Source organism: Acetatifactor aquisgranensis (genome assembly GCF_943193215.1).
Classification (GTDB): domain Bacteria; phylum Bacillota; class Clostridia; order Lachnospirales; family Lachnospiraceae; genus Acetatifactor; species Acetatifactor aquisgranensis.
Window position 1 is genome coordinate 1 of sequence record NZ_CALPDH010000013.1, and the last position, 56,793, is coordinate 56,793.

The following is a 56,793-nucleotide window of genomic DNA, read 5'->3' on the forward strand; positions in this document are numbered from 1 at the left end:
CAGCACTGCGCAGTCAATTGGATAAAGGTTGGAAAAATAATTCGTCATTTGCGTCTCCCTCAATTCGCCGTCCGACACTTAGTGAGCGGGAACGGTACATATTTCTTGCGAGAGTGCTGGACGGAAAGAGTTTTGAAACATTGGCAGAAGAAACCGAGCTGGGATACAAAGGCGTGACGGCAGTGTATTATCGGACAGCACAGAAGATCAGAAGAAAGATGGAGGTGACAAAATGAATTTTAAGGAATTACTGTTACAGGCAAAAGAAGGAAAAGAGGCAGCAGTCATAGATTTATTGGAAATGTATAAGCCGCTTCTGGTAAAGAATGCCATTGTGAACAACAGATTTGACGAAGACCTTTATCAGGAGCTTTGTATCATACTGTTGAAATGCATTGGCCAGTTCAGGATGTAAAGGAGCAGGCAGGAACAAGGTGGTTTGTGCCATATAAAAAGGAAAAGCGCCAGGCGGTATATGCCGGGCGCTTTTCTGAAATACAATCAATGAACCTGCACTGTTGGAAAACAGTTATTTCTTATAATAATGAATATATAAATTATAATTTCGGGGCTGTGTGAGCATCCGAATCCAGATATAGAGGTGCAATGTTTCTGAATACAGATTAAACTCAGAATCGCCTACAGGCTCTGCAAATGTGCAAAGATTCTGCATTGTTCCCAGTGTTTTAAATTCCGGCATACAGAAGAGGGCATTTTGGAATCGGTCAATCTCTTTGCTCAGATTCTCAGGTGTTGGTTCCTGTTGGCAGTGAAACCAGGTGGTCCACCACCTGTATCCGTCATAATCAGAGCGGGAATAGGAAATCTCACTGTCAGGCCTTTTCCGTGTATTTTTGTCATCATCCGGATTCTGAAAGATTTCCAGAAAAGCACACCTTGTGGTAAGCATCGGATTTTTGCTTTTCTGCAGTTCCTGAAACCGCTTGTCGGATATTCCATACCAGTTCTCAAAAGGCATAACAGCTTTTCCATAATCACGCATGGCTTCGTCTGATCCGCATTGCTGGCAGATATAGATTTTTGCGTGGCGGCTTAACGAATTAACCATAAGCCGGTCATTCAAAGGATTTCCGCAGCGCAGGCAGACCGGTCTTTGACCATTGCCATCCGAAAACCATTTTTTATCTTTCTTCCAGAGTGCCTCCAGTATGTTTTTGGGGTACAATTCGATTTTCATTCGGCATACCTCTCTTTCCAGTCATGAAGATAGGAAGCATATCCATCCGGGTCAATCTCCTGAAGGATCTCCGGACGGAACCGGTATTCCGGATAACTGCAGAAACCGCTGCGGCCATAAGTGCCGGTAGGGACTGCCAGGCCGTGCCGGATGATCCATGCAAGGATATCTTCACCATTGTTATTGGTATCAATAAATGCACAGTTCTGAGGCCGGATAGAGTTCAGATTAACGGTCAGGACATTCCAGGGTTCCGCCTCTCCGTCTTCCCAGGAAGTCATTGTAATAGCGAGGTTGCCTTCCGTATAGGAAGTAACATTCAGCTGGATCTTATAGGTATTCCCGTATTTCTCCAAATCAAATATTTTCATAGTGTCTCCTTTCTTTGGGGGTGTATTGTTTCTTTGCCATGTGTTTTTGTTATGCTGCTGTTCTGGGCATCTTCTGTGCCGGGAGAAGTATCACTCCTTTTTCCACCTCTGCAGGTATCCATGTATCGTTTTTCCACATACAGCCACTTGCTTCATTATAAAATTTAGGCGCCTTGGGCGGATTCCCAAAACATTCCTCATCCAGATACAGACAGATGTGCTTGTCATAAAAAGGAATAAGGGCCTGGCGGATCTGCTCTTTCAGTGTCAGGGCAAGCTGGTCGATCTCCTCAATATCCTGTCTCTTAAAAGCAGCCGCGGAGATCTGCTTCAGAATGCCGGACTGGTCAATGGTTTCCTGGATCAGCGGCTGTGCCTCGTCCATAAAGTCCGCACGGATGCGGATATTTTCCAGCGTGATCTGCTTTACATAGGCTGTGGCTGTGGACTTGATATTGTGCCGCAGTTCGTCAAAAGGTTTTTTGTATTTGGTTTTTAATACCTCCAGGGATGCCACGGCAAGGTTTCTTTTTAAAAGGTCAAGATGTTCTTCCAGTGTTTTTCGTAATTCGCTGTTATTCATAGGGATACCTCCAATCCTGCAAAATAAGTTTTTTTAAAAATCGTCTTCCCACGCCGGCAGAGTATTTTCCGCCGGATAGGGGGGACTGGTTTCTATTGATGAAACCGGCTCTTCTGTTTTCTGGTCTTCCAGTTGTTTTTCTGCTGCCTTTTGCTGGCTGCGGACAGCGAGCGCCAGTGCATCTTCGCCTACATCGCTGTATGCCTGTTTCCTGGCTTTCTTTTTACGGCACTTTTCCACAGCGGCGGCATAATCATAGCTGATTGCCTTTTGAAATTTATCTGCAATCTCTCTCAGTTTACCTGCGTGGTATTCGTAAGTAGCACGGTGGAAACCAGTCAGCTCCCACTGATCACATACGATATCCAGCATCCGTGTATAGTCCATAAGTGCGTTGATGGTTTTCAGGACATCGCCATAACAGGTTTTCAGCTCATGGGAACCATCCAGATCCACATAGGACAGGGTAAGCTCCTGTTTCTGATATTCGTCTATTTCCGCTGACTGCATCAGTACATGCCCGTAAATTTCCATGGGAAGCTTTGGCATATTGTCAGCCGGATTATTTTCAGGATTCATTCCCGGCACCTCCTGACGGTTTTGTCTGCGGGGCCGCAAGCCCGCTTACGATCATCTGGACAGCGGTGCGGTATCCGCAGATGTAGGATTGCTCTGCTATGGCGCTGTCTCTTTCAGAAACCGCCGCCTGGTACTGCTCAAAGAGCCTTTTGGACTGCCCAAGGGCAGGAAGGAGCGCTTTCTCCGTTTCCTTCACTTTCTGATCCAGCCTGGATGGAGCCGTTACGCAGCCGTAGATATCCGGCTCATAATGACCATAAAAAAGATTATGTAAAAAATCCGGTTCTTCCAGGCCCGTCAGGTTCACGGCTGCAGGCGCCGGCTTTGAAAGTGCTGCGGCGATTTCCTGCAGAGCTTTGATCAGCTCCGGTAACTGGCGGTTAAAAAAAATACTGCCCATTTTGGTTTCATAAAAATTCATTTTTGTCTCCTTTCATGCAATCTGCTGTTCACCCCAGTGGATTTGGAGGACACCGTTTTCATCCTTCTCCTGACGCATCAGGAGGGACAGCAGGTCATAGTTCACATCAAACCGGTCATAGATTTCATCCAGATCCACATCCTGCCCTTTCATAAACAGGTTCAGCTTTTCCTTTGCCAGAACCATCTGCATCAGGTTGGATTCAATACTGCCCGCATAGGTGAGAAAATAGATATCCTTCTGTTCTGTTGAGGTATACCGGATGAACCGGAAGTAGAACTGGCTCATGCCGGAGTTATTGTAATGTAATTCTGGGATAATGATCTTGTTGACATAATCAAAGTTGACACTGGAAGGAAGACTCTGCTGGGTGCAGAGAAGAATCCCATTCCCACTGTCCTGCAGTGTCTGCTTGAGCGCCCGCCTTTTTGCAAAGCTGGTGTTTGAACCAGTGACCACGAACAAAGGACGGTCCGGCAGGTATTCCCGCAGTGCTTTTTCATAGGATTCCAATACGGTAACATGCCGTACTCCGATAGCAATGGTCTCATCCTTCCACTCGGCTGCCATCTCAACGGCTGTCATGACTTTGACAGGGGTATCCCCCGTGTATTCCTGCACGGTATCTGGAGCAGCGCCGATGCGCAGGAGAAGGACAATCTGCTGGACCAGGCGCATCATGGAATCCTTTCTGGAATTGCCGGTAGAAGCAAAATAGTTATCCCGCATCTGATAAAATTCATGGATTGCTTTCTGGTAGACTTCCTTTTCTTCCGGAGGGAACCGGAGCAGCACCTGGTGGATATGCTTGATATCCTTGCAGGAAACCTCTTCAAAGGTTCTTGTAATAACGGTCTTTCCTAAAATATCGCTGAGAATATCTGCATTGTAGATATCCTGTGTGCGCTTCTCCATGCCGAATACTGTGATCTTTTCCGGCAGATGGGAGGATGCAAACAGGGAATAGCCTTTCTTGTAGGCAGGGATTGGCTGCCCGAAATAAGGGTTGGGCTCATAATCCGGTTCGCTATCCGCTTCACTGTCTTTATTATGGTGATAGATATACTGATTCCAGGAGATCATGTTGACGGAATTGTTGTAGAGCAGCTCCAGCTGTGGTGCAAATTCCGAAATATTGTTCCTGGTGCTGGTTCCCGTAGTAAGCAGTTTCATCCGGCACCGGCGGAAACAGGAAAGCACTGCCTGACACCGGGCACTTCCGGGATTGGAGATCTCATCGCTTTCGTCCAGTATGAACTGGATATTCTGGTTCAGCCGTTTCACATGTTTTTTCAAATGTTTCTTATAGGAGCTTACCTTGCTTAGCGTGATAAGGACAAAATATCCGGGCTGGATACGTTCCAGATCAGCAAGCCGGTGGATCAGGATGCAGGGCAGGTCATAGTTTGCCAGCACCACATTCCAGTTATTCCGGATGGAGATCGCTGAAGATACCACCCAGGTGCTGTGTACGTGCTGTTTCTGCATCCGGTACAATCCTGTCGCAATGCCGGCCAGCGTCTTTCCACTCCCCTGCTCCCACTGCAGGAGCGCATACTGTTTCTGGAGGGTAAGGTTGATGTCATGCTTCTGGATCCCATTCAGTTGGATCTGCTCCATAAGAGAAGAATCCCACAGGGAAAAGTCATTCAGCCAGTCTGCAAGCTTTGGATCTTCCTCCATTTCTGCAAAAGCAAGATTCTGCCTTTCGTATTCTGCCCGCTTTCTGGAAAGCAGTTTTTCATAGCCGGGGTAATCCTTCAGGGTATTATCATAAACTGCCCGATAGATTGGCACAGGCAGACGCTGGCTGTCTTTTAGCTGCCGGCGTGCGGCCGTACTGTAGCCTTTATAAATGAAATCGCCTTTTCTCTTGATAAGGCAGATTTTATCTGTTTCCGGCACAGGATTTTGTTTTTTCAGTGCTTTCTGCAGATAAGTGAGTACCTTTTTTTCTGTAAGCTGTGTCTTGCACCACTGTTCATAACTCATGCCTTCAGGCTTGCGCTGGGTGTAAAAGCGGTGCAGATATTCACAGCATCTGGCATAGGATGGCCGGATGGCCGGATGTGCCTTGATATGGTACAGGAGTTTTTGAGCCTGGTATTTAAAATCACCGGATGTACTGCGTGATTTCGCCAGCTCCAGAAGAATCCTTGACTGATTGTTTTCTAATGCCGATTTGGCAAATGCTATCATCTTTTTATGGATGTATGCGGCTTCTTCCTGTACATCAAAGTCCTGTTCCAGAGTATCATCTGGCTCTGTATGGTAAGGCTGAGGTTTCCAGCCTTCTTCGGCAGTCCTTTTCTGCCAGAACTGCAGCTTTGTTGCAAATCTGCTGACACCCAGATGGGAAAATGCATCTTCCGGGAGCGTCACCTGTCCCAGAAAGCTGTATTGCTTTTCCATCTCCCGGATCTGCCCGCTGTCCGTAAAGGTGTCAGACAGATAGGATGCAGGTACGATCAGGGCAAGGATGCCGAGAGGCTTTAATACTTCTGCCGCTTTCAGACAGTAATACATATGGGAAGACAATTCTCTGCCGCTTTTGGTCCACCATTTTAAATGGAAGGGCGGATTTCCTACCACATAGTCAAACCGCGTGTCCGGCTGACAGGTGCGGATATCCCGGCACTCGATGGAGGCGTCCGGATAAAGGAATCTTGCTGCTTTTACCGCATTGACATCCAGCTCACAGCCGTAGATGTTTGCTTCTGTTGGAATAAAGTTAAAAAAACTTCCCATGCCGCAGGTAAGGTCTGCCACCAGATCATGCTCCGATAATCTCAGGCAGGCTGTAATTAGTTCACACAGCCGGGGTGGGGTGAAGAACTGGCCGTTTTCAATCTCTTTCTTTGCCTCGCTGTAGGCATGGTAATTCTCATAGTCCTGCCGTTCCAGGGCATGAAGCCCGCCGTCACCGGTATAGGCGTTGTAGATATCCTCCCGGCTGATGGAACAGGAACCGGCAGTGTTGCTGTCGATCAGGTAAAGGACTTTCTCATTGAGTTCTTTCCGCTTATCATGCGGAATGGGTTCATCCCGATAGACATATTTCATTGGTATCACCTCGCTAACATATGGTTTTTAAGTATTCATCCACGAACTGCAGGACATAAGCTTCACTGGTAAATTTCAGATCCACCCGCCCATTCTTGAACATCCTCAGTGACTGTATTTTTTTGCAATCCGGAAATTCGCACTGGCCGGAATCAGATTCCCGCCCGAGAAGCCTTGAGAGACTTGCCGGAGTGTGATCAAATCCGCCGGTTTCAAAATGGGAAATTCCTCGTATGATATCTTTCATTCTGCCGATCAGCTCCCAGGATTCGCTTCTATAGTAGCTGCGATAGCTGCATGCATAATTTGTAAACTGCAGGACGCATTTTTTCTGTTCAAACTTTGCACGGCCGCTGCCAGAATCCCAGGCGGCGCTGTGACATTTTTCTTTCAGTTCATGAAGCGCCTGCTCGAAAAAAGCCCTGCCGCCAGTCTGTAGGAATATCTGCTCCAGGATGTCTGTATAGTGGAGCGTCAGATTTTCCAGTTCCTGCGTATACTTTAGTGCCTGTTCCTTATAATCATCCACCCAGCGGTCCGTTGGTTCCTGCGGAATCAGATGGTCTTTTACGTCGCCCTTGTCAATAGAAAAATGATAGGTTTTCGAGAAATGTGAAACTAGATGGTCTATAAACAGGGCATGCAGGGATTGAAGCTGCCCCCGGATTTTGTCACTGGAGAGCTGAAACTCACCATACGTAGTAAGGTAGGTATCAGCAGATGCGTCTGCCGGAGCCAGAAGTTCCCGCTGCTGGCTCCGCATATCTTCCCAGAAAAATTCCAGTTCTGCCAGGGAGCTTCGGGCAAGGTCATAAGCCGCCTGATGGGCTTCACAGAAGATTCGGTCTGCTTCTGAGATCCGGGTATCCGCTTTTATTTCAACACTTTCAAATTTTTTAAGTAAATCCATAATCGTTTCCTTTCTATCCTTGTGAAAAATGAGGAATCTGTTTCCAGTCTGCTTTAATACCAAAAGGCAGGGCAGTATCCTTTGGGGAACTTTCCTGCCGGAGTATCAGGCAATCGTAATTTGTTTGTCTTTCCTGCTGAAAAGATATACGTTATCAGACAGGAACTGGGAAGGTTCCAGAATATAACGGTTCGCATCATAAACCGTTTCTTTATGGGACGGGATATCATCATCTTTATGTAACGGTATCAAAAGCATTTCGTGGACAGAACTGGGCAGAAGGATCAGGTCATCCTGTATTTTCTGAGAAAAATCATCCAGAATCTTCTGATAGCAGACAGCCGTGGCTCCATGATCGTTCTGGGTATTGGAAAGAGCAAACATGGGAATCAGCGGCTCCTGCGGCAGTTCAAAAGGAACGCCGAGAAGATTTCCCAGTCCGGCTTCATCCATAAGGCAGGTGATAGATGCCGGGTAAAGACGGGGCGTATTTTCTTCTGCTGCTTTATCCAGTTCATAGATGGATATCCCCCAATCTTTCAGATGTTCGTTCCGTACAAGAATAGTTCCTGTATCTGATTCCCCAAGGGGACACTGCACATAGTATATTTTTGCCAGATCCAGAAATTTTGTGTATGGCACCTTATGGAGAAGTTCTTCATTTGCTTCATAATTTACAAGAATGTAATACAGCCCTGACCGGACCTGCTCAAAATCATAAAGCCATTCCGCATCCAGAGATTCTGGCAGAGCCTGGTTTTTGTAAAAATCGAGAACATAGTCAACGGTTCTCGTCCAGTTGTCTGTATCCAGAAATGTCTCGAAAAAGGGTTCCAGGGAAATGGTGATCCCTGTATGGGAATTTGGCTCTGAAATACGGATTCCATAGGAATAAATGCCGTTTATTTTCAGCTGTTCTATCATAGTGACTTCCTTCGGCAGGACATTGGAAATGGATGATTTCATACGCTCTGCAAATTCTTTTATATTCATAATGCCTCCTGTCTGTATGCCATAAGCATATCCATAAGAAAAGGCCGCAGTCTGGGATTAACTACGGCCGGAACATGAAGGCGGACAGTGAAACACTGCCGCCACAGTTACTTAAAGTCCATTTATGCACATGCGGCCAGTCTCACAGGGAGCGGACTCATGGCCGCCAGCGGAAAAGGGCTCATAGATAAATGGTAATGGGTGTTCATGGTCTCAAAATGAACCTCATCCATGGTGTGCTTATGCAGTGCCACAACACGGGAGGTACGGTAGAGGTTCCCCCCGGCCGCAAAGATGGCAGGTTTTCCGATCGTAACAGGGCAGATCAGCTGGCCACAGAGCATTACTTTCTTTTTTTCTTCTTTTTTCTTTCTCATTCTTTCTGACCTCCATTCTGTTTCTTAGTTGATGTTTTGGGAAAATCCATGTGAGAATCTGTCAGGAACGGACAGTTCGGATGTTGGCACAGACTGGTATGGATACAGGGAATTTCATTTTCTCCATAATACGGATAACAGGTTGAAAAACCGGCCTTTTGAAGTAAAGATTCCGCTGTTTCCAGTAGCGGGCCAATGAAAGCCATATCCCATAGGAATTCGGACAGTGTTTCTGTCTGCTCGATTTCAGGACATGTCAAAAGTCGTAATAGCTGATACGCCTGACCATCCAGAATATCATTCCGTTTCTCTAAAAAAGATTCAAAATTGTTAGTATTATTCATAGCACATCTCCATCAATACAGTTCGTATTTCCTCCAGAAGTTCCTGGACACGTTTCATGGTAGTATTCTGCCTGTGAGCGATATCACGGTCATTGTACCCACAGGATTTCAGATGCACGATGTTCATCTGCTGCCTGGATACCCGTTTTGCCAGGTCGTGCAGGAGAAGCTGTTCCTCCAGTTGGCACATATATGGATTAGGTGCGGCTATAGTTTCTTCTAAAGCCAAACTATCTTCGTTTGGCTTGATATGCAGACTAACTACATCGGCATTGTGCTTGGGGCGTCTTTGTTTTCTTCTATAGTCAGATATACATGCTGACATTCTGCGCCATGCAATAGTAGCAAATGAATACTGCTGTAATTTCAGTTCATTAAAATAGCGGGAAACTGCACGTAGATAACCGAAAATGACTACATCATAAAATTCATCGCGGGGCAGGTGATTTTCTGCTAAGAATTTATAGACAAGATTATGGTTTTCTTCAGCAAACAAACGCTGCTCCGGGGTTAGTGGTATTTCAGATTTCATAGAAATTTCCTCCTTTAAATGCGAAAAGGACTCCCCCGGAAGTAAACCGGGAGAATCCTTTTGATACGTTACATATGGCATCAGGCCATATCTGTTACATCCGATCATGCGGGCAGGGCTTCACGTTCTCCGTCAAGGGGCTGTCCGTAGTTAAACTTTCCGCCTCCGCCTGCCGGCAGGACTTCCACATTGCTGTTACCGTAATCGCAGCCATCGTCATGCTGTGTTTCATTGACGGCTGCACGCTGCTGGAGCATCATGCGGATCTGTGTCTTGAAACCATCTGCAAACTGTCGGATCTGTGCCAGCTCCTCGCCGCTGAAATCGTACAGCCGGCGGAAGGTGGCGACGCTGTAGTCATCTTTTCCGTTGCTCATTTTTTTCAGTGCGATCTGTACCACGCTGCCATAGGTCGCACGGCGGCGGAGCATAAAGGACTGGTTCATGAACTCACGGAAGGGCTTTAAGCTGGTGGGCGGCAGAGTTACCTGTAACGGCATGAACTCACCGCTGCGGAGCAGGTAGAGCACACGCATGTTCTTGCATGCCTTGCCTGCCCCTTCTGCAGCAGAGCCGAACTGGTTTAAAGCGCAGGCCGCACAGGAACCGCCCGGCTCCCCGATCCCCTGCTTTCCATCTACGGAAGAGCACAGGGGATTGGAGTTGTCGTCATACTCGCTGCCCTCCGGCCAGTAAGCGTTGTTGGGATGGTTGAAGAGGATGACCCCTTCCAGGGTTTTGGCATAATCCGGATTTTCCGGATCATCGGAGGGGATCTCGAACATCAGAGCACCGCCGCCCGGGATCTTGATCCGGGGGAAGCTCATCTGCAGGCCGTCCATGTCCTCTGCCAGTTCCTCCTGGGTGAATTCTCCTTCCGGCATGGCTGCCGGGAGCATAAATTTTTCCTGTTCTGCCAAAGCGTTGTTCTGGGTGTTATACATACTGTTTTCCTCCTTGGATTTGAATTGTTTTTTATTGGCTGTATTAAGCGGCTGCCTGGTTGATCCGGTTCCACTGGCGGGCCGGCATGGAAAGAATGTTATAGCCGATACTCTCCAGCTGGGTGGCCCTGTCATAACTCTCCACATCCTGGCTGTGCCTTGTAACAGCGTTGGAAAGCCCGTACAGGGTCAGGTCTTTTCCTTCAATCAGATGCTGGAGGATTCCTTCTCCCTCATCATCCGTGATGTGGAATTCCCGGCTGGCCAGCTTCACAATGCCAGGGACATCTTTGGTGTTCATCTCTGCTTTTGCGGCGTCCTGCATCATGCCGACCACCTGGGAAAAGCGTGCCTCCTCCACGGCGGCCCTGACGGTATCCTGGATCTTCAGGATAAAAGCTTTGTCATCGGCGGCCAGTGTCTTTTCGGAATAGAGCTGGAAGCTTTCCTCCATGTCATTGACCCGGCCCACGTGGTTGCGGCGGGTCTGTGCATCATTGACGATCATGCCGTTGCTGCATACCAGGCGGTAGACAAGGGGCTGGATATTGACAGCACCCATACCGGTTTCGCTGTTGGATATGATAACGCCGGCCTGCACAATGTCTCCCGGCACAACCTCCGCTTCCAGGCGGGTATTGACCACTTTCATATACATCCGGCTGTCCGTGATCTGACAGCTCTCAAAACGTGCGCCTTCCATGCGTCCGATAATAGGCAGGACTGCCTGGGCAATCTCCAGATTATCGATCCGGCGGTAGCGGTTACTTAAAAATGCCCTTGCCGTGCCGCCCATGGTACGCAGCAGCCGTTTAGACGGGGCATGCTGGAACCAGGCATTGACATTGGCAGCAAGAAGCTCCGGTTTTTCCGCAAGCATCCGGTCATAGTAGGATGCGGGAATCTTTAAATGAGTTCCCAGCTGCCGATGGGCGATGGTATTGACCTGCATGGGCTCCACAGGTTCGGTTTTTCCATCAAACATGTGGAGATAGACCTGAGAATCATAGGGCTCCATCTGCAGGCTTCTGGTATCCACCAGATAATCTTCTTTTAACTTACTCTGCCGGGTGATCTCGGCGGCCATTTCTTCCAGGGAAAGACCTTCTTTCATTCTGTTTCGCTCCTTTCTTATTGTGTGCGGGCTTACCAGGAAATCTGGATGCCATTCGCCATGATTTCAGCCGCCAGCCCGTTACGCTCAAAAACCTGCAGAAGCCGGGGCCAGTACGTTTTTTCCGGAAAGCCGGCAAGGTGCTCTTTTGCCACCTCCTCCGTATCTTCCTCGATGCAGATATCACCGTCCTCATGGATGGTCAGACGGCTGTGGCCTCTGGAATTTAAGTCTGCCACAAGAGCTTCCAAAACCTTCCTTCCCTGGACTTCATACCAGATCTGGGGGTCTACCGGCTGCTTATTGGGCGGAATGGTATCTTCCGGTTCACATCCTCCGGCCTCTGAGAGGGGAACGATCTTTAACATGTTACAGTTGATGCTGGCATCCTGATCCACACATACATCTGCATGGTCAAAATCCGGGATGCCGTAAAGGCGGATGCGTCCGGTTCCTCCCGCCAGCACTAATTTTTCCGGTCTCTTTTCGCACCACTCCCACCGTACATCAGGATAAACTGCCCGTAGATAGGCAGAGATCCGGTGGTTGACATGGCGGAGCAGCAGCAGTTCCGTTTCTGAGGCTTCCATGACAGGAAATGCAGGGGGCTGTGAAGAGGCGATCCCTTCCGCCAGGCGTTTCCTTGTAAGCTGTTCACGCATCCTGCGGCGTTTTGCCTGCTGCATGTAAGGCCGTAAGAGTACCGCTGTGACCCACAGCCCCCAAAGGGTGAATACCCCGATCAGGAGCCAGGACTGCCAGGCACCCCTTATCAGTGCCAGTATGGCGATAACCGCCCCCACAAGAATGCTGATGCTGCCCCACAGGGCTTTGCCGCTTTTCATTTTTTACCATCCTTTCTTTGTTATTGTTAAAAGTAACCTGCATGTTCTGCATGCACAAAAAAAGAGGAACCATACTGGCTTTTCAGTATCATTCTGAAAACCGGTACGGTTCCTCTTCTGGAGCCGGAATGGGAATCACTCCGGCAGGGACTCGCGTTCTCCGTCCAGTACCTCCACAGGGGGAGGGGCGGATTCTGCGGTCTCAGGGTCATTTGGAAAATCGGCGGGGCTTTCCTTTGGAAAGCGGCCGGGAAGAAATCCAAAGTTGGACAGATAGATCTTTAAGACCTTCGCCTTTTCCTTCCCATGGCTTGAGGTACAGTCCACCAGCCGCTGTGTGCCGGTGATCCATAACCGGCTTTCCTTCTTTACACCAAGCTGCATCAGGCGGGATACCTCATCATCCCATGCCCAGACCTGGTAATACTGGAACTGCCCCTTGCCGGTCTGCTCGGTAAAACCGAAACAGACATAGGTGGAATCTCTCTGGCTCTTTTGGGGAACCAGGTCATTCTCCACACGTCCAAATGCAAAAATCTGTGCCATAACACTCCTTTCTGCCACTGGCCTTGTTATCTATAAAAAAAGTGCCAGCAGGAATCCGGCCCATATGGGCGCAGCAATGCCACTGACACTTATATACAAACTTAACAGCGTGTGCAATGCGACTGTCTCATCGCTATACAGACAAAACCGTCTGCAATCCTGCAAGGATACGCACAAAAATCAATTACAAGGTAAGTATAACACCATATATTGTGTCTGTCAAGTTTACATATACTATATATAGATATTTAAAGCGGCGAAATACAATATTTTGTAGTTGGAAGCCATGCAAATATGTAAAGGTTCCTATATATAAACAGGAATCAAGACCCTGTTATTCTGCAGAATCTGATTTTTTTGTTTCCAGCCTGTTGTCCGGCAGGCCGGAATCGTAGCCTAAAAACAGATCCGTGGAGAGGGAGGCGTTCAGATATTCACTGCCCAGGGAAGGGCGGGAGGCTTTCCGGAAATAGAAGCAGTAAACTCTGTCCGGTTTTATTTTTATCTGTCTCCCCAAAAGTAAGATAACAGCAGCTCCCCGGCTGTCTGTAAGCTCTATTTTTTGATACCTGCGTAACGGCTGTGAGGAAACGGCTGTGCAGATGCCCGTGATGGTCTCATAGTCCCCACGCAGGATCACGATCAGGAGCCCCATGCTACGTAGCAGGCAGCAGAAGAAGATAATGCCGCTCAAAACCAGCAGGAGCCGGTCGCGGGAAATAAAAAATGCAGCGGCAGCCATCAGGAGGATGGCGGTTCCTGTCAACAGGAAAAGAAAAACTTTCAGCCGGAGGGTAAAAGGAGAGTTCAACCATTGTTCCATAAGTATCATATCCTTTCAAAAATAATCTGCTGGCGCAGGTACAGGTTCGCAACTGCAAGCGTGACCGCCTGGCTTTTAGCGGAAAGCCGCATCAGGCAGCTGATGTTGTCGCTGGTGGTATCCGGATCGTCATAAAGGCCGTCCAGTATGCTCTCTTCCGTGGGGAAAGAACGGATATCCTTTTCCATGCACCGGATCAGTTCTGCTGTGGAGAGCAGTGCCTGTCTGGCAAGGGCCATGACCTGTTTTTCGTTTTCGGTACGCTGGTCCCGGCGGAACAGTCGGCCGGCAGCAGAAAACGGCACATGGTTCACAAAGACCAGCTTCAAAAATGACAATATCCTTAGAAGGCGGGAGCCATCTGTGGGAATGATGTACATGGAAGAGAGCAGGTCATAAAGGGCATCATATTCGGTTTCCCCTTTGCCGCAGACCAGCAGGCCCCGTGTCAGCAGCCGCTCCACGCACTCCCGCCAGGGACGGTCTACCACATCCTCCTGCCCCGGAAAAGTCTTTGCATAGAGCAGACCGATCTCCTCCATGCGGACGATCCGCCAGTTCAGGCAGCTCCAGATGACCATTTCCTGGACATCAACCATGTATTCCTTTCCCCCAAGAACAATGACGGGGCAGTAGCGCCGGCAGCCGTTGGTCCTGCGCTCAAAGCGTCCGACAGCCGTGTAAAGTGTTTTTAATGCCATAAAAAATCCTCCTGTGTTTTTATTCCGGTTAGGTAGGAGACTGCCTGGGGCGGCAGTCATAAAAGCCCTGACAGAAACAGCCTGTCTTTCCGAAGCTTCTGGGCGGCGCGGGAGATCCATGCGCCTACATGGGGAGGCGGCACATGATACAGACCGGCAATGTCGGAAATGCTCATGCCTTTCAGCTTCAGCTCCAGGGCTTTGACGCCGAGCTTTGCCACACCCTGATATTTCTTTTCGGCCCATGCGAGAAGGTCAAGGGTTTCTATCATATTTAACTGTGCGTGAAAGTCATCCGGCTGTGCTACAGGCTCCCCGTCAGCGAGCAGTTCCCCATGCAGGCCCACAGCCAGGTATGTAATGCGGCGCTGTTTCAGGCACATCTGCCGGCAGTAGGAGAGCAGGCCATTACGCACGATCTTTTTGGCATAGGTGGGGAACTGGGAACGTGCGGGATCATAGGTGGCTGCCGCATGGCACAGCCAGATGCAGCCTTCCTGATACAGATCCTCATATCCGAATCCGTAAATGGTTTCATTGACATGGATGCTCTCCATGATGACCCAGTAGACAAGGGAAAGGTTTTTCTCCACCAGCGCCTGCTGTTCTTTCGTTAAAGGATTGTTTCGCTTCATAAATACCGCCTCCTTTCATGCCGCCATGCCGCTGTCCGGGTCTGCGGGGGAGCGGCACAGGGTAATAACCCGTTCACACATCTCTTCTGAAAACATGCCGATATGGGCCTGGCTTTCATCAAGCCCCAGTTTTGCCTGGAGCCATACGTAGACCGCCCATTTGTCCATATGCCGTTCTATCCGCAGCTTTTCTAACGCCCGGTGTGCCAGGATACGCTTGCGCCGCAGCCTGCGGTCTGCCATGGTTCCCATGGGTTTCCGGTCCTTTTTATGGGCGCTTACATAGGCGTCACAGGCGGGCCAGCGGGAGCAGACATACAGATAGCTTTTCCGGTCAATGGTATCCGCCCCGTAGACGGTGCTGGCAGGCCGGCAGATGGCCGGAGAGCCGCAGTAAGGACATTTCAGGTTATATTTTTTCATGGTTTTCATTTGCCACCTCCGTTCCTGCCATTTATGGCAGATTTGATTTCTTTCATTTTCCTTTTTCAGAAGCAATGGTATTTATCAGAAGCCCGACATAGTTCCATGAGCGGGCAGCCTGTGGAAGATACGGTGTGCCACTCGATATACAGGCCGTATACGCTCTCAAAGGTTCGTTTACCTATCACAGCCTGACAGCTTTCCGGTTCGATAGATTCCCCGGACAGCTGCTGTAAGACTTTCGCAGGCATAAGGATCGGAGAGCCGTCTGCATCCACAGCCATCAGGAATCCTTCACAGGGGGGAGACTGGCCGTGAGGGCAGACAGTATGGTTGCATTTGATAAACAGGGCGTTGTGCCAACAGCCGCGTACTGCTTTTAAAAAAGGATAAATAGTACACTTTTTTTGATTCAATTTCATTCACCTCCTGCACACATGAATCATTTGAATTGAAAATCATCTGTAATGAAGGTGTAGATATCTGCTCACTTTCATTACCCACCTTTTGAAATCCCTAAATGGCCAATTTGAACTAAAAAATTCTTAAATTTTTATAAAGTTCAATCAGTTCTTTCAAAAATCCCTTATAAAAATAAAAAAGGAGGGCCAGACGCAAAATTCTGCGGCCTGGCCCCGAAAGTTTTTATTCCGTTGTATTATCCGAACAGTCCTTCAATCTCCCGCGTGATCCTGGGGATGACCGTATCATTGAAGATCAGGGTAAGCGCCGCCAGGAGCAGAGCGCCCAGCACTACTGCAATGATAATCTTCACGGCATCCGAGATATAGAAATCCCCACGCTGATTGGAGACTGCCATCCGGGCACGGATGATGAAATGGTTTGCTTTGTTACGGATACAGGTTGTGATTTTTCTCATGGAAACCTCCTATTTTTTATGTATGGTTACAGGGATACAATACCGGCTTTTTAAGGCCGCCTGATTGGTCTTTTCCGTCTGTCTTTTCTGCCCTTTGGCCTGTCCGGATAGAGCGCAGGTTTTTGGCGGAGCAGCCGGCGGAACCGCTGTTTTTCTGCTTCTGCCGCAGAGGGCAGGGGATGTTTTCTGTGTCTGTTCATGGGCAACTCCTGTCTGTATTCTTTCTGCCGTGGAAGGACGGCGTTGTCTATGGACTGCTGTAAAATGCTGCGCTAAGGAAAACTGCTGGGGTACAAGTGACCGCCTCCTTTCCATAAAAACCGGTCTGCGTTTATCCAAAGAATGCGCCAAGGGAGCTTAGAACTTCCGTACAGAGGACTACCAGGTAGATGATCATGATACAGATCAGCATCATCATAGAGTACCGCTGGATTTTTTTCGGCCGTTTGGCTGCTTCTTTTTTCAGGTTGTTCTGTTCAATCTGCCTCATGTCGAAACAGATCATTTTGAAGTACATACGCTGGTCATCCCCACGCAGAACGCCGACCAGACCCCGCACCACATCCGAGAGCATAGGACTCCCGATACGGGTTTCAAAGCGGATGAGGGCATTTTCGTAATTGCCGGTCTTCATGTCTGCTATGGTCTGGTCCAGTTCAGCGCCAAAATCCCGGCCAGCTACTCTGCGGTAGGAAGTCAGTATTTTCAGCACATCCCGGTCGTTTTCCAGATTTTGTCCAATGGTCAGGGCAAAGCGGGGGATTTCCGCTTCAATGAGCCTGCGCCGCTTTTTTACAAAATCAAATGCCGCATAATAGGTAGAAAACCATAATGCTACGGCCGTTCCGATCAGAACTGGTACAAAAAGTGGTATCAGGAACGCCAGAGGGATGGCACTAAGCCCGACAGCTCCGGCGGTTACCCATGCCCTGGCTGTGTAAACTTCCGGGGTCAGCTCCAGTCCGGCAATGTTGAGCGCTGCCTGCAGTTTATTTCTTTTTAACTTGTCCAGCCGCAGGTAAGGGGCGAACAGTCCGGCGATTTTCGTGATATACACATCCAGGAGCTGTTCCTTTTTCGTTCCCTGCTGTTTCCGGGCCAGCATCATCATTTTAGATGTTTTGCTGGTAGGAATGTCCGCGAAGGCTGTGGACAGATTGTAGACTGCGAAGCCAAAAAAGATGATAGCGATCAGTGCTAACAGTGTCATGTGCCGTCACCTCCATACTCAATGGGCTTGCTGAGTTTCATGATCTGCGTCAGTGCAAACAGAATAATGGCTGCACAGATCGCCAGAGCAATCTTGCCCGGTGTAGTGTAGATCAGGGTATGAAACCAGTCCTTGTTGAGGAAATACAACAGAGGGACGTTGGCAATGACCAGAAACATCATGGTAATGGCCTCCCGCCTGGGTCCCTGCATCATGGCCTCCAGCTCCGACTGCACCACACGGACATCGGAAAATTTCTGCACGATGGTCGGCAGCGTATTTTTCATGGAACGGTCCGACTGGCACTGGATCAGGATATTGGCCCATTCGTGAAAGACCCGGTTGGGGATCTTCATTTTCAGGGAATTGATAGCACTGGTCATATTGGCGTTGATCAGTTCGCTTTCATATACAAATGCCTCAAAGTTCGCCTTGATGGGCTCATTGATATAAGGCAGGTTCTCCCTTACGGAGCGGAGCAGATCCTCCGTCCGCAGGTAGGAAGTGGTGACGATGGAGATAGCCGTTTCCAATTCCTCGTTCAGGTGTTTTTTATAGCTGGCTGCCGTACTGCGGAGATACCACATGGGCAGGAGAGAGAAACCGATGCCCAGGATAGGAACCAGATATACGTTGCCTATCAGGAGTGCAAGGACTGCTCCTACCGCAAAAAGAATCAGGGTCAGCCGGGTAACTGCCTCATAGCGGTCGGCCCGTCCGGTATCCTTTAAGATCTGTTTGATCTCATAATCCTGATTAAAAAATCCTTTTGCAGGCGTTCCCATCAGTACGTTCAGCTCATCTGAGAGGGTTGCTGTCTTCCTTCCTGTATTGAAAATAACATCCGTAAAATCCCGTGGGCGTACTTCAAAGAGCGCAAGGAATCCGGCACTCAGCAGCGTAAAACAAATAAGATAGATCCAGTGCAATTATTTCACCTCCCTTCCGGATGGCTTTTTTCGGGGTGTTTCTTTCGCAGACATTCCGCCGTCTGAGAATTCCTGCAGTTCTTTGTAGGAAATCCCATTATCTAAAAGCCGTTTTTTTAATGTTTCTGACATGGTTTCCATCTTGCGGTGGTGGCCTACCACATGGGCGCTTCCATGTTCATCCGTTACGTTATCCACTACTTCGTATTTATAGAGGGAACGGTACAGCAGTTTCCCATCCAGGTAATCCTCACCCTCGATGATCTCCATGATCTTCCGGGAACGGTCTTCCAGCTGCTTGGTAAACACTACCACCGGGTAGGCTTCCACCATGATCTGCATCAGGATGGAATCGTCCATGTTATACTTCCGTTTGGCAAGAGTCATCATACGGCGGTAGGTACTCTCACAGGAGTTGGAGTGGATGGTGGTGCAGACCGTATGACCGGTACGGGAGCTTTCGGCTGCCGACAGGCTTTCTGCTGCTGACCGCATTTCCCCTACGCCGATCACATCCGGATGCTTTCGCAGTACCCGTTCCAGAAGGAAATCCTGGTTGATGTTCATGGAAGGGTTCTCATGGGGCCTTGTGAGCAGATGCACCACGGAGTTTAAAATATTTCCCTCATCATCCCGTTTTACCAGGTCAAACTCCCGGCTGCCTTCCTCTATGGTGATAAGGCGGCGGTTGTTTGGGACGTTGGATAAGAGCCATGCCATGATGGTTGTCTTTCCGGAACCGGTGGAACCGGCAATGCACACGGAAACCCCATAGCGGATGCAGGAGGTCAGGAAATGGAGCATCTCCGGCGTGGCGCTCCCGGAATCCAGGAGCTTTTCCTCTGAGACCGTATTCTGGTTGACGATACGGATGGAGGCATTGATCCCCACCTCTGAATCCACGATGGGCGTTTTATCCACAGAGATACGGATATTTTTATCAAGGAAACCGATGACCGATGGCATGGTATCGTCAATGACCATGCCGCAGGCGTTCAGCATACGCCGCACAACATCAATGGCATGCTGAGGGGAAGAAAATTTATCAGGGATCTTGATGCTGCGCCCGCTGTTCATGATGACCTCGATGTCGTTATATGCGTTGATGTTCACCTCTTCCACGCCGGGCTGGTAGATCCATTTCTTCAGGAAGGAGTAGCCGGCCATGTCTTCATAAAGCCTGGCGCAGAGCTGCTCTGTAGTAAGTCCCTTGACAGCGTACTTGCGCTTGACCAGATACTGTACCATCAGCTCTTTTAGTACGGTGACGGCACGCTCTGAATCATTTTCTCCGGCACCGGCTATGGTGGAGGCATGGTTTTCGGAAAAGTAGCGCTGTACATCCTCCAGTACCTGCTCATAGGTCAGGGCACCGTTTTCCGTGGGGGCAAAGAAAATATCATTTAAGTTATTCATCACTGTCTACCTCCCTGTATCCATCTTCCCAGTCCTGTTCATCTTCCTCCTCTCCGTATTCACTGTCTTCATATTCCGCCTCATAAGCTTCCTCTTCCTGACGCTCTGCAGCTTCCATCTGCTCCAGGGCATCCAGGACCTTATTTAAGGATGCAGTATATTTGGAGTTGCAGTATTTGATGGCCTGGAACATGCCCCCTTCGGTGGCACAGCGGTCAATCTCCTTCCCATAAGGCAGCAGGCCGTCAAACCCGCCGATGATATATCCCATTTCATCAAAGGCGTGGAAAGGGCGGGCCATGCCTGCAAAGGTCATGTGCTCATGGTAGTGGAAACGCCCGTCCGCCAGCAGAGGCTGGTGGGCCTTCAGGTAATTGATGCCCTTCAGATCCGGAGTCACAATACGAAGTACCAGATCCCCGGACTCAATGGCGGCCGGCGTGAATACGTTGGTCATAGCAGAACCACAGTCCAGGATGACATAATCCACCAGCCTTTTTGCAGAGGAAATAAGCTGTAAAACCATCTGGTAATCTGTTTCCGGATAGCTTAACGGGTTCTCTCCGGCACAGTATCCCATAAGGCCGATATAGGGATAATTTTTCAGCACCGTTACATGGCTGGCTACCAGGGACGTATCGATCTCCACGCTGGTCAGCACCTGCCCGATGGAAACGGCAGTGGTGGTGATCTGCTCCGGGAGCCAGACCGGGAGCATGGGGATGCCAGGCTCCCCGCTTATGATGATGGCTTTTCGTTTGTCACGGGTCAGCGCTTTGGCAAGGATACAGCAGAACATGGATTTGCCGCTGCCAGGGCTGCCCCAGACCGTGATTATTTTGGACATGGAAACCATTCCTCCTTTCTGCCTGCGGTCAGGTCTTGTTGTCCGGATTATTTTCTGAACCATTTTTGCTGCTGTTTCCGGTTTCATTTTCTTCAGCAGAAGCAGATTCTTCCCCATTTTCTTCCGCATTGCCGGTTTCGGAACCCTCCGCTTCTCCTTCCTCTGCCATATCCTCCGTTTCCTCTTCTGAAGGCTCCGGGAAATAGATTTCCTGCAGAATCGCTTCCTGTTCTGTCAGGAGTTCCTCTGCCAGCTTTTCATTGCCCCGGGAGATCAGGGCCACATGGGCAACCCCGTCATTTTCCAGGGAGGTGATGACCCGTGCCTGTTCCGGGCTTGCCAGCACCGTGATGGTAGCAGACTGCTGCTTTTCCTCATCCTCCACCGGTTCCTTTGCGTTGTCCACGTTGACACCTTTGGCATCTGTGACGGAAAGCACCCGGACGAAGCGTAGCTCAGGAACTTCCTCCGCCACATCCAGGAAATGGTATATACGGATGATGTCGCCCGGCTGCAGTTTGTCAGACAGACCGGAAGCCAGTGTCTTAACGGTCAGGGAAATGGCTACTTTCCCAGAGGGGATGTTGTTTAAAGCCACATCCGAGGAGACTGGGACAGTGCTGATCTTGGAAGTCAGGATATAATCGCCCTGGGATAAGTCTGCAGTGGCATAAAGCCCTTTCACGTCATCAAAGGTGTGGGCGATATTGGGAGGCAGGTTGTAGCTCCCGACTTCCACAGTCTCTGTATTGTCCGCTGAGAGCTGTTCTCCTTTCAGCACGGGTTTTGTGATCCGGACAATCTCAGTCTTGCCATTGGTCTGCCTGGCAATGGTGGGCAGGGCGACAAAGGCGATAGCGGCTGCCAGCAGGATACTGAGCAGGCCGAAGATAAAGCGGTTATTCAGTTTCATGTTTTTCACTCCTGTCATTTAAAATATGGATCTGCCGCTGGTTCTGCCGGGTAAGGCAGATGGTGTGATTCCATAAGGCAGATAAAGTTATAGGATTGCAGTTACTGTAACGATCAGGCTTCCGATCATCAGAAAGGGTACAAAGGGCAGGGAGAGCATATCCTTTTTTCTCTGGTGCCTCACTGCCAGGGAAACACAGGCCGCAAGGCCGGAGGCAATAAGCAGGACAGACAGCATACGGGCAGGGCCGTAGATAAACCCCATGACTGCTGCCAGCTTGATATCCCCGCCCCCGATGCCGGCGCCCTCCTTTGACAGCATTGCAGCGGCCAGTAAGATCACAAAGCCTGCTGCCGCCCCCATAAAAGAGTATAAAAACAGGAGCGGCAGAAGGGCGGTTCCGAATGCACCTGTGCGGATCATGGGCGCAGCAAGGGCAAAGGGAAGGAAAAGCAGGAGCGCCCGGTCGGGCACCCGCTTCTTTTTCAGGTCGTATGCGGCAAATCCAGCGATGCACGCAAAGGCCAGCAGCTCATAAACAAAAAGAATATGGCTATTCACGGTTGGTATACCAGTCATCAAACACGCTCTGGTGGATGGTGATGTAGTCATTCAGGTTGACCGAGAGCATTCCGTCCGGTGTCCATGCGTCCCATACCTGGGTATATACCACATAGCTTGTGCTGTCCGGAAACCATACCGGTGTGAAATGCACGGTGCGCCCGTAGGTGGAAAACTCATTGGGCTGGAAGGCAAATTTTGCACTGCGTCCGCTGGAAACACGCTGCAGGAGCCGCAGGTAGGTATTATATTGAAACTCCGGAAATACGGAAAAGGCAGTCTGCGGGTTGCTGTGGTGCCCATCCGGTGAGTTTGTGGATAGTGTGGCCCGTACTTCTGTTTTGACGCCGTACCCGCTCTTCATGTCCTTCCCGTTTGCTGTCGGCACGATATCATCCGGCATTAAAGTCATGGTGCCGCTGATGGAGGCAGAATAGCTGGTATAGTCATATTCCCAGTCTCCACGGTCTACCCAGTGGCCGTCATCCTCTCCATGGCTGCACCACTGCCAGTCAGGAACCCAGTAACAGCTCCAGACGCCCCAGCTTGCACTGAGTTTCTGTGGGTTCACCGGGAGGGCAGGGACAGAATAACCGGGATTGATGTCCGTAGCCAAAGGGTCAGGCGGTATCTTTTCATTTAAGTCCACAATTTTCGCCACAAAGGTATCCTGGGCGGTAAAGCCGCTGCTTAACGTCACCGTGATGGTAATGGTCTGGGGTGTAGGGGGCGTGTGCCATTTCACCCATACCAGCTGAGAGTCGTGGGCTGGTATGACAATGTTCCGGACGGTGTAGCTCCTTCCCATAATATGGAAGGTGACCGTTGCCGGGTTGTCCGGAGTCAACCGTCCATTCGTCTGCAGACGGATGGCAGTGATCACATCAGTATCCACCCGGTATTCCACATCCGGCGCTTCGATCTCCCCGCCGGGTTCTTCCATTTCTTCAAACCAGACAATGCCGATCCCCAGGGCGTTTATGATATCTGCGTTGGACTGTATTCCCCGCCTGCCTCCGCCCCAGGCCGGAAATCCAAGGTCACTGTATTCCAGGAACAGGGCGAGGGGGAGATTCTGGAACGCTACCGAGGGCAGCTTACTCCGCAGGGAGCCGCCGGAAAGCTGGTCGTAGAGTGCTGCCTCTGTTGCCGTAAAGGCGTATTTTGCCCCGTTAAAAGTGACGTAGGCAATGGGTTCTAAAAGGATCTTATATTCTCCTGACAGCATACGCTCATAACTGACGCCTGCGGCATCCGCCACCATCATGCAGGCGTACTCCGAACAGAAATAGCGCTTGATGGCTTCAATGGTGGCAGGCCGACTGTTGCTGGTTATGATGGCCGGCATGGAATAGGCGGGCTGGCGGCAGTTATAGGGAACGCCGGACTGTAAGGAGAGCGAAGCCCCATCCCGGTACTGGATCTTGTTCACCTTGCCGAAATGAAGCATTGCGGAGGACTGGCTTCGGTTGGCGAAATCCACCGGCGTACTCACGGCAGCTCCGGACTGGGCATCCACCACCGTTACCCTTACCCCGTCATTTCCGGGAGACCAGAAGTTGGTGGAAGTGCCCTGGTTCATGTTGCCTCCTCCTCCATCAAGGTTGCCCTGTCCGGAAGCAAGAGCCTGTGAGGAACACAGGCAGAGCAGAAGGGCGGCAGAGCAGAGGAGGGCATAAAAGCGTTTCAAACAATATCACACTCCAATCTTTTTATGTGACAGAAAAACGTATTGCCGATGTGTTTTCTGTGGGTTGATGCACAAAAGAAAACCACCATCGGGAGGCGGTTTTCCGGTTTCAGTATTCAGTTGTGTATCTGTGATACTCTGCAGAGCATCATCAGTTCCCCATGTTCCCGACCATCTTGCTGGGGTCTCCGCTGCTGTCTATGGAAGACTGGTTGACCTGTCCGGGAACTACCCAGCCGAATACGGGATCGTATACGGCGCCATTTTCGTTGGTGGAACCAGCTGCAGGGGCATCTTCCTTTCCGGTCTCTGTGGGTGCGGACGCTGTCTCAGGGGCCGGATTCACAGGATGCTCTCCGCCCGGATCTGCCGTAATGGTCTTGCCTTCCGGGGGCGGGGGAGGTGTTTCATCCTTTGTTTCTGCAGGAACAAAATCCATCACAATATCCTGTTCGGATTCTTCCGCTACCTTCGGGTATTCTTCCAGTTTTTCCTCCGCACTGTTCTGACCGGGGATGCCGGCATCTGTATGTACCCGGGAATCTCCAGTGGGATCCGTGATATCCGGGGTATCCTTCCATTCTTCCTGAACGGTATCCGGGGGCTGTTCATCCGGCTGGAAGTCGGTCTTTGTATCCCGGCTCACCAGCCAGCAGACGGCGAGGATGGCAACACAGGAAACAGAAAGGACTGAGACAAGGAATCCTTTGGATCTTAAAATTTTCTTCATATAGCAGTCATCTCCTTTTTTCTTTCTGTATATCCCTTACGGTTTTAAAGTAAGGTTTTTCAACAGAAAATGAAATATAATGGGACATTGGCAGTCCGGCTGTCATAAACTGCTGCCTGCTGCCCTGCGGCGTCCGATGAAGCGGAAAGCCAGGAATCCGGCAAGAGCCGTGAAAAGGGTGGTGAGAATGAATTTTTTGGATGTAAACAGTTTCTTCATAAGAGTAAGCTCCTTTCATAGCTGGCGGCTGTCTGTCTTTTGCAGCCTAAAATTTGGTGTTGTGGTAGCCGGTCAGTTCCACGGGCCGGGTAATGGCAGGATAGGAGTGGCCGAACATGTAGACATAGAACTCGACATTGCAGGTGAACACATACTCCACCCGGTCGCCTGTCACATGGAACGAAAGTCGGATATCCCTTACCCGGTAGTCATCCGTGGAGAGAGGGATCTTGCTGGCGAGGCCGTCTGTCACCATGTCTTCCAGCATGGCGGTATAATCGCTGCTGGAGTAGAGGGTATTTAAGTATTCGCTGAAATTGGTCTCCCTCTGGGAACGGTAGGTATCTGCATAGATGCTGGCGCTCAGGTTGTTCAGCTCCATCTTTGCGCCATTGCGGATATTGATGCAGGTGATGCGGATGGAGGCGTACAGTAGCAGGAAGGAGATCAGCATCACGATCCCCACCACGAAAAAGCAGGTGAAGATAGAAATATCCCCGCGGTCATTTCCGAGGGGATTCCTGCCTGTGCTTCTTTTCATACATTGGAATGGTTTCTTCATGGTCCACCTCACTTCCAGTAATGCTCACTGACGCCTGCCCCTCTGGAAACAACCGTGATGTTCACCAGGTTGAAGTTCCAGAAACCGCCCAGTTTTGCCCGCCCTGTAATGGTGATGTAAAAGGGGGTGCCCAGTTGTATGGCCCGGCTCATGCCGGACGGGGTAGGCGACTTGTAGGAGGCATCAATGGAGTAGGAGATGTTTTCAGCCCCCTCGATCTGAGAACAGAGGAACTGAAAAAGCTGGTCTGTTTCACCGTTGATTCCTCCGGAGAGCTGGATCTGTTTCACCATCTGGTCTGCACAGTGGTCCAGCTCCTGTTTGGTGGAGATGATGCTGAACAGGTTCAGGATGAAAGCCAGCAGGAGCACCGCAATGAAGATGAACACTACGGTACTGAAATAGTTGACATCCCCATGCTCATTTTTCAGTATGGCTGCCGGACTCCCGCAGGATCTGCCTTTATGGGGAGAGGCTCTGCCGGCTGCTTTGGACATTGTTTGGGACAAAGTAAAACCACCACCTTTCTGACGAAAACAGCCGTCTCCCTGGATGGAAAACGGCTGCTTTACATATTTTTGACTGTACCAAGTATAGCATGGATGCCTTTACGGGGAAAGAGCAGAACCGTGCCAATGTTGTGCCGGTGGTGTGCCAATTTGAAGGTGGGAAGGAATTTGAGGATGAAAAGCAGGCGGCTATGGTTATTTTGGGGGCAGGCGGATAAGCAAATTGTAATTTTCGTTTTTTTATGGTAAGATAGAAGACAAGAAAGAACCTGCGGCAAATAATACAGGCCGGAATGGAAACAATAGGATAGAGGTGTCTGCATAAAATGAATCAGGAAGAAAATACCATATCAGCCGGCAGTGAAAAAAAGCCGGAACAGATAGCAAAATATACAGCGAAGGACAGCGTGTTTACTTCGCTCTTCCGAGAGCCGAAGTATCTGCTGCAGCTGTACCAGGCGCTGCATCCGGAAGACCATGAGGCAACGGAGGACAGCATCAGGAACGTGACGATTACCAATGTCCTTCTGGATCAGTATTATAATGATGTCGGCTTTCAGGTCGGGGAAAAGCTGGTCATTTTGGTAGAGCAGCAGTCAAGCTGGAGCATCAATATCGTGGTACGCTGCCTGTTATATCTTGCCCAGACTTATCAGGAATATTTTGAGAGCACAAAACAGAATGTGTATGGGAGCAAAAAGCTGGAGCTTCCAAGGCCGGAGATGTACGTCATATTCACCGGTAATAGAAAAACAAAACCGGAATACCTTTCTCTGTCGAAGGAATTTTTTGGAGGGGATGACAGTGTCCTTGATGTAAAGGTCAAAATGATCTATGATGGAAAAGAGGGGGATATCATCAATCAGTATGTGGCATTTACAAGGATATATAATGAACAGGTGAAACTGCATGGAAGAACCAGGGAGGCGGTTCTGGAGACGATCCGCATCTGTAAGGACCAGAATGTACTGCGCGAGTATCTGTCAGGACGTGAAAAGGAGGTTGTGGATATCATGATGACATTGTTTAATGAAGAATATATTTTGAAGACTTATGTGGAGAGCAGAGAAAAGGAAGCAGCAATGGAAGGAGAAAAAAGAGGGTCTGAAAAGGCGAAAATGGAAACTGCACAGAGAATGTACGAAATGGGGATTTCCGTTCAGGATATTGCAAAGGCATCCGAGGTATCGATAGAAACAGTGGAGCAATGGCTTGGGCTTATTAAAGCGTAGGTCAAGGATATTATGATGATGCTGTTTGATAAAGAATATATTTTGAAGACTTATGTGGAAAGCGAGAAGTTAGAAGCTGAAAAACGAGGAGCTGAAAAGACCAAAATAGAGATAGCTCAAAGATTGTATAAAAAAGGAAATTCTGTAGAGGATATTGCGGATATTTTTGATGCGTCAGTGAAAGAAGTGGAGCAGTGGCTCGGACTTGTCAGAGCTTGATAGAATTATTGATATTTGAATGTGAAAATCCGAAGCCGTCAGTAAAATGCGGTTTTGGATTTTTTCCTTATTATGGCAGCATCAGCCTGATACTGATTATCCACAAATTATATTACTGGTATAATGACAAATCTGGAAATTGGTGTTATAGTGGTTACAGTTAAGAACAAAGCGGACCGGATGAGTCCAGAAAGGAAAAAATCATGGCAACAGTTAATTTCGCTGCGAATGGCTTCGCATATTATCTGCATAGCGAACATTATGAGGCACTGTTCAGTAAAGAAAAAGAACAGAGTCTGGTTAAGATGCGCTCATGTAAGATAAGAAAAAGGCGAAAAACTGTGTGATATCCGGATGCAGACAAGATATAAATGTCTGCCGGAAACAGAACATGGATTTATGTACCGCTTATCTTGTATGAGGTAGGCGGTATTTTTTATGCTCCATTAGCTCAGCTGGGAGAGCACTCGACTTTTAATCGAGTGGTCATGGGTCCGAGTCCCATATGGAGCATGACCGCCTGTATATGGAATTCTGATAGCAGGAGGTGAGAATCATGGTGAATCTGCCGGTTATAGATATGGTAAAGACAGGACAGAACATTGGAAAGCTGCGGAAGCAGGCAGGACTGTCGGTAAGGGATCTGCAGGATGTTTTTGGTTTTGCCACACCGCAGGCCATATACAAGTGGCAGCAGGGTGCAGCACTGCCAACAATAGATAATCTGGTGGTGCTTGCAGCAGTCCTGCAGGTGCGGCTGGATGACATTCTGGTTACTGATACGGCAGTGCAGATACAGATCAGTGCATGAATGGAAAGTAAGAAAGGGAAATGACAGCAATAGAACCGCAGGCAGAAAAATGCCTGCAGTAAGGTCCCCTGGTCTAAAGGTCAGGACACCGGCCTTTCAAGCCGGAGGTATTGGGTTCAAGTCCCATGGGGATCATTAAGGCTCCTTAGTCTAAAGGTCAGGACGCCGGCCTCTCAAGCCGGAAATGATGGGTTCAAGCCCCACAGGAGCTACTGTGGCCATAGGACAGTGGCAGTCCGGCAGATTGTGGCTCTGCTTACGGGGGTTCGATTCCCCCTGGTCACCCCATGGATGGGTATGCCCAGTGGCGAGGGCAGCGGACTGTAAATCCGTTACAAAGAAACACCGCAGGTTCGAGTCCTGCCCCATCCATTTTTTGTTTGCGTGTCCGAGAGGCTTATGGTGCCACCCTGCTAAGGTGGTGTGCGGAAACGCACCGAAGGTTCGAATCCTTCCGCAAACGTGCTGAAGCTGGAGATAATCCTGCTTCTTTTGAAAGCTGAAATTTGTTATTATCCTTTTATTACCTTGCTGTTAGTACATTTGCTGTTTCTATTTTCATCCCACAGGGCGATATTATGTTTATCAGTATAAGAAGAATTATATTTTATACCTGAAATATCATTTCTTCTCTTTTTTACGATATCTAAAAAATCCAATGGTATTACATAGCCTTGCTCTGCATAATTTGGAGATGTTAAGTAATCTTTTATAAAGATATAAAATGCCCTGATATCAATGGAATAATTACTAATAAAAAGTTGTACTGTTTCGTCTGAAAATAAATTCTTGAGTCCGTCCGAAACCATAATCGTAAAATCCATTACTTTTATTTTGCTTTTTACAGTACATTCGGCTACAGAAATATAGTCATTTTTGTTAGCTTTTTGTTCTTTACATGATGTTTTTATATCTTCTGCCAAATAAAGAACTGGTTCACCAATGTGATTTACTCTTCCACTTTGTGTTATTGCTGATGCAGGCGCAACACCAGAATGTTGATCATCGTATCCGCTTACTGGTATCCCATTTTCTCTAATAACTCCTGTATCTTTTCCGTCAGATGGATTGATTATTCTTGCTCTATAATAAATTTCATTATTCAGTTCACTTATGGGCATATACATTACTGCCTGCTGAAACAGTTCTTGATTTTTTTCCTTCTTTCTGCCGTTTAAACTCTCATAACTAAACTGTTTAATATTAAGTAAAGAGAAGAGTGCTGTATCAGTTTTGATTTTAAAGTCATTCATTTTTATTACTCCATTTTACAGAAATATCATTGACTGTTTGTGAAAGAAGTCTGTTTACACCTGCATTTTGTCAATTAAAGCAAAGATGACCTCCTGCTGGTCTTTATTCAGTCTTGCCCATCGTTCCAGCAGTTTTCTTTGATCTTCTGTCAGGGAAACCGGAGCCTCTCCTTTCGATAATAACTGGGAGAGAGTAATTCCAAATGCCAGACAGATTTTCTTTAAAGAAGGAATGGTTGGAACCATATTTTTTCGATACCAGGAGGAGATTGTGGATTGGGGAAGGCCGGAGCGTTCCGCAAGCTGATATTCCGTCCAGCCTCTTTCTTGTCTGTATGCAGTTATGGTCGCAAGAATATCTTCCAAAATAGATTCACCCCTTTGCTTTTATTCTTCGTAAATTATACTTTGACAAATCGTTTATATTTAATCGTTTGAATCGTATAATTTTAACGATTATTACAACGAAAGGAAATTATCTTTGCTATTTCATATTATCAAGCAGAGAAAAAATAAGTGCCTGCTGTTCGCTGCTTAATCCTGCCCAGCATTTCAGCAGTTTCTGCTGGGATGCTGTCAGCAGAACGGGTTCACCGCCGTGGGAAAACAGTTGGGAAAGCGTAATGTCAAATGCGGCGCAGATTTTCTCCAGAGAAGGTATGGTTGGTATTGTATTTTTACAGTACCAGGAAGATATTGTAGTCTGGGGTAAACCGGAATGTTCTGCAAGCTGGTATTCTGTCCAGCCTCTCTCTTCACGATATGCTATTATAGTAGAAAGAACCGTATTCATTATTTTGCCTCTTTGCTTGTGTATATCGTAAATTATACTTTGGTAAATCGTTGCAATTTAATCATTTACATCGTATAATTACTACGATAAACACAACTATATAAATGTAGTGATCATTGTGATTTAACTGTCAGCTTATAAGAGGAGGCTATAATTTATGCTGAAAAAGAAAATGATAGGGATTTTGGCCTGTATGATAGTGATTTGCATGGCTGTAGCAGGGATACTGGTGTATAGGAATTCAGATAAAAAAACCACACTCGAAGAAGATATTCTAAAAATGGAAGAGGCGTTAGGTGATAAATATAAAAAGCAGTCGGAAACTACACTTGCAGCCACGCTCACATACGCAAATGAGGATAACGATACTAAAATCTATTACCATATATTAAAAACGGATTATTATGAGCAGGATGCTTCTGAAATAACTGGACTGAATACAACTGCTTTTGGTGTTTTATTTGCAGTCGATTTCATGGACAGCTGTGAAGAAATGATGATTCAGGAATGGCCTGCATCTCTCTATAAGAGCGGAGAAACGGCATACCTTTGCTGGACCTGTTCTCCTGAAGTGAGTTATGTCCTGGAATATAAGCCTGCAGAAATCCAGGATTCAGAGATTATCAAGATGGCCGAAAGTGCAAAGGAGGCAAATTAACAGAGACAGTCAGTGTCATTATATTGGAAATATAAAACCGGCAGGATATGGAGCTGCAGTATTCAAAACTGCAGCTCCATGTTTTGTATGTCATATTTACAGAACTATTACAGATTCTGCCGGATGATCCGTGTAATGATTCCCACAGCCACACCCCGTTCTTCATCCAGCCGTGTCACGGCAAAGCTCACATCATCCTTCTTGCCGGGAGTCCGGTAGTCATAGCAGGAGTGGGCCACGGCATTGACGCCGTTAGACAGCCGGATATAGACCACACCTTTATGTACGTCTGTGACCTTGCCGGCATACTTGCTCTGGATGCGGCATTTTTTCAGGTTGTCGTGGCTGGTGTTCTGGGATACGCTCTTGATATCAGCTTTGATCCCCATATCCTCCAGGCTGTCACGGCGCACACTCAGGATGCGTACAAGTACCTGGTCGCCCACAGAAAAACGCTCATGAGCATCCCCGATCCACTCCCAGGCAAGGTCACGGGCCATGATGGAGCATTCCACTCCGAAAACTTCCACCCGGATGACTTTCTCTGCCACAGCGATCACACGGGCCTGGGCGATACGTCCTTCATAGATCCGGTACATCCCTGCAGCATCCGTATCCAGATAGAAGATCTGCCGTTTCCGGAGCATGGCTTCTTTCCGGCTTGCCACCACGCTGCGGGATTTGGAATCAATACCTTTTACGATAAAGTCGATCTCTGCCCCCAGCATGTTGCCGAGGATCTTGTTCTGGCGCAGCATCAGCTCCGTATATTCCTGTCCGGAGGGGCTGCGGCCGATATTGATCATCATCTCCTTTAAAGGGATTACGATCCGGAATCCTTTATAGTCTACAATCGTGATGGTCTTGCCATTGTCCGTCTGCTCGATTCCGCCAAGCTGCCCGGTAAGGATACGTCTGGTACGGTAGGCGTTGTGGATCTCATGCCAGATGACATCCTCGCGGGATTCCTCAGTCTCTACTTCTCCCCGAACTTCCAGTGTCAGCACAGGGGCATCTTCTTTTCTGCTTCTGGCGGCAGTACGCCGGGAAGAAGCGGCAGCAGGAACTGTATTTTCTGAGTCAGTTGTGCCAGTGGGTAAAATCGTTCTTTCCGATCCTGTTTCAGCAAAAGACACATTTTCCTGAAGAATGTTTTCTTCTACTTCATCTGTGGCATGGTCTGTCGGCTCGTCTGTACCGGGAACAGCGGCGGTATCTGGGGAATCCGGCACACCATCAGAAACTGCTTCCGGTGTCTCCGGTATTCCTGTTTCGGTTTCCTTTGTTTCCCCGCTATTTCCTGCAGAAGTTTTCTCTTTCTTACTGCGTGTGGTGCGTCTGGTCTTTGCAGCAGGGGCATCTGTTTCAGGAGACGCTGCAGATTCCGGCTGTGCTTCGCCAGAACTGCTGGCATCATGGGCGGCATCACGCTCCGTACCGAAGCCGTTCAGATCCTCCGATGCTTCTCCGAACATTTCCTCTTCTGTAAGCTCCGGGAGCATTTCGTCCTCAACATCCGGCTCTGCAGGCAGCTCCTGATCCATGCTGCCCAACAGTTCATTTAAGTCCATGCCATCCCCAGCCGCTTCAGGCAGTGTGCCGTGTCCTTCACCGGGAATAGCACCATCCTTTATGCCGGTTCCGTCCAAGAGAGTGTTTTCTTCCATAGTAGGATTTTCCAGTTCCATAAGTTCTTTTTTTCTTGCCATATGTTTACCTCCATTGTGTTGTTATTCTATAGCACAACCCGGAAATGGGCCGTTCCATAGCATTCTTGTTTCAGGACATGATGGAATCTTTGTCCGTGGATACGATCCCGGCAGGTGTGCCGGAAGATGCAGCAGGGACAGCTTTCCCAGGATCAGCTGCTGCCGTTTTTTGGGGTTTCTGCTGTGCGCCGGCTGCCGATGGTTTTGCGGTTCCCTTTGCGGCGGGTTCCGTCCCTGTCTTTTGGGCAGGTTTGGAAGCTGCTTTTCCTGCCTGCTTTGTAACTGTTTTTTGGGGAGCAGGCTTTACCACAGGTTCCGCTGCAGCAGCCGTTTCCATTTCCAGCCGCCTCCATTCCGGGATATGAGCGGATGCCTTGCAGGAGCGCAGCAGGGGATATTCCGGATGTTTGGAATAATCCATCTTATCCACCTTTAAGGTCTTCTTTCCGCGGATGATGACCAGAGCTTCATCAATGGGCAGGCGCAGCACTTCATCCGGCGTCAGCACAGGCCGCTTTCCCACACCGCTGGTCTCCCGGTACTCCGGCGTGTAGTTGGAGATCCGCCAGGTTCCTAACTGCTTGGACTTGCTGGAGACTGCCACGCTTGCCAGTCCGGTACGGGAGGAGACAAATTCCGCAGTCAGGGGGTCAGTGCATCCCAGAAAGAGCTGGACATCACAATTCCCTAAGATCTCCTGCCAGAGGTTCAGCGGATACCGGTTCTGCAGTCCCGCAAGGTTCTGGAACACACAGGACATGGAGATGTTCCGGGAGCGGATCACGCTCAGGCGCCGGGAGAGGTCGGGGATAGTGCCGCAGGCAGTCAGCTCCTCCCCTAATACATGGACGGGCACAGGAAGCCTTCCGCCCTCACAGTTTTTATCCGCATACCGCACCAGCTTGATGAACACAAAGGACAAAAACAGGGATGCCAGAAAATCAAAGGTGCTGTCCTGGTCGCTGGTCACAAGGAAATAGGCACAGGGTTTCTGCCCCAGCAGTTCCAGGTCGATTTCATCCCTTGCCGTGATCTTTTTGATCAGTTCCGACTGGAATACCTGCAGGCGGCTCCCCAGCCCGATGATAACACCGCTCCGCACAGAATCGGATGCCTGCTTGAAAAGGCTGTAAGGGGCTTTTGCCGGATGGTTGATGGGCAGGACTTCAAACAGGCTGTTCAGTGCTGTTTCGGAATTGAGGGTAATGAGCTGATAAACCTGGCCCATGTTCCGGTTCTCCGGCGGGTAGCCCTTATCCACATACAGCACCAGTGCTTTTAACAGGTTCATTTCTGCGGAATCCCAGAAATGGTCTCCCTTGCCGCCGCCAGTGGTATTCTTGATAATGACATCCACAAAGAGCTGTGCCATCAGTTCCTGTCCTTCCACTTCCGAAAGACAGTTCCAGGAATCCGAGTTTTCGGGATTGACCAGATTGAACACACGGACGGTATAGCCTTTGTCACGCAGGTATTCGCTGGACTTTTCGTATAACTCCGATTTGGGATCGCAGATCACCAGGGATTCCCCTCGGGATACACCCTGCAGGATGCGGTTCATACAGAAGGAACGGGTCTTCATGGAGCCGCTGGCACCATAGACTGCCAGGTTGCTGTTGAGCCGTGTCTTCTCCGGCACGCAGACCGCCTTCCGGTCCAGCATGCCCAGCACGATCCCCTGATAACGGTGCAGGTCTGCTACCAGCTCCAGGACGCCGGACATTTCTTTCCGGCTCATCCATCCGGATGTGCCGTAGGTGCCTTTGGCAGAATAGGTGAAATTCCGGTCTTCGTCATATTCTCCGGTATCGCTGTATCCGATCCGCATGACCAGGAGCAGAAGTACCGCAAGAAGTCCGATGCAGATAAATATCCCGTAAATTCCGTATGGCGGATGCACTGCTGCACGGAGGCAGACGGACAGGCCGGGGGAAGCGGGCAGGGGGGAAGTGCCGTCCCCCGGATAGCCGCCGCCCTGCTTCCAGAGGGCATAGTTGCCGATGAACTGCCCCAGGTAGCCGCCCGCATACAGGATGGCAAGGATGGCTATGGGAGCCGTGATCAGCCCTTTCAGTAATTTTTTCTTGTCTATGGGAAAAACCTCCTTTCAAATTTTGCAAAGCTGATGGTGGAAAACTCTGCCTGTCCGCCGCAGGAGCGGTGGAGAACTTCCTTCTGGAAGTCAAAGCAGATAAGGGTTCCTGTCCGTTCCTGCAGCTGGAGCGCCGTATGGAAACGGTTGATGCGGGGGATATCCAGAAAATAGCCGAACAGGACCGGATTTCCGTTCCCGTCCAGGGCGTCATGCTCTATGGGAAGTCCCGCATCCTTTGGGTAAAGGCCCTGCATCAGCATGTGGTCAAGTTCCGATATTTTTACCGGGTCGCATAGGAGCCTTAGCAGCGTATCCCCGTAATGGTCATTGGTCAGGTAGTAAAAATGCGCATAGTTCCCGTCCAGAAGGAAGAAACAGCGGGAACCGGTGTCAGCGCCGGAAAGGATCTGGTAGAAATGTTCCAGGCCGTTCCCAAGGAGCAGGCCGGAAATTTCGGTCCGGGCATACTGAGCAGGCAGCCTTTCGCAGCACAGCAGGAGCTTTAAAAATACCTGTACCTTTATTTCCGCCCGGTAGTCCCATTTCATGGTATAGGAATCTCCGTTATAAGCGGTAAAGATCCCGGATGGCGCAAGGAGTGCGCCGGCCATGCGTGAGCCCCTGATTTTTACGGCTTCAACGCCGATTTCCTTAATCTCACGGGAACTGTAAAAAGCTGGGATGTCCAGGCTTTGGACAGGGGAGCCTCTGGAGGAGAAAACTTCAGGCTTCTCATCCCGGAAGATCCGGACTCCCGCATTCTGCATGGTGACGAAAATTTCAGCCACACGGTGCAGGCGCAGGCGGCGGGAAAATTCGCTCTTTAATTTATGTGTTTCCCCGTTCCCTGTAAGGAAGAATGAAAACCGTTCCGGATTTTCCGCCAGCAGGAAACTCTTTGCCCTGCGGCCCAGGCGGTATCCCCGCAGTTTATCCCGGTAATAAGTACGCAGGAGCCCCTCTTTCTTCAGGAAGGTGATGACGGACTCCTTGTAACTGGTACTGCAGGGAAGGCGTATGAGCAGGGGGACGGGGAATTCGCCGCATATAGCGGTCAGTTCGAGCAGATGGTAGCTGATGGTGTCTTCCCGCGGGAAGCTGTTTTTGTCATGCAAAAGATCACCTCCTTATGACCGGCACAGGGCCGGCATTTCCCCGGTTTTTTACCGGGGTGGCTGAAAACTTCGGTAGATTCCGGGCCGAAGCCAGGCCGGAAAAAGCCGTTTTTTCCGTTTTTTCTCCGGTTCCCGGCATATAGGTCAAAAAATTCCGGAAATGGTCAAAAATCCGATATGGATTTTAAGTCTTTTTCCCGTCTGGAAAGCCATCCGGCAAAGAGGTTTTTTTCCATGATGTAGATACGGGTGCCGTCCTGATCTCCAAGCTCCGTAGTATTGTAGGCATCACACAAGAGTCCGCTGTCGTCTGCCATCACATACAGGGCGATGGTGTCCAGGATCTGTTTCTGCTGCAGGTTGTCATAATCTAAAAGGCACCAGTCCGGCAGTTCATGGTCATATACATGGGAGATACAGACCACACATTCCCGAAACCGGGGCAGGGTGTGCTCCTTTGTGTACTGCCCCAGAACGGCGTGGAGCGGGTCGATCAGGAACAGGCTGCTCTGGCGTGCCTTCTTTTTGGGAAGAAGGCGGGGCATGATTACCTCCAGGATGCCGTTTTCAAAACGGACTTCTATGCCGTGAACTTCTCCGGCTTTTACCAGATATTCTGTCTTGGGAACAGAGGTGGAGGCATAGAGGAGGCTCCTGAGCTGACAGGCGATCCCTTCGGCCCGCAGGGCGGCTTCGGTTGACATGGTTTCATAGTTTTCCGGATAACGCTGGATATCCAAAGAATCCATGGCGCAGATGTTATTGTTCAGCCGTGAAAGGCTGTTCTGGATATCTGCGATCCGGCGTGAGATGATTTTTCGGTCCACTCACATCCCTCCTTTGGTTGTTGTGGCATGAGCGCCCTGTATCATCACAATCAGGGCAGTTTTTGTTTCAGGTTGATTTTTTGTAGTAGCTTACGTTTCCGGCAGCATCCACCGTACAGAATCCGGTAATTCCCGGAAATTCCAGCAGGGGAATCTGTTCTGGGCTGTCCACCAGTACGATACGGCGGCTCCCGCTGTCACGGCTCTGCCGCAGGGCATGGGTGACAAGGGCTTCCTGTCCGGAAGCGACATGGATGATCTCGTACAGCTCGCCGTCAGAGAAAAAAGCGATCTTCACGGGGAACTCACTGGATGAGTGGTATTCAGTTCTGTCAATAAAGTCAAGCAGAACCCATACCGCCTGTACCATGCCCGAATCTGTTTCCATACGGTCATTTCCGTAGGGGAAATATCCCCCCGTGTCTGCCTGCCGGGTGCGTCCCTGTCTGGATAAATAGGAGAGCAGGTTTTTTGTGACATCCTCCTTATCCGGGTAGAACCGGCATAACTGTTTTTCTGAAAGCCCCGGATACATGGATATGATCCGGAGCAGCTCTGCAGCCTCCCGGCCGTACAGGTCTGCCCTTGTCTTCACTGGCGCCACCTTCCTTTCTGGTTTTTTGTAAATGCGTAATCTGTGCGTATAACGGACGTAATAAAAATAAGATTGCGTAATCCGTGCGTATACGGTGTGTAATCCCGTATGCTATCCGGCTTCGTTCTGCCGGCGTATCCGCTCCACGATGTCTTTCAGTTCCCTCCGGTCTGTGGTGATCAGGTCTTTTTCCACAGGGCTTGCCTTAAATTCCACCATGATGTTATTGTTGTTGGTGCTGATTAAGCCGTTGCCCCGTTCAAAGTGGGTGACTTCCATGATTTCCGCATCAGAGAGGTGGAGGGCGCTCTGCACACGCATGGCCTCGTCATCCTCCAGGTTCAGAATGATCTTTGTTTTGGAGTTGTTGATGATGCCTTTCCCAAACCGTCCTTCATCCAGATTGAAAAAGTCGTTTAAGTCCTGGCTGGCACAGACCGCAGAGCCGCCGTATCCGCGGATGGTCTTGAAGATCTCCAGAACAAAATCCCCGGCAAGGCGTGTGCCCGTGGCACCGGCACCGGACAGGAGCTGCCAGCATTCGTCAATAAAGATGGTCTTTTCCTCGGTACGGTCTTCCTTGGCACGGTCCCAGACGAAATCCAGTGCAACAAACATTCCTACAGTGAGCAGGTCTCCGGTCAGGGAAGAAATATCCAGTACGGTATACTTATTGTCCAGGGACACGTTGGTATGCTGGTTGAAGGTGCTGGCGGAGCCGTTTACCAGGCGGTTTAAGATATTTGCCAGGCGTTTGGTGGCAGCCGATTTTTTTAATATTTCGTAAAGGTCTCCCAGCACCGGCATTTCACGGTATTGTTCCGGATTTTTGGGATCTGCCAGGGAAGCGTTGTCATGGGTGATGCCCTTTTTGTTGTAGGTATGGATCAGGGCTTCGTCCAGAAGCTGGCGCTCCTCATGGTTCATATCCGGGATCAGCAGGCTGAAAAAGATATGGAGCCGCTGGATCTTCTCTGCCAGTTCTGAGAGCTGGATGCCGGGACCATCCAGCAGTTCGTTCACAGTGCGGTCCACCTGCCGGATCTCCATTACATTGATACAATGGGGGCTTGCCGGTGAGACCTGGATAAATTCACCTCCCACGTTGGCGCAGGCCCGGTGGAATTCGTGTCCCTTTAACGGGGCAATGATAAAAATGGGGATTCCCTTGCGCCGCATCCGCAGAGCCATAAGCTGCATGGTAAAGGTCTTGCCTGCACCGGAGGTTCCCAGGATTGCCATGTTTGCGTTTTTGTAGACGGCAGAATTGAAGATATCCACAATGATCAGGGAGCTGTTGTATTTATTCACTCCTAAAAGGATGCCGTTGTCATCACACATCTCATAGCTGGTGAAGGGGTAGCAGCTTGCAGCGCCCCCAGTCAGGAGATTGCGCTTGCTGCGTTCATACAGTCCTTTTTCCACAGATACAAGAGGCAGGGCAGTGAGGAATGCCTGTTCTTCCCGGAAGTGGCAGGAGGATACCCGCATGTCCTGGGAGAGCAGCAGCTTTTTCATCTCGCTGACCTTCCATTCCAGATCCTCTTCGCTGGGAGCCGTAATGGTGATCAACAGGTTCATAAAGTAAAAATCTTCATTGTTTGCCAGTCCTTCTTTCAGGAAATAGCCGCTCCGGATAGCGCTGTCGATATCATCAAAGTCCGTGTTGGTGTCGCTGGCATCCTTGATCCGGGAACGGTTGATGCGGAGCTGCTGGCCCACCTTCTGGATGATGCGCTCTTTTGGCTGGCGGGAGAGGAACATGTCCAGGTCGATCCCGTCCCCGGCATTGACCATCAGGCTGAGCCAGCCGGCCGGCACATGGGTTCTATAGCCGTCAGAGGGGATCAGCAGGTAAGCATAATAGAGTCCGTCAATGCAGATGTACCTTCCGTGGGTAAAGTCAATACTTGTTGGAGCGATAAATTCCCCGGCCGGGATATGGTCGATCTCCGCCTCCCTTCCGTCTGCCAGGTACTGTGCCACCACCTCTTTTGCCCGGACAGGGAGGGGTTTTGCGGCGCTCTCATTCCGGCACAGGAGATTATAAAGGACATCTATGGTAAACTCGTCTTCGTTATCCGGCAGAACCACTTCATTCCCGCACTGGCGGAGATAATTGGATGCAGTATGGACGGCGGACTGCAAAGAGCCGATGGCCTCCCCTTCCTCGTCCGTGCGCCTTGTGTTCCCCCAGGGTTCATATTCAAAGATCAGGAAGAACCGGCGTGTGACCGCTTCACGGGAACAGATCTGCTGGATGAACTGCAGGTAATCTTCCTGCATGAGCAGGCACTGTTCATTGGTTTCCTGCGCCATCTCCCGGCGTACTGTGTCCATGTGGCGTCCGATATCTGCCCGGCGGGTCAGTACCTTGAACTGGAGCTTTACGGGGCTTATCTTTAAATAAGAAACAAAGGAATAGATAATGCTCCTCTGTTCCCGGACACTTCGGAGCAGGAAGTTGATGGGGATCACCTCCACCACCTTGACATACCGGTGGTCTTTTGTGTAAATGATGCCGTTTTCTATCCTGCTGATGGGCAGGTAGTCTGCCACCGGATTTAAGTGGGTAAACTGGGGTTCCGGTGTATACAGCGGTTTTTTGGCAGAGTGGTTCTTTTTATGCGGGCTGTTTCTGTGAGCCGGTTTTCCCAATTTTCCAGAGGTCTTTTTTCCGGAATCCTTTTTTGAAGTCCTCTTATTTCCTTTGGAAGATTTTTTTGTCTGTGTTCCGGCCTGCTGCTTTGCCTGTGGCTGGCTGGGACGGAGTTTCTGTCGTATTTCATATCCTTTCACCTGGTCAAATTCTGCGGGAAAATCTTCTTCCCCTTTGCGTTTCCAGCCGGATATGCCGCTGATCCTGTCATTTTTACCGGAGGCTTTATTTCTGGTCTGTTTTTCATCCGGGGCAGCATACTCTGATGTCATGGTTTTCCCATGATGATTTTTTTTCTGCTGATGTTCTTTTCTGCCCTTTTTTGTGCCGGAGACTTTCTGCAGCGTTTCCTGGCCTTCGCCGCCTACGATACGGCGGTTCTTCATATATTTTAAGAAGATGACCAGGAAAGACGACAGGCTTTCCCCAGATATGCCGATCAGGGCAAACAGGACGAGGGGCAGGGCTGTCAGGCACAGCACGATGATCCGTGCAGTCAGGCTCAGGGGAAGGAACAGGAAGACCGGCAGCCCGGTCACGGCAGCCAGGATGCCGGCCTCGATTACATTCCTTGCCCGGAACATGCCACCGAAAAATGTGCCTGTATCCACAAAGTTCGGCGGGATGATATAGGTATCATGGTCATTTTGATTATTCATGTAATAGTACCTCTCTTTCGCAGTGTGTCAGTTCCGGCCATGGGTAAATTCAGAGCGGAACCGTCCGTAAACAGGTTTCATGGCCGGACTGGGGCAGGGCGGCTCAGCCGATGATCCAGAAAGGGCCGCCGGCGCCGGCACGCCTGCTGGCTTCATTCAGTATGATGGAAAGATCCCAGAGCTGTCCGCTCCGTCTGTAGCTGGCGGGGTCCGCCACCAGGATCTTCCCATCCTTTACGCCCCGCAGCACGATAAAATGGCCGCCGCTTGTAAAGTGTCCCTTTGACATGATAGCCACCACCAGTTTCCCGTCTGCCAGGGCATCCAGTATCCGCTGGGGTTCCGAGGGGGAGCAGCCGGAAACGGCAAGTCCCCAGTGTGCAGCGGCCCCTGGGATCAGGGCATGGTAGGAACCGCTGCCTTTGCACCAGTAGCCGTTCTCATAAGCCCACCGGGCCATCTGCTCAGGGTCAACAGTTTCATCTGCCAGGGAGGATACCACAATCGCCATGGATGTTGGACCGCAGCCGTAGCCGCCGATATGGTCGGTGCCGTAGGGCTTACCGGCGTAGCGTTCATCCAGCTGGTTGAAGTAGACAACCTCCGTGGCTCCGTCCGTGAAACGGACATCGCCCAGGGAAGGGATGCTGTTTCCTTCCCAGTCCTCCAGGTTCTGTATCAGCCCGTCCCCCAGAAAAAGGCTTAAATTTTGTGCATAATCCGAGGCAAGGCTTTTCTGCTCATCCGTAAGGGCAAATACCTGGTCGGCAAAATAGGCTTCCCCATTATAGGAAATGGTATAGATCATCCATTTCTCTGATATGGTCGTTTCTTCTCCGGTATCCGGGTCTTCTACTGTTTTTTCCCGTATTTCCTCTGTCCGCTGGTAGGAATAGAGGTGGGATTTCCCCCGGCGCATGACAGCCGCCATGTCAGCAATGGAGATATCCGCAAAGTCCTTTTCCTTCGCCGCACAGTACTGAGAGATAAACAGGTTTGCATTGTATACGGGGCCCAGCTCATAAGGGTTGATGACCTCCATGCCGTCCCCGCCGGAGACAGAAAAATCACGCTCGATCCGGTTCATGACATCCTCCATGCCTTCGCCCAGGATGGTGCTGATGGTGTAGGTGATGGTATTGGCATTTTCCACAAGGGCATTTTCACTGTTCAGGATGGGTGTTTCCGGGTCCGCAGGGGAAAATGCGGAGGAAAAGCCGTCAAAGAGCAGCCCGGGGAGCATGAGCACGAACAGCACCGGGAGCAGCAACAGTACAGCGGCTGCCGCTGCGAACTTTCCAACGGCTTTCCGTCCTTCCCATAATGCCCCGGCTGCCGCGCCATAGGGACCGCCTGCAGCGGCACCCTTTGCAGCCCCGGATACCGCCTTTCCCACTTTTACGGCGCCTCTGGCAAGGTGTGCCGCAGAAGCTCCGGTTTCAAGGGCCTCATTCAGTCCGTTTTTCTGTTGTTCTGCCATTTATAACCTGTCCTTTCTCTTCGGTGCCGGAGGCATCTTTTTCACGATGGATTCCTGATAAGCGATGGAACCGTCAGCCGCCATGTAGGGCGATTTCTCCACGGCGTCCTGTGCATACTGCTTATACCAGGAAGTGCCGTCCACAGCCTGCACGGTAGTGTATGCCCCTTCCGGCGGGGTATACTGATCCGCATGATACATGCCGAAGGAAATACCCTCCGGGTGTTCTTCAGAGATCTCCGTGCCGGTGATGCGCCCGCCCCCGATCTCTACGCCTGTAAAGGATGGTACATGCTGTGCGCCCTCTTCCAGGGCGGCATAGCCCATGTAGGAACAGAGGGCCTGGGCAGCCTTTTCTCCGGTCATGGAACCCAGGTCTGCCATGTTCCCCGTTGCCACCGTACCGATCACGCTGTTGGCAAAATCGCCGCCTTTCACAACGGAAGATGCATACATGTTTCCGCCGATGCCGGCAGATACGGCGGATGCGAAACCGCCGATCCCGGTCCTGGAAGTCCGCTCACTCTGCTGATTCGTTTCCGTGTGGGCAGTAGCTGTGCGTATGGCGCTGTTTGTGACCTGGCGGCTGACCACCCCGGCAAGGCCGCCTGCCATGAACCCGCCCGGACTTCCGGGTGAGCCGGAGCCTGTGTTCACATGGGAGGAGCTGCTGTGGCCGCCGCCGAAATGCTGGCGGGAAAAGTTCCGGACTGCGCCTACACCCCTTGCGGCGATCATGGCTTCCGCGATCATGGAACCACCCGTATGCCCTACGTTGACGCCTATGCTGGACATGAAAGAGTCAATCTTTTGGGACACCTTTAAAAATGCGATGGCACACAGGAACCATACCAGGACATTACCCGATACTGCCTCCCGGCCTGCCGCATCCACCTGGGCCTGGGCATCGCTCTCCGAAAAGGCAAAGGCCGTCTGGCAGGACAGGCAGAGGATGAGCACGGTCAGAAAAGCCATCGTCAATATTTTTTTATATCTTTTCATGGTTATCATCTTTCCTTTCTATTTCAGTTCCGCATGTTTTTTCACAGTGAAAGCGGGTTCGCAATAAAAGCCCCGACCATGCTCGTGAACAGGCGCAGGCACCAGGCATTCATGAGCAGGAGAAAGACCTGCCCGCCGAACATCCGGCACCAGGATTTGAAAATGTTAGAGGTGGACTGGGAGGCTCCCATGGAAAAAGCCACGGGTGCCGTGTAGACCAGCACCCCCAGGAGGACATACCGCTCTGCTGCTTCAAAAAGGAGCTTTAAGTAGTTCCATGCCAGCACCAGCACAACGATCAGGGCGATCAGGGCCACAGCCCCGTTGGCGCAGACGCCGATGATGGCCAGCATCACCGAATTGAAATCGGCAAAGCTTAATGCCGGCAGGTCGGAATCCATGATCCAGTGGTATGGGGTGCCGCCGATCTTTAAGACCGTGTCCACGATGCCGTCCGAGAAGTAGGCCAGCAGGATGAAGAGGACGGAGCGGATGCTCAGGCGCACCGGGTCCTCTGCTTCAATGCCGGCTCCCAGCCCGAAGTTTTTGAACAGCTGCCATATCCAGTTTAAAAGGATGAGGCCGATGGCCAGCGCCACAAAGACTTTATACATGGTCTCCGCAGCAGGAAAGTAGCGGAGAAACACGGTCATGTCGCAGCCCAGCGCCCCCAGGACTGAAGTGGTGATAAGGTCAAGGCCGTGCATCACCTGTTCGGCGATCCATTCCACAATGCCGTCTAAGATACCCATAAATGATCACTCCTTTCCGGTGTCAGCCGTTCCACTTGCCGTCCGCAAAGAACGGGGTGATGTAGGCCATGATGAAGCCAAGCCCGTTTAAGATCGCCCAGGTGATGCAGATACGCTTCAGCCATGCGCGGCTCTCATCCACCGTGCGGCCGGAGCGGGAGAAGTTCATCATCAGCAGGGCAACGGAAGCTGTGACAATAGCGGCAACGGTAGAGATAAGCACGATCTGGTTATAGACATCCTTCATGATCTCCGTGGCTTTTGTCCATACATCTGCGGCATAGGCCGGCTGGGTAAACATCAGGAACATCATGGAACTGAGGAAGGCATAATAAGCTGCCTTTGCGGGGGAGAACCTGGGTTTTGGTTTCTTTCCTGCCGTGGCAGGCGTCTGCAGTTTGTTTTTCAGTCTCAATTTGTGGACCTCCTTTAAATAAGATTTGGATGTGGAAAGAAAGACCATGCCGCAAAAGCGGGCATGGTCTTTTTCCGCCGGGCCGGCAGGTGAGAAAACCGTGAGTTTTGCTGGGAAAGGCGCAAAAAAGGCACCTCTTTTGGAAAGGTGCCATGTCAGCCCGGATTGCTTCTGGATACAGTTTTAAGCATATTTAGTGTAGCATATCCCTATTTACGGCGAAAGAGCAGAACCGTGCCAATTTTGTGCGGGATTGTGCCAATTTTGTGCCAGATATTTTGGAAAACAAAAAATGAAAAATTTTCGATGATCTGCAGAAAAAGAAGATAAGCTCCTTTATTTATATAGCATATGGGTTACATCCGAAATATGGAAGGCTCTTTGTACCTTGACAATTTTATAGCACCATTCAGGAGTTATACAGGCGCAGACGGATAGTGTGCGATGACCATGTGTGAGCCCGCCCTCTGTTTAAAAATTGCATAGCAATACCTGAAATACGCGGCAAATATATTGGCGCAGGAAATGACCTGATTGAGTGTGTACGAATGACACTCCCCTGATTATAAGTAGGAAAAACGCTAATTGCAGTTGAAAAACGGAACATTCGATTCGTATAAGATATATGAAGCGGATTTATATCAAATGCCATACGGATACCATTTCAGCTGCAAAAAACAAAGAGAGGAGGCAGACAATGGCAGCAGATATAGATAATGAAGTGGCAGTTGATCAGCAGGTATACCTGGCAGGCGATATTCAACGTATGCTTGGAATAGGAAAGAGTAAATCTTATACCTTCCTTGAAGAGGTGTATAGGCAGAAGAATCCGCCGTTCAAAGTTCTTAAAATCGGTAAGCTTTTCAGAGTGCCAAAGCGGGGCTTTGATGAGTGGCTGAATGGCGGTCTATAAGTAGTGAGGTGATTTAGTGAAGCAGCCAGCAAAGAAAAACGGAGTTGTTTTTTATGAAGAGACTTCCTGGTTCCACAGAGTAAAGCTGTTGCAGCCGGATGGTTCAGTAAAGTATAGTAAGCGCGGAGGCTTTCAGAGTGAAGAAGAGGCGGAAGCCAGTTATTACCAGTATGAGAAAGAATTCAAGAAAGCTTCCAGAGCCTATCAGTTGTCGGCAAAGCCTAATCCGGATGTGGATTTAAAAGATTATCTGCTGTATTGGTTTGAGGATGTATTTTCCCAGAGGATTGAGAATACAACCCGCATGGTATGCGCATACGTGCTGTATGACTTGATCCTGCCGAATATGCAGCAGAACATAAAATTGCGGTATGCCAATGAGGAGTATTTTGACTCCCTGCTGGCCGTTGTGTCAAAGACATGCGAGTCCGCCGGTAATAAGTCCAGAGAGTTTTTGAACATGGCGATGAAAGAGGCTGTAATACAGGAATATATCAGGGTTAATCCGATACTGGCAACGAAACCATATCCGAGGAAAAAGCCGACGATTATTGTCTTAAACAAAGCAAATGTAAAAAAAATCCTGAAAGCTGCTTACAACAGCGGATGGTATCTGGAGATTCTGCTGGGTCTGTTCTGCGGACTCAGAAAAGGCGAGATTTCAGGCTTGAAATTCGGAGATTTTGATGCTGAAAACAGGACGATCTATATTCAGCGGCAGATTACGTCAAACCCTGTGATTCCAAAGGGGGAAAGAAAAATTCAATCGTATGAGGTTATAGAGAAAGCGCCGAAGACAGATAACAGTTATCGGCTGCTGCGGATACCGGAGGCTGTTGCGGAGGAAATTGAAAAAAGAAAAGTTTTGGTTGAGGCAAATAAACAGCAGTATGGCGAACAGTATTTTGACCACGATTATATCTCGTGCCAGGAAAACGGCCTGCCGCATTCCACCGCCGCCATGAACAGCGCTTTGACAAAATTATGCTCCAGAAACGGCCTGCCCCACATTACAGTTCATGGGCTGAGACATATGTATGCAACAATATTGATAGAGCAGAAAGTTCCTTTGATCAAGATATCTGCTCTGCTGGGACATGCAAGTGTCAATACAACATTTGAATATTATTGTGAGGTCATGGATGAAAATGAGCAGATCATTACTTTTATGAATCATACTTTTGTTCCGGAAGGGAGTGTGTCTGCATGTTAGATCTGAGTTTGAAAAATTATGTCGATTGGAGAGTGGCACAGGTAATGCCTGTGCGCTCCGGCTTCGGCTACAGGGTATTTTTGAAATATCCGGACGGAAGCGAAAAACCACAGCAGAAGTCCGGATTCAAAACAGAGAAGGAGGCGAATAAGGCAAGAGAGAAGACGATCGCAGAATTATATAATGGTACGTTTGTTGTGTACACAAAGGTTAGTGTTGCTGATTTTATGATATTCTGGCTTGAAACGGATCTGAAAAAGCGTACTGAAAGCCATGAAACTTATTATAATTATTGTGGGACAGTAAAGAACCATATCATACCTGTTCTGGGCAGGAAGAAAATGACGGATGTTACCCGCGGAGACATTCAAAAATTGTTTAATACCAAGGCAGAGTATTCGAGGCCGGTAGCAGAGCTGGTAAAAACAATCATGAATGTCTCTTTTCGTTATGCGGTAACGAACAAAGTGATCCAGGCCAGCCCGGTGGAGGGGATAGGACTTCCCAAAGCGGAAAAGCCGCAGCAGAAATCAGGTTTCAGAACCCGGAATATCAACACGCAGAAAACACTGACGATGGAGCAGATACAGATTTTACTGGAAAAAAGCAGAGATACCCCGATCCACATGCAGGTACTGTTTAATGTGCTTATGGGGCTCCGCAGATCCGAGATCAATGGTGTCAAATATTCGGACGTTGATTATATCAACCGTACCTTAAAAGTGGAACGGCAGTTAGGGAGAGTACATAACGCAGCAAAAGAAGACTTTGCTCCAAAAACTTTTACGAAACAGGAGGTAGGATTAAAGACAAAATCCAGTTACAGAGAAATTCCGATTCCTGATTACGTCTTTGAGGCAATCTTAAAGGAACGTCGGGTGTATGAGAAAAACAGGAATCGCAGAAAGAGAGAATTTCAGGATCTGGACTATATCTGTTGTTCCACCCTTGGCAGGGCAAGGAGCAAAGGATTTCATTGCCAGTATTATAAGCGGCTTCTTTCAGAAAACGGCCTGCCGGATATTCGCTGGCATGATCTTCGCAGCACCTATTGTACGCTCCTGCTGAAGGAGGCATTCAATCCAAAGGCGGTATCAAAGCTCATGGGACATGCCAAAGAACTGATAACAATGGATGTTTATGCTGATAATAAAGGTATCATAGCAGACGGCGTACCGGAAATGGAAGAGTATATGAGAGAAGTATTACCGAACCTGGAAGAGGCGGAGATTTTAAAAAAGGAACTGCTGGATATCGTGCTGGATGTAACAGAATTTCTTCCGAACACAGGATGAAAAAGAACAAAAGTTCGATTTCATATCTATACAAATTTTATAGTTTGTGATATGATAAAAAAGTTCTTTCCGTACTGTTTAGTCCGTATGGAATTACAGAGGTACACTGAGTAGCAAAAAAGGCAAATTGTGAACAGAATTCGTCGTGGGCCTGTTTTGCGTTAGTTTGAGAAAATGCCACGACGAAAATAAAATGTTCCACGACGAATTTTTGTCCGAGAGACGTCTTTTTTTACTATGAAATCAGAGGTGAGCATTTGTGCAAAATGAACAAAAAATCTTCAAACTTCACTCGGAATACGCCCCTACCGGGGACCAGCCGCAGGCCATAAAAGACCTGGTCAAAGGGTTTCAGGAAGGCAATCAATTCCAGACTTTACTGGGGGTTACGGGTTCCGGCAAGACCTTTACCATGGCAAATGTGATCGCTGAGCTGAACAAGCCGACTTTGGTAATAGCGCACAATAAGACATTGGCGGCTCAGCTCTATGGTGAGTTCAAAGAGTATTTTCCGAGTAACGCAGTGGAATATTTTGTATCCTATTACGATTACTACCAGCCGGAGGCCTACGTGCCCTCCTCCGACACCTACATCGCCAAGGACTCCTCCATCAACGACGAGATAGAGAAGCTCCGTCTTTCCGCCACGGTCTCCCTGACAGAGCGCAGGGACGTGGTGGTGGTGGCCAGCGTGTCCTGCATCTACGGCCTGGGCAGCCCGGAGGAATATCAGGGCATGGTGGTCTCCCTGCGCCCCGGGATGGTGAAGGACCGCGACCAGGTGCTGCGGGAACTGGTGGACATCCAGTACACCCGCAATGACATGGACATGCACAGAGGATGCTTCAGGGTCCGTGGGGACGTCATAGAGGTGTACCCGGCCCAGGGCGGGGACTATTTCATCCGGATTGAGTTCTTCGGGGACGAAATCGACCGCATCGCCGAGGTGGAGCCCCTCTCCGGCAGGGTGCACGCGGCGCTGAGCCACATCGCCATCTTCCCGGCCTCCCACTATGTGGTCTCCATGGACAAGATAAAGGCGGCCTGTGGGAATATCGAGAGAGAAATGGAAGAGAGGGTACGCTTTTTCCAGGGGGAGGACAAGCTGATCGAGGCCCAGCGCATCGCGGAGAGGACGAATTTCGATATTGAAATGCTGCGGGAGACAGGCTTCTGCTCCGGCATCGAGAACTACTCCAGACATTTGAACGGAATGCCGGAGGGAGCGCCGCCGCTGACGCTGATGGACTTCTTCCCGGAGGATTTCCTGATCATCATCGACGAGTCCCATATGACCATCCCTCAGATTCGGGGGATGTATGCCGGCGACAGGTCCAGAAAGCAGACTCTGGTGGACTATGGCTTCCGCCTGCCTTCGGCGCTGGACAACAGGCCTCTGAATTTTGAGGAATTCGAGACCCACATCGACCAGATGATGTTCGTCTCGGCCACTCCTTCGGACTATGAGGAAGCCCATGAGCTGATGCGCACGGAGCAGATTATCCGGCCCACCGGGCTGCTGGATCCGGAAGTGGATGTGCGGCCTGTGGAGGGGCAGATTGACGATCTTGTAGGCGAAATCAATAAAGTGACGGAAAAGCAGGGAAAAGTGCTGGTGACGACCCTGACGAAGCGGATGGCAGAGGATTTGACGGACTACATGAAGGATGTAGGAATACGGGTCAAATATCTGCACTCGGACATCGACACTCTGGAACGGGCGGAAATCATCCGGGATATGCGCCTGGATGTATTCGATGTGCTGGTGGGCATCAACCTGCTGCGGGAGGGCCTGGACATTCCGGAAATCTGTCTGGTGGCTATTCTGGACGCGGACAAGGAGGGATTTTTGCGCAGCAGCACTTCCCTGATACAGACCATCGGCCGGGCGGCGCGGAATGCGGACGGACACGTGGTCATGTATGCGGATATCATCACGGATTCCATGCGGATGGCGTTAGACGAGACTAACCGCCGCCGCGAGATTCAGATGAAGTACAATAAGGAGCACAATATCACCCCGACGACCATAAAGAAATCTGTCCGTGACCTGATTGCCATCTCCAAGGTAATCGCCAAAGAGGAAGTTCGCTTCGAGAAAGATCCCGAGTCCATGAGCCGCAAGGAACTGGAGAAGCTTATCGCGGATGTGCAGAAGAAGATGCAGAAGGCTGCCGCGGATTTGAACTTCGAGGCCGCCGCGGAGCTTCGGGATAAGATGATTGAATTAAAGAAATCTCTTCAGGAGTTCAGTGACAAGACAGATGAGTAAAGCGCGAAAACGGACGATGGAAAGGGAAAAGAGCGGGATGGAGATGGGAAAACATGTGATTGGCTTTATGTATATACTGATGGGAGCCTTGTTTCTGCCGGTTCTTTTTTGTGTGGTTTTTATTGGAAATCATATGGACTATAGTGAAATATATAAAGTGAATGCCCTGTTGCCGAACTACATTTTCGCTATGATTGCCCTGGCAGGCTTTGTGTTCATTTTCCTGGTTGCGTGGGCATGCAGAAAGATACGCCTGACCCATAAGGCTCATTTGGGCCTGGACGGACTCCTGGCAATTCTCTTTTTGCTGCTGTTTCTGGTGAACGTTCGGATTGCCAGAGAGATTGCGTTCTATTTCCACTGGGATGTCATGGTGGTCACCTCCCATGCCGTGGAAGTCGCGGAAGGGAATCCTCTCGGCTATTCGGTTTATTTTTCCATGTATACGAATAACATCCCCATCCTTTATATTTTGAAGGAGATTTATTCAAAGGCTGTGGCAAATGCGAACTATCCATATCCAAGCAGTTTCCTGTGGATAGAGGTGAACTGTGCGCTGATATCCCTGGGTGGCTTTTTCAGTTGCCTTACAGTGAAAAAACTGACCAATGGCCTTATTCCGACATTGACCGCGTTCTTGCTGTATTTGGCGCTGGGGGGGATAACGCCATGGAAGATAGCGCCTTATACGGATGTCTTTGGCATTGTTTTCCCCATTGCATGCATTTATTTTTACCTGTGTTACAGGGAAACGGAAAAATCCGTCCGGAAGTATCTGTCAGTGACTGCCGCGCTTATGGCTGGAATGCTGGGTGGACTGGTCAAGCCCAGCGGATATATTGTGGTGATTGCGATTCTGATGGCAGAGTTGGTGAGCTGGCTGGCGGGAGACCGGAAGAGATGGCATTATATTTTGGCAGAGGCAGGACTAGTGGCGGCTCTGTTTTTGGCAAAGGGAGCCTGCATGGACTATATGATGAAAGACATGGGGCTGGATTTCAACCCGGAGTTAGAGGCCAGCTGGCAGCATTATTTTCATATGGGGCAGAATGGGGAAACCACAGGAACCTACAGTTCTGATGACGAGAGCATATTCGGCGAATTCCAGAACAGCAGGGAGGATAGGGATAAAGCGGCGTTTGAAAGGGCTGTCGGACGGGTGAAGGACCGCGGCTTTTTAGGAAATATCTATTTTTGGCTGAAGAAAATGGTCATGGTTTTCAATGACGGAACCTTTGGATGGCAATGCAACTGGATTCATGAGCATTATTCCCCGGACCTGGCCAGCAATGACGAATGCATGGAGCTGCTCAGGAATATTTTTTGGCCCCAAAGCCTGTACTCAGGGAAATTTAATGCATTTTGCCAGTTTGCCTGGATATTCTGTATGCTGGGGACTGCCGGCATCTGTTTTTCTCCCAAAGAGCAGAGGGAAAAATATGTAATCCTTGTGCTGGCTTTTCTGGGAATCTTTTGCTACCAGCTGCTGTTTGAGGCGAAACCGAGATATCTGCTAATGTTTTTGCCGCTGCTGTGCGCTGTTTCCGCATGCGGAATGTGGCAGGGGGGATGTCGGATTCATGGCTTGGTATGTAAATGGAGTTTCAGACAACATACACGCCGGAGCTTAGGCGAAAGAAATCCATTCAGGAGCCTGGGGATAGGACAGAGGGATAAGGCAGGAAGAGGATTTCTGGAAAGGGGGACGCGGCAATGAAGACGGGAAAATCTTTGACTCGCTTTTTCTATCTGCTGATGGGAGCCTTATTTCTCCCGGTTTTCTTTTGTGTGGTTTTCATCGGAAATCACATGGATTATAACGAAGATAACAAGTTGAATGCCCTGTTGCCGAATTATGTGTTCGTTGTCATCGCCCTGATAGGATTCGGGTGTATCTGCCTGCTTGCATGGGCAGTCAGAAAGATACGTGTTACCCATAAAGTCGATTTGACCGCGGATGGGCTTTTGATACTCCTGTTTATCTTGCTGTATTTCGTGAATGTCCGGATTGCCAGGGAGATCGCTTTCAAATTTCCCTGGGACATTAAGGCAGTCACCACAAGTGCGGAATCTGTCGCAAGGGGGACTCCTCTCGGATATTTCACCTATTTTTCCATGTATACAAATAACATCCCCATACTTTACATTTTGAAGGAAATTTACATCAAGGCCGGGGAAATTGCGAATTATCCATATATAGACGAATTTCTGTGGATTCAGGTGAACTGTGCCTTGATATCCATAGGAGGTTTCTTTAGCTGTCTTACAGTTAAAAAGCTGACGCAAAAGCTGATGCCCGCATTCGTCGCCTTTTTCTTATACCTGGCTTTGGCTGGGATGACGCCATGGAAAATAGCGCCTTATACAGACACCTATGGGATTGTGTTCCCTGTTATGTGCATCTATTTTTATGTCTGCTACAGGGAACAGAAAAAGCCTGTCCTGAAGTGCCTGTGGGCCGCCCTTGCCATGGTCAGCGGAATGGCGGGAGGGTTTATCAAGCCGAGCATCTATATTGTAGTGATGGCTGTCCTGGCGGCGGAACTGGCGGGATGGCTGGCAGGGGATTGGAAGAGATGGCGTTATATCCTGGCGGAGATCGGGCTTGCCGCGGCCTTGTTTTTTGCCAAGGGAGCCTGCATGGACTATCTGATAAAGGATGTGGGGCTGGACTTCAATCCGGAGATAGCGGCCAGCTGGCAGAATTATTTTTATATGGGACTGAATGAGGAAAAGACAGGGAGCTATTATGCGGAAGACGTGGCTATGTATGGCGAATTCCAGTACAGCGGGGAGGAAAGGAAAGAGGCGGCACTTGAAAGGGCCATCGGGCGAATGGAGGAAAGAGGCTTCTGGGGGAACCTATATTTCTGGCTGAGAAAAATGGTCATGGTTTTCAACGATGGGACATTCGGATGGCAGTGCGAGGTATGGATTGATGCGCATTATCCGTCCAATTTGGCCAGTAACGATGGTTTCATGGAGCTGTCAAGGAATATATTCTGGCCCAGCAGTCGTTATGCGGGGAGATTCAATGCATTTTGCCAGCTTGCCTGGGTGTTCTGTCTGTTGGGAATTTCCGGCATCTGCTTTTGCCGAAAGAAGCAGGGAGAGAAATATACGATTCTTGTAGTGGGTTTTCTGGGGATTTTCTGCTATCAGATGCTGTTTGAGGCAAGGGCAAGGTATCTGCTCGTGTTCCTGCCGCTGCTGATCGTGATTTCAATCTGTGGGATGTGGCAGTATGTGGACAGGATTCATGCATGGATGGAGAAGAGGACAGCTGAAAAGGCAAAAAATAAACAGGAAGAAGAGGAAGCCTTGGGCTTGACTATGGAGAGGAATGGAGAAAATGGAAGAAATCAAGAAAATGCGCCCCAGAGAGTACATCAGGATAAGGGGGGCGAACGAGCATAATCTGAAAAATATCGATGTAGATATCCCCAGGAACGAACTGGTAGTTCTGACAGGAATGTCAGGTTCCGGCAAGTCCTCCCTGGCTTTCGACACCATCTATGCCGAGGGACAGCGCCGCTATATGGAATCCCTGTCCTCCTACGCCAGGCAGTTCCTGGGTCAGATGGAGAAACCCAATGTGGAGAAGATCGAGGGCCTGTCCCCCGCCATCTCCATAGACCAGAAATCCACCAACCGCAACCCTCGCTCCACCGTGGGTACCGTGACGGAGATCTACGACTATTTCCGTCTTCTCTATGCCAGAATCGGCATTCCCCACTGCCCGAACTGCGGCAGGGAGATATCCAGGCAGACCGTGGACCAGATGGTGGACCAGATTATGGCGCTGCCGGAGGGTACGAAGCTGCAGCTGCTGGCGCCGGTGGTGAGAGGCCGCAAAGGGCGGCATGAAAAGGTGCTGGACCGGGCCAGGAAGAGCGGCTATGTGCGGGTGCGCATAGACGGCAGCCTCTACGAGCTCACGGAGGAAATCTCCCTGGAGAAGAACATCAAGCACAGCATCGAGATCGTAGTGGACCGCCTGGCGGTAAAGCCCGGCATAGAGCGCCGTCTGGCAGACTCCATCGAGAATGTGCTGAACCTGGCGGAGAATCTGCTGGTGGTGGACGTCATAGGCGGGGAGCCCATGACTTTCAGCCAGAGCTTTTCCTGCCCGGACTGCGGCATTGGCATCAGCGAGATTGAACCCAGAAGCTTTTCCTTTAACAATCCGTTTGGGGCCTGCCCGGAGTGTACCGGTTTGGGCTACAAGATGGAATTCGACGAGAGTTTGATGATTCCCGACAAGCGCCTGAGCATCAACGAAGGGGCTATCGCGGTCACGGGCTGGCAGTCCTGCACGGACAAATCCAGCTTTACCAACGCCATTCTCCAGGCCATGTGCAAAGAATACCGTTTTGACCTGGACACGCCCTTTGAAAAATATCCGGATCGGGTAAAGCAGCTTATCCTTTACGGCACCGACGGGAAAGAGGTGGAGGTGCACTATCAGGGACAGCGCGGCCGCGGCGTCTATCCCGTGGCGTTCGAGGGGCTGGTCCGCAATGTGGAGCGGAAGTACAGGGAGACGTTTTCCGAGACCATGAAGCAGGAGTACGAGTCTTTCATGCGCGTCACGCCATGCAGGGAATGCAAAGGGATGCGCCTGAAGAAAGAGGCCCTGGCGGTTACGGTTTGTGATAAAAATATATATGATATAACGTCTGAATCCATACTGGAACTCAACGCTTTCCTGAAAGACATGCAGCTCACCAGCCAGCAGCAGCTCATCGGAAAACAGCTGCTGAAGGAAATCCGGGCCAGGGTGGGCTTTCTGGTGGATGTAGGGCTGGAATACCTCTCTCTGTCCAGGGGCACCGCCACCCTTTCCGGCGGGGAAGCCCAGCGCATCCGTCTGGCCACCCAGATCGGTTCCGGTCTGGTAGGGGTCTGCTATATCCTGGACGAGCCCAGCATCGGCCTGCATCAGCGGGACAATGACAAGCTGCTGCGGACCCTGAAGAATCTGCGGAATCTGGGCAATACCATGATCGTGGTGGAGCATGACGAGGACACCATGCTGGAAGCGGATTATGTGGTGGACATCGGCCCCGGCGCGGGCTTCCACGGAGGCCGGGTGGTGGCCTGCGGCACCGCGGAGGAGATTATGAAAGTGCCGGAATCCATCACGGGAAAGTACCTCAGCGGCGAACTGCAGATTCCCATCCCCGCGCAGCGCCGGGAACCTACCGGCTTTCTGAAAGTGCTGGGGGCCGGGGAGAACAATCTGAAGAATGTGGATGTGGAGTTCCCGCTGGGAATCATGACCTGTGTCACCGGCGTGTCCGGGTCGGGGAAAAGTTCTCTTGTAAACGAGATACTGTACAAGCGCCTGGCCAGAGATCTGAACCGGGCCAGATGCATCCCCGGGAAGCACAGGGATATCCAGGGACTGGAGCGGCTGGACAAGGTCATCGCCATCGACCAGTCTCCCATCGGCCGCACGCCCCGCTCCAATCCGGCTACGTACACGGGGGTCTTCGACCAGATCAGAGATCTGTTCGCCTCCACGGCGGATGCCAAGGCCAAAGGCTACGGCAAGGGGCGGTTCAGTTTCAATGTGAAAGGCGGACGCTGTGAAGCCTGCGGCGGGGACGGCATCATCAAGATAGAGATGCATTTCCTGCCGGATGTCTATGTGCCCTGCGAGGTCTGCGGCGGCAAGCGTTACAACCGGGAGACGCTGGATGTGAAGTACAAGGGAAAGAACATCTTCGATGTGCTGGACATGACGGTGGAGGAGGCCTGCGGATTCTTCGAGAACCTTCCGGCCATCCGGCGCAAGATTGAGACTCTGTACGATGTGGGGCTTTCCTATGTGAAGCTGGGACAGCCCTCCACGACCCTCTCCGGCGGGGAGGCCCAGCGCATCAAGCTGGCTACGGAGCTGTCCAGGCGCAGCACGGGCAAGACTATCTACATTCTGGATGAGCCCACCACGGGCCTGCATTTTGCGGATGTGCACAAACTGGTGGACATCCTCCACAGGCTCACGGACGGCGGCAATACGGTAGTGGTCATCGAGCACAATCTGGACGTCATCAAGACCGCGGACTACATTATCGACATGGGCCCCGAGGGCGGGGACAGGGGCGGCACAGTGATTGCCCGGGGCACTCCGGAGGAGATTGCGGAGGAGAAGCAGTCCTACACCGGCTTTTATGTTAAAAAGATGCTGGCCAGGGGCAGGGCAAACATTGGAAAAAGAAAAAAGTGAAAAAAACTAAAGAAGAAGAGCTGTTCTGCCGAAATGTTTATAGAATACCGTGCCCAGCTGCATACATTTTTTAAAATTTTTATAAACCCCTATGAAAATGGTTTTTTTTCGGTTATAATACAAGATGTATGGCTTTGTTTCGGAATCAGGAATTCATTGGAAGATAGAAAGGGGCATTAGTATGCAGTGTACGGATATTGGAATCGATTTGGGTACAGCCAGCATTTTAGTATACATCAGGGGAAAGGGTGTCGTGCTCAAGGAGCCCTCTGTGGTGGCCTTTGACAGAGATACCCAGAAAATCAAGGCAATCGGTGAGGACGCCAGGCTGATGCTGGGCAGGACTCCCGGCAACATCGTGGCGGTGAGACCCCTGCGCCAGGGTGTTATCTCCGATTACTCAGTGACGGAGAAGATGATGAAGTACTTCATCCAGAAAGCGCTGGGCAGAAGGTCTTTCAGGAAGCCCCGCATCGCGGTGTGCGTTCCCAGCGGCGTCACAGAGGTGGAGAAGAAGGCCGTGGAAGATGCCACTTATCAGGCGGGTGCCAGAGACGTAGACATCATAGAGGAGCCCATAGCGGCTGCAATCGGCGCGGGCATAGATATTTCCAAGCCCTGCGGGAATATGATTGTGGATATCGGCGGCGGCACTTCTGACATTGCTGTCATTTCTCTGGGAGGCACTGTGGTCAGCGCGTCCATCAAGGTGGCAGGCGATGATTT

The 56,793-nt window shown here is 50.1% G+C and carries 57 protein-coding genes, 6 tRNA genes and 1 pseudogene (1 of these 64 only partly in view); 20 read left to right on the forward strand and 44 right to left on the reverse strand.

The window, feature by feature from the left end:
* Both NFS35_RS12380 and NFS35_RS12385 read left to right on the forward strand, forming a co-directional pair.
* Nucleotides 1-236, forward strand: a pseudogene (locus NFS35_RS12380) (hypothetical protein); the annotation flags it as partial.
* A complete protein-coding gene (locus tag NFS35_RS12385) occupies nt 233-415 on the forward strand; it encodes a helix-turn-helix domain-containing protein (protein ID WP_251207442.1) in 183 nt (60 codons plus the stop codon). The pseudogene NFS35_RS12380 and the gene NFS35_RS12385, both read left to right, overlap by 4 nt.
* A 114-nt stretch (nt 416-529) precedes the next feature.
* Here the strand turns inward: NFS35_RS12385 and NFS35_RS12390 are convergent, their stop codons facing one another.
* The 31 genes from NFS35_RS12390 to NFS35_RS12540 all read right to left on the reverse strand — a co-directional run bounded on the left by NFS35_RS12390 (nt 530) and on the right by NFS35_RS12540 (nt 25,868).
* Nucleotides 530-1,198 carry a hypothetical protein gene (locus tag NFS35_RS12390; protein WP_251207443.1) on the reverse strand — a complete coding sequence of 223 codons (669 nt, stop codon included), beginning with the start codon at nt 1,196-1,198 and terminating at the stop codon, nt 530-532.
* Entirely contained in the window at nt 1,195-1,569 is a 375-nt protein-coding gene (locus NFS35_RS12395) for a DUF4313 domain-containing protein (RefSeq protein ID WP_251207444.1), read from the reverse strand. The genes NFS35_RS12390 and NFS35_RS12395 overlap by 4 nt, the downstream gene beginning before the upstream one ends.
* Before the next feature lie 49 nt (nt 1,570-1,618).
* The gene (locus tag NFS35_RS12400; protein ID WP_251207445.1) at nt 1,619-2,152 is read right to left on the reverse strand and encodes a decarboxylase; all 534 of its coding nucleotides are present in this window, start codon (nt 2,150-2,152) and stop codon (nt 1,619-1,621) included.
* Between the two features lie 33 nt (nt 2,153-2,185).
* The gene (locus NFS35_RS12405) at nt 2,186-2,731 is read right to left on the reverse strand and encodes a hypothetical protein (protein ID WP_251207446.1); all 546 of its coding nucleotides are present in this window, start codon (nt 2,729-2,731) and stop codon (nt 2,186-2,188) included.
* On the reverse strand, nt 2,721-3,152 hold the full coding sequence (locus NFS35_RS12410) for a DUF6809 family protein (RefSeq protein ID WP_251207447.1): 432 nt from the start codon (nt 3,150-3,152) through the stop codon (nt 2,721-2,723). Before NFS35_RS12410 ends, NFS35_RS12405 begins: the two co-directional genes overlap by 11 nt.
* 12 nt (nt 3,153-3,164) lie before the next feature.
* On the reverse strand, nt 3,165-6,215 hold the full coding sequence (locus tag NFS35_RS12415; protein WP_251207448.1) for an N-6 DNA methylase: 3,051 nt from the start codon (nt 6,213-6,215) through the stop codon (nt 3,165-3,167).
* 13 nt (nt 6,216-6,228) lie between these two features.
* Complete coding sequence (locus NFS35_RS12420) at nt 6,229-7,125, reverse strand: hypothetical protein (RefSeq protein WP_251207449.1); 897 nt, start codon at nt 7,123-7,125, stop codon at nt 6,229-6,231.
* A 105-nt stretch (nt 7,126-7,230) separates the two neighbouring features.
* Nucleotides 7,231-8,118, reverse strand: coding sequence for a DUF5688 family protein (locus NFS35_RS12425; RefSeq protein WP_251207450.1), 888 nt, complete (start codon nt 8,116-8,118; stop codon nt 7,231-7,233).
* 122 nt (nt 8,119-8,240) lie between these two features.
* Nucleotides 8,241-8,495, reverse strand: a complete 255-nt coding sequence (locus tag NFS35_RS12430) for a hypothetical protein (RefSeq protein ID WP_251207451.1) — start codon at nt 8,493-8,495, stop codon at nt 8,241-8,243.
* A complete protein-coding gene (locus NFS35_RS12435) occupies nt 8,492-8,839 on the reverse strand; it encodes a hypothetical protein (RefSeq protein ID WP_251207452.1) in 348 nt (115 codons plus the stop codon). The genes NFS35_RS12430 and NFS35_RS12435 overlap by 4 nt, the downstream gene beginning before the upstream one ends.
* A complete protein-coding gene (locus NFS35_RS12440; protein ID WP_251207453.1) occupies nt 8,832-9,371 on the reverse strand; it encodes a sigma-70 RNA polymerase sigma factor region 4 domain-containing protein in 540 nt (179 codons plus the stop codon). Before NFS35_RS12440 ends, NFS35_RS12435 begins: the two co-directional genes overlap by 8 nt.
* Before the next feature lie 104 nt (nt 9,372-9,475).
* Complete coding sequence (locus NFS35_RS12445; protein ID WP_251207454.1) at nt 9,476-10,315, reverse strand: hypothetical protein; 840 nt, start codon at nt 10,313-10,315, stop codon at nt 9,476-9,478.
* 43 nt (nt 10,316-10,358) lie between these two features.
* Nucleotides 10,359-11,429 carry a DUF932 domain-containing protein gene (locus NFS35_RS12450; RefSeq protein WP_251207455.1) on the reverse strand — a complete coding sequence of 357 codons (1,071 nt, stop codon included), beginning with the start codon at nt 11,427-11,429 and terminating at the stop codon, nt 10,359-10,361.
* A gap of 32 nt (nt 11,430-11,461) precedes the next feature.
* Nucleotides 11,462-12,274 (reverse strand): hypothetical protein, encoded by an 813-nt coding sequence (locus NFS35_RS12455; RefSeq protein ID WP_251207456.1) that lies wholly within the window; start codon nt 12,272-12,274, stop codon nt 11,462-11,464.
* A 135-nt stretch (nt 12,275-12,409) separates the two neighbouring features.
* On the reverse strand, nt 12,410-12,820 hold the full coding sequence (locus tag NFS35_RS12460) for a single-stranded DNA-binding protein (protein WP_251207457.1): 411 nt from the start codon (nt 12,818-12,820) through the stop codon (nt 12,410-12,412).
* A 334-nt stretch (nt 12,821-13,154) separates the two neighbouring features.
* Nucleotides 13,155-13,643: a hypothetical protein gene (locus tag NFS35_RS12465; protein WP_251207458.1), complete on the reverse strand. Its 489-nt coding sequence runs from the start codon at nt 13,641-13,643 to the stop codon at nt 13,155-13,157.
* A 5-nt stretch (nt 13,644-13,648) separates the two neighbouring features.
* Entirely contained in the window at nt 13,649-14,344 is a 696-nt protein-coding gene (locus tag NFS35_RS12470; RefSeq protein ID WP_251207459.1) for a hypothetical protein, read from the reverse strand.
* A 56-nt stretch (nt 14,345-14,400) separates the two neighbouring features.
* Nucleotides 14,401-14,979 (reverse strand): sigma-70 family RNA polymerase sigma factor, encoded by a 579-nt coding sequence (locus NFS35_RS12475; protein WP_251207460.1) that lies wholly within the window; start codon nt 14,977-14,979, stop codon nt 14,401-14,403.
* Nucleotides 14,980-14,994: 15 nt separating this feature from the next.
* On the reverse strand, nt 14,995-15,411 hold the full coding sequence (locus NFS35_RS12480) for a zinc-finger-containing protein (RefSeq protein ID WP_251207461.1): 417 nt from the start codon (nt 15,409-15,411) through the stop codon (nt 14,995-14,997).
* A 56-nt stretch (nt 15,412-15,467) separates the two neighbouring features.
* A complete protein-coding gene (locus NFS35_RS12485; protein ID WP_251207462.1) occupies nt 15,468-15,686 on the reverse strand; it encodes a hypothetical protein in 219 nt (72 codons plus the stop codon).
* Between the two features lie 374 nt (nt 15,687-16,060).
* Nucleotides 16,061-16,282: a DUF6133 family protein gene (locus NFS35_RS12490; RefSeq protein ID WP_251207463.1), complete on the reverse strand. Its 222-nt coding sequence runs from the start codon at nt 16,280-16,282 to the stop codon at nt 16,061-16,063.
* A gap of 331 nt (nt 16,283-16,613) precedes the next feature.
* Complete coding sequence (locus NFS35_RS12495) at nt 16,614-17,492, reverse strand: hypothetical protein (protein ID WP_251207464.1); 879 nt, start codon at nt 17,490-17,492, stop codon at nt 16,614-16,616.
* Nucleotides 17,489-18,421, reverse strand: a complete 933-nt coding sequence (locus NFS35_RS12500; protein WP_251207465.1) for a type II secretion system F family protein — start codon at nt 18,419-18,421, stop codon at nt 17,489-17,491. The genes NFS35_RS12495 and NFS35_RS12500 overlap by 4 nt, the downstream gene beginning before the upstream one ends.
* Complete coding sequence (locus NFS35_RS12505) at nt 18,422-19,837, reverse strand: CpaF/VirB11 family protein (RefSeq protein ID WP_251207466.1); 1,416 nt, start codon at nt 19,835-19,837, stop codon at nt 18,422-18,424.
* A complete protein-coding gene (locus NFS35_RS12510; RefSeq protein WP_251207467.1) occupies nt 19,830-20,684 on the reverse strand; it encodes a ParA family protein in 855 nt (284 codons plus the stop codon). Before NFS35_RS12510 ends, NFS35_RS12505 begins: the two co-directional genes overlap by 8 nt.
* Nucleotides 20,685-20,712: 28 nt before the next feature.
* Entirely contained in the window at nt 20,713-21,597 is an 885-nt protein-coding gene (cpaB, locus tag NFS35_RS12515) for a Flp pilus assembly protein CpaB (RefSeq protein ID WP_251207468.1), read from the reverse strand.
* 87 nt (nt 21,598-21,684) lie between these two features.
* On the reverse strand, nt 21,685-22,176 hold the full coding sequence (locus tag NFS35_RS12520; protein ID WP_251207469.1) for a prepilin peptidase: 492 nt from the start codon (nt 22,174-22,176) through the stop codon (nt 21,685-21,687).
* Nucleotides 22,151-23,740, reverse strand: coding sequence for a hypothetical protein (locus NFS35_RS12525; protein ID WP_251207470.1), 1,590 nt, complete (start codon nt 23,738-23,740; stop codon nt 22,151-22,153). Before NFS35_RS12525 ends, NFS35_RS12520 begins: the two co-directional genes overlap by 26 nt.
* 259 nt (nt 23,741-23,999) lie before the next feature.
* Nucleotides 24,000-24,578, reverse strand: coding sequence for a DUF6550 family protein (locus NFS35_RS12530; protein ID WP_251207471.1), 579 nt, complete (start codon nt 24,576-24,578; stop codon nt 24,000-24,002).
* 265 nt (nt 24,579-24,843) lie between these two features.
* Nucleotides 24,844-25,338, reverse strand: a complete 495-nt coding sequence (locus NFS35_RS12535; RefSeq protein WP_251207472.1) for a hypothetical protein — start codon at nt 25,336-25,338, stop codon at nt 24,844-24,846.
* Between the two features lie 29 nt (nt 25,339-25,367).
* The gene (locus tag NFS35_RS12540) at nt 25,368-25,868 is read right to left on the reverse strand and encodes a DUF4320 family protein (protein WP_251207473.1); all 501 of its coding nucleotides are present in this window, start codon (nt 25,866-25,868) and stop codon (nt 25,368-25,370) included.
* 326 nt (nt 25,869-26,194) lie between these two features.
* On the opposite strand from NFS35_RS12540, the gene NFS35_RS12545 reads away from it, so the two are divergent.
* From NFS35_RS12545 to NFS35_RS12585, 9 genes are all read left to right on the forward strand, one after another.
* On the forward strand, nt 26,195-27,100 hold the full coding sequence (locus NFS35_RS12545) for a helix-turn-helix domain-containing protein (RefSeq protein ID WP_251207474.1): 906 nt from the start codon (nt 26,195-26,197) through the stop codon (nt 27,098-27,100).
* Between the two features lie 15 nt (nt 27,101-27,115).
* Nucleotides 27,116-27,319: a hypothetical protein gene (locus NFS35_RS12550; protein WP_251207475.1), complete on the forward strand. Its 204-nt coding sequence runs from the start codon at nt 27,116-27,118 to the stop codon at nt 27,317-27,319.
* Nucleotides 27,320-27,759: 440 nt separating this feature from the next.
* Nucleotides 27,760-27,832, forward strand: a tRNA-Lys gene (locus NFS35_RS12555).
* Between the two features lie 43 nt (nt 27,833-27,875).
* Nucleotides 27,876-28,130 carry a helix-turn-helix domain-containing protein gene (locus NFS35_RS12560; protein WP_251207476.1) on the forward strand — a complete coding sequence of 85 codons (255 nt, stop codon included), beginning with the start codon at nt 27,876-27,878 and terminating at the stop codon, nt 28,128-28,130.
* A 62-nt stretch (nt 28,131-28,192) separates the two neighbouring features.
* Nucleotides 28,193-28,265: transfer RNA gene (locus NFS35_RS12565), tRNA-Glu, on the forward strand.
* Nucleotides 28,266-28,269: 4 nt separating this feature from the next.
* Nucleotides 28,270-28,342, forward strand: a tRNA-Glu gene (locus NFS35_RS12570).
* Nucleotides 28,343-28,344: 2 nt separating this feature from the next.
* Nucleotides 28,345-28,418, forward strand: a tRNA-His gene (locus NFS35_RS12575).
* A gap of 1 nt (nt 28,419) precedes the next feature.
* Nucleotides 28,420-28,502 (forward strand) — tRNA-Tyr (locus NFS35_RS12580).
* A 6-nt stretch (nt 28,503-28,508) separates the two neighbouring features.
* A tRNA-Ser gene (locus NFS35_RS12585) sits at nt 28,509-28,593 on the forward strand.
* A 49-nt stretch (nt 28,594-28,642) separates the two neighbouring features.
* On the opposite strand, the gene NFS35_RS12590 is transcribed toward NFS35_RS12585, so the two are convergent.
* From NFS35_RS12590 to NFS35_RS12600, 3 genes are all read right to left on the reverse strand, one after another.
* The gene (locus NFS35_RS12590) at nt 28,643-29,383 is read right to left on the reverse strand and encodes an RES domain-containing protein (protein WP_251207477.1); all 741 of its coding nucleotides are present in this window, start codon (nt 29,381-29,383) and stop codon (nt 28,643-28,645) included.
* Nucleotides 29,384-29,437: 54 nt separating this feature from the next.
* Nucleotides 29,438-29,749, reverse strand: a complete 312-nt coding sequence (locus NFS35_RS12595; protein WP_251207478.1) for a helix-turn-helix domain-containing protein — start codon at nt 29,747-29,749, stop codon at nt 29,438-29,440.
* A gap of 118 nt (nt 29,750-29,867) precedes the next feature.
* On the reverse strand, nt 29,868-30,176 hold the full coding sequence (locus NFS35_RS12600) for a helix-turn-helix domain-containing protein (RefSeq protein ID WP_251207479.1): 309 nt from the start codon (nt 30,174-30,176) through the stop codon (nt 29,868-29,870).
* Nucleotides 30,177-30,333: 157 nt separating this feature from the next.
* Here NFS35_RS12600 and NFS35_RS12605 point away from each other — a divergent pair, with 157 nt between their 5' ends.
* Nucleotides 30,334-30,834, forward strand: coding sequence for a DUF4367 domain-containing protein (locus NFS35_RS12605; protein WP_251207480.1), 501 nt, complete (start codon nt 30,334-30,336; stop codon nt 30,832-30,834).
* Nucleotides 30,835-30,941: 107 nt separating this feature from the next.
* Here NFS35_RS12605 and NFS35_RS12610 read toward each other — a convergent pair whose 3' ends face one another.
* The 10 genes from NFS35_RS12610 to NFS35_RS12660 all read right to left on the reverse strand — a co-directional run bounded on the left by NFS35_RS12610 (nt 30,942) and on the right by NFS35_RS12660 (nt 44,040).
* Entirely contained in the window at nt 30,942-32,543 is a 1,602-nt protein-coding gene (locus tag NFS35_RS12610) for a S1 RNA-binding domain-containing protein (RefSeq protein WP_251207481.1), read from the reverse strand.
* Between the two features lie 70 nt (nt 32,544-32,613).
* Nucleotides 32,614-34,608 carry a VirD4-like conjugal transfer protein, CD1115 family gene (locus NFS35_RS12615; protein WP_408629636.1) on the reverse strand — a complete coding sequence of 665 codons (1,995 nt, stop codon included), beginning with the start codon at nt 34,606-34,608 and terminating at the stop codon, nt 32,614-32,616.
* Between the two features lie 23 nt (nt 34,609-34,631).
* Nucleotides 34,632-35,753, reverse strand: coding sequence for a hypothetical protein (locus tag NFS35_RS12625; RefSeq protein WP_251207484.1), 1,122 nt, complete (start codon nt 35,751-35,753; stop codon nt 34,632-34,634).
* Nucleotides 35,754-35,917: 164 nt separating this feature from the next.
* Nucleotides 35,918-36,580 (reverse strand): DUF6100 family protein, encoded by a 663-nt coding sequence (locus NFS35_RS12630; protein WP_251207485.1) that lies wholly within the window; start codon nt 36,578-36,580, stop codon nt 35,918-35,920.
* 67 nt (nt 36,581-36,647) lie between these two features.
* Nucleotides 36,648-37,175: a DUF5697 family protein gene (locus NFS35_RS12635; RefSeq protein ID WP_251207486.1), complete on the reverse strand. Its 528-nt coding sequence runs from the start codon at nt 37,173-37,175 to the stop codon at nt 36,648-36,650.
* Nucleotides 37,176-37,286: 111 nt separating this feature from the next.
* Nucleotides 37,287-40,493, reverse strand: coding sequence for a VirB4 family type IV secretion system protein (locus NFS35_RS12640; RefSeq protein ID WP_251207487.1), 3,207 nt, complete (start codon nt 40,491-40,493; stop codon nt 37,287-37,289).
* Between the two features lie 103 nt (nt 40,494-40,596).
* Nucleotides 40,597-41,973, reverse strand: a complete 1,377-nt coding sequence (locus tag NFS35_RS12645; protein ID WP_251207488.1) for a C39 family peptidase — start codon at nt 41,971-41,973, stop codon at nt 40,597-40,599.
* Nucleotides 41,974-42,975 (reverse strand): hypothetical protein, encoded by a 1,002-nt coding sequence (locus tag NFS35_RS12650; protein WP_251207489.1) that lies wholly within the window; start codon nt 42,973-42,975, stop codon nt 41,974-41,976.
* 41 nt (nt 42,976-43,016) lie between these two features.
* Nucleotides 43,017-43,727 (reverse strand): hypothetical protein, encoded by a 711-nt coding sequence (locus NFS35_RS12655; RefSeq protein ID WP_251207490.1) that lies wholly within the window; start codon nt 43,725-43,727, stop codon nt 43,017-43,019.
* A 22-nt stretch (nt 43,728-43,749) separates the two neighbouring features.
* The gene (locus NFS35_RS12660; RefSeq protein ID WP_334303556.1) at nt 43,750-44,040 is read right to left on the reverse strand and encodes a hypothetical protein; all 291 of its coding nucleotides are present in this window, start codon (nt 44,038-44,040) and stop codon (nt 43,750-43,752) included.
* A 799-nt stretch (nt 44,041-44,839) separates the two neighbouring features.
* Between NFS35_RS12660 and NFS35_RS12665 the strand changes: the two genes are divergently transcribed.
* The 8 genes from NFS35_RS12665 to mreB all read left to right on the forward strand — a co-directional run.
* On the forward strand, nt 44,840-45,055 hold the full coding sequence (locus NFS35_RS12665; protein ID WP_251207491.1) for a DNA-binding protein: 216 nt from the start codon (nt 44,840-44,842) through the stop codon (nt 45,053-45,055).
* 16 nt (nt 45,056-45,071) lie between these two features.
* Nucleotides 45,072-46,268 (forward strand): site-specific integrase, encoded by a 1,197-nt coding sequence (locus NFS35_RS12670; protein WP_251207492.1) that lies wholly within the window; start codon nt 45,072-45,074, stop codon nt 46,266-46,268.
* A complete protein-coding gene (locus NFS35_RS12675) occupies nt 46,262-47,563 on the forward strand; it encodes a site-specific integrase (RefSeq protein WP_251207493.1) in 1,302 nt (433 codons plus the stop codon). The genes NFS35_RS12670 and NFS35_RS12675 overlap by 7 nt, the downstream gene beginning before the upstream one ends.
* Nucleotides 47,564-47,822: 259 nt before the next feature.
* Entirely contained in the window at nt 47,823-49,835 is a 2,013-nt protein-coding gene (uvrB, locus tag NFS35_RS12680; RefSeq protein ID WP_251207494.1) for an excinuclease ABC subunit UvrB, read from the forward strand.
* 133 nt (nt 49,836-49,968) lie between these two features.
* On the forward strand, nt 49,969-51,552 hold the full coding sequence (locus NFS35_RS12685) for a glycosyltransferase family protein (RefSeq protein ID WP_251207495.1): 1,584 nt from the start codon (nt 49,969-49,971) through the stop codon (nt 51,550-51,552).
* Nucleotides 51,549-53,252, forward strand: a complete 1,704-nt coding sequence (locus NFS35_RS12690) for a glycosyltransferase family protein (protein ID WP_251207496.1) — start codon at nt 51,549-51,551, stop codon at nt 53,250-53,252. Before NFS35_RS12685 ends, NFS35_RS12690 begins: the two co-directional genes overlap by 4 nt.
* Entirely contained in the window at nt 53,188-56,067 is a 2,880-nt protein-coding gene (gene uvrA, locus NFS35_RS12695) for an excinuclease ABC subunit UvrA (RefSeq protein WP_251207497.1), read from the forward strand. Before NFS35_RS12690 ends, uvrA begins: the two co-directional genes overlap by 65 nt.
* Before the next feature lie 181 nt (nt 56,068-56,248).
* Nucleotides 56,249-56,793, forward strand: the 5' portion of a protein-coding gene (gene mreB / locus NFS35_RS12700) for a rod shape-determining protein (protein ID WP_251207498.1). It continues 448 nt past the right edge of the window; only the first 545 of its 993 coding nucleotides appear in the window; it begins with the start codon at nt 56,249-56,251; its stop codon lies off the right edge, out of view.

What these genes read in the sequence shown, in the direction of transcription:
- NFS35_RS12385 (WP_251207442.1), top strand. Translation starts at nt 233, where the DNA reads ATGAATTTTAAGGAATTACTGTTACAGGCAAAAGAAGGAAAAGAGGCA.
- NFS35_RS12390 (WP_251207443.1), bottom strand. Translation starts at nt 1,198, where the DNA reads ATGAAAATCGAATTGTACCCCAAAAACATACTGGAGGCACTCTGGAAG.
- NFS35_RS12395 (WP_251207444.1), bottom strand. Translation starts at nt 1,569, where the DNA reads ATGAAAATATTTGATTTGGAGAAATACGGGAATACCTATAAGATCCAG.
- NFS35_RS12400 (WP_251207445.1), bottom strand. Translation starts at nt 2,152, where the DNA reads ATGAATAACAGCGAATTACGAAAAACACTGGAAGAACATCTTGACCTT.
- NFS35_RS12405 (WP_251207446.1), bottom strand. Translation starts at nt 2,731, where the DNA reads ATGAATCCTGAAAATAATCCGGCTGACAATATGCCAAAGCTTCCCATG.
- NFS35_RS12410 (WP_251207447.1), bottom strand. Translation starts at nt 3,152, where the DNA reads ATGAATTTTTATGAAACCAAAATGGGCAGTATTTTTTTTAACCGCCAG.
- NFS35_RS12415 (WP_251207448.1), bottom strand. Translation starts at nt 6,215, where the DNA reads ATGAAATATGTCTATCGGGATGAACCCATTCCGCATGATAAGCGGAAA.
- NFS35_RS12420 (WP_251207449.1), bottom strand. Translation starts at nt 7,125, where the DNA reads ATGGATTTACTTAAAAAATTTGAAAGTGTTGAAATAAAAGCGGATACC.
- NFS35_RS12425 (WP_251207450.1), bottom strand. Translation starts at nt 8,118, where the DNA reads ATGAATATAAAAGAATTTGCAGAGCGTATGAAATCATCCATTTCCAAT.
- NFS35_RS12430 (WP_251207451.1), bottom strand. Translation starts at nt 8,495, where the DNA reads ATGAGAAAGAAAAAAGAAGAAAAAAAGAAAGTAATGCTCTGTGGCCAG.
- NFS35_RS12435 (WP_251207452.1), bottom strand. Translation starts at nt 8,839, where the DNA reads ATGAATAATACTAACAATTTTGAATCTTTTTTAGAGAAACGGAATGAT.
- NFS35_RS12440 (WP_251207453.1), bottom strand. Translation starts at nt 9,371, where the DNA reads ATGAAATCTGAAATACCACTAACCCCGGAGCAGCGTTTGTTTGCTGAA.
- NFS35_RS12445 (WP_251207454.1), bottom strand. Translation starts at nt 10,315, where the DNA reads ATGTATAACACCCAGAACAACGCTTTGGCAGAACAGGAAAAATTTATG.
- NFS35_RS12450 (WP_251207455.1), bottom strand. Translation starts at nt 11,429, where the DNA reads ATGAAAGAAGGTCTTTCCCTGGAAGAAATGGCCGCCGAGATCACCCGG.
- NFS35_RS12455 (WP_251207456.1), bottom strand. Translation starts at nt 12,274, where the DNA reads ATGAAAAGCGGCAAAGCCCTGTGGGGCAGCATCAGCATTCTTGTGGGG.
- NFS35_RS12460 (WP_251207457.1), bottom strand. Translation starts at nt 12,820, where the DNA reads ATGGCACAGATTTTTGCATTTGGACGTGTGGAGAATGACCTGGTTCCC.
- NFS35_RS12465 (WP_251207458.1), bottom strand. Translation starts at nt 13,643, where the DNA reads ATGGAACAATGGTTGAACTCTCCTTTTACCCTCCGGCTGAAAGTTTTT.
- NFS35_RS12470 (WP_251207459.1), bottom strand. Translation starts at nt 14,344, where the DNA reads ATGGCATTAAAAACACTTTACACGGCTGTCGGACGCTTTGAGCGCAGG.
- NFS35_RS12475 (WP_251207460.1), bottom strand. Translation starts at nt 14,979, where the DNA reads ATGAAGCGAAACAATCCTTTAACGAAAGAACAGCAGGCGCTGGTGGAG.
- NFS35_RS12480 (WP_251207461.1), bottom strand. Translation starts at nt 15,411, where the DNA reads ATGAAAACCATGAAAAAATATAACCTGAAATGTCCTTACTGCGGCTCT.
- NFS35_RS12485 (WP_251207462.1), bottom strand. Translation starts at nt 15,686, where the DNA reads ATGGCTGTGGATGCAGACGGCTCTCCGATCCTTATGCCTGCGAAAGTC.
- NFS35_RS12490 (WP_251207463.1), bottom strand. Translation starts at nt 16,282, where the DNA reads ATGAGAAAAATCACAACCTGTATCCGTAACAAAGCAAACCATTTCATC.
- NFS35_RS12495 (WP_251207464.1), bottom strand. Translation starts at nt 17,492, where the DNA reads ATGACACTGTTAGCACTGATCGCTATCATCTTTTTTGGCTTCGCAGTC.
- NFS35_RS12505 (WP_251207466.1), bottom strand. Translation starts at nt 19,837, where the DNA reads ATGAATAACTTAAATGATATTTTCTTTGCCCCCACGGAAAACGGTGCC.
- NFS35_RS12510 (WP_251207467.1), bottom strand. Translation starts at nt 20,684, where the DNA reads ATGTCCAAAATAATCACGGTCTGGGGCAGCCCTGGCAGCGGCAAATCC.
- cpaB (WP_251207468.1), bottom strand. Translation starts at nt 21,597, where the DNA reads ATGAAACTGAATAACCGCTTTATCTTCGGCCTGCTCAGTATCCTGCTG.
- NFS35_RS12520 (WP_251207469.1), bottom strand. Translation starts at nt 22,176, where the DNA reads ATGACTGGTATACCAACCGTGAATAGCCATATTCTTTTTGTTTATGAG.
- NFS35_RS12525 (WP_251207470.1), bottom strand. Translation starts at nt 23,740, where the DNA reads ATGAACCAGGGCACTTCCACCAACTTCTGGTCTCCCGGAAATGACGGG.
- NFS35_RS12530 (WP_251207471.1), bottom strand. Translation starts at nt 24,578, where the DNA reads ATGAAGAAAATTTTAAGATCCAAAGGATTCCTTGTCTCAGTCCTTTCT.
- NFS35_RS12535 (WP_251207472.1), bottom strand. Translation starts at nt 25,338, where the DNA reads ATGAAAAGAAGCACAGGCAGGAATCCCCTCGGAAATGACCGCGGGGAT.
- NFS35_RS12545 (WP_251207474.1), top strand. Translation starts at nt 26,195, where the DNA reads ATGAATCAGGAAGAAAATACCATATCAGCCGGCAGTGAAAAAAAGCCG.
- NFS35_RS12550 (WP_251207475.1), top strand. Translation starts at nt 27,116, where the DNA reads ATGATGCTGTTTGATAAAGAATATATTTTGAAGACTTATGTGGAAAGC.
- NFS35_RS12560 (WP_251207476.1), top strand. Translation starts at nt 27,876, where the DNA reads ATGGTGAATCTGCCGGTTATAGATATGGTAAAGACAGGACAGAACATT.
- NFS35_RS12590 (WP_251207477.1), bottom strand. Translation starts at nt 29,383, where the DNA reads ATGAATGACTTTAAAATCAAAACTGATACAGCACTCTTCTCTTTACTT.
- NFS35_RS12600 (WP_251207479.1), bottom strand. Translation starts at nt 30,176, where the DNA reads ATGAATACGGTTCTTTCTACTATAATAGCATATCGTGAAGAGAGAGGC.
- NFS35_RS12605 (WP_251207480.1), top strand. Translation starts at nt 30,334, where the DNA reads ATGCTGAAAAAGAAAATGATAGGGATTTTGGCCTGTATGATAGTGATT.
- NFS35_RS12610 (WP_251207481.1), bottom strand. Translation starts at nt 32,543, where the DNA reads ATGGCAAGAAAAAAAGAACTTATGGAACTGGAAAATCCTACTATGGAA.
- NFS35_RS12640 (WP_251207487.1), bottom strand. Translation starts at nt 40,493, where the DNA reads ATGAATAATCAAAATGACCATGATACCTATATCATCCCGCCGAACTTT.
- NFS35_RS12645 (WP_251207488.1), bottom strand. Translation starts at nt 41,973, where the DNA reads ATGGCAGAACAACAGAAAAACGGACTGAATGAGGCCCTTGAAACCGGA.
- NFS35_RS12650 (WP_251207489.1), bottom strand. Translation starts at nt 42,975, where the DNA reads ATGAAAAGATATAAAAAAATATTGACGATGGCTTTTCTGACCGTGCTC.
- NFS35_RS12655 (WP_251207490.1), bottom strand. Translation starts at nt 43,727, where the DNA reads ATGGGTATCTTAGACGGCATTGTGGAATGGATCGCCGAACAGGTGATG.
- NFS35_RS12660 (WP_334303556.1), bottom strand. Translation starts at nt 44,040, where the DNA reads ATGATGTTCCTGATGTTTACCCAGCCGGCCTATGCCGCAGATGTATGG.
- NFS35_RS12665 (WP_251207491.1), top strand. Translation starts at nt 44,840, where the DNA reads ATGGCAGCAGATATAGATAATGAAGTGGCAGTTGATCAGCAGGTATAC.
- NFS35_RS12675 (WP_251207493.1), top strand. Translation starts at nt 46,262, where the DNA reads ATGTTAGATCTGAGTTTGAAAAATTATGTCGATTGGAGAGTGGCACAG.
- NFS35_RS12685 (WP_251207495.1), top strand. Translation starts at nt 49,969, where the DNA reads ATGGACTATAGTGAAATATATAAAGTGAATGCCCTGTTGCCGAACTAC.
- NFS35_RS12690 (WP_251207496.1), top strand. Translation starts at nt 51,549, where the DNA reads ATGAAGACGGGAAAATCTTTGACTCGCTTTTTCTATCTGCTGATGGGA.
- uvrA (WP_251207497.1), top strand. Translation starts at nt 53,188, where the DNA reads ATGGAAGAAATCAAGAAAATGCGCCCCAGAGAGTACATCAGGATAAGG.